Origin of the sequence: Micromonospora sp. NRRL B-16802, assembly GCF_001279555.1 — a bacterium.
GTDB classification, from domain to species: domain Bacteria; phylum Actinomycetota; class Actinomycetes; order Mycobacteriales; family Micromonosporaceae; genus Micromonospora; species Micromonospora profundi.
The window spans coordinates 226,460-279,901 of sequence record NZ_LGEB01000086.1; the positions used below are offsets into that span (position 1 = coordinate 226,460).

58 protein-coding genes and 1 tRNA gene are annotated in these 53,442 nt (G+C 70.6%); 25 read left to right on the forward strand and 34 right to left on the reverse strand.

All coding sequences use genetic code 11. The annotated features are described in order from the left end of the window. The first annotated feature begins 114 nt into the window (after nt 1-114). Together ADK66_RS24180 and ADK66_RS24185 are read left to right on the forward strand one after the other, a co-directional pair. Nucleotides 115-1,341, forward strand: a complete 1,227-nt coding sequence (locus tag ADK66_RS24180) for a hypothetical protein (RefSeq protein ID WP_157552883.1) — start codon at nt 115-117, stop codon at nt 1,339-1,341. A gap of 483 nt (nt 1,342-1,824) precedes the next feature. After that, nucleotides 1,825-1,900, forward strand: a tRNA-Arg gene (locus tag ADK66_RS24185). A 301-nt stretch (nt 1,901-2,201) separates the two neighbouring features. Here the strand turns inward: ADK66_RS24185 and ADK66_RS24190 are convergent. The 9 genes from ADK66_RS24190 to ADK66_RS24230 all read right to left on the reverse strand — a co-directional run bounded on the left by ADK66_RS24190 (nt 2,202) and on the right by ADK66_RS24230 (nt 11,599). Next, nucleotides 2,202-3,311 carry a GNAT family N-acetyltransferase gene (locus ADK66_RS24190; protein ID WP_053659096.1) on the reverse strand — a complete coding sequence of 370 codons (1,110 nt, stop codon included), beginning with the start codon at nt 3,309-3,311 and terminating at the stop codon, nt 2,202-2,204. Beyond that, nucleotides 3,308-4,543 (reverse strand): MFS transporter, encoded by a 1,236-nt coding sequence (locus tag ADK66_RS24195; protein WP_053659100.1) that lies wholly within the window; start codon nt 4,541-4,543, stop codon nt 3,308-3,310. The genes ADK66_RS24190 and ADK66_RS24195 overlap by 4 nt, the downstream gene beginning before the upstream one ends. Further along, a complete protein-coding gene (locus tag ADK66_RS24200) occupies nt 4,540-4,947 on the reverse strand; it encodes a thioesterase family protein (RefSeq protein WP_053659102.1) in 408 nt (135 codons plus the stop codon). The genes ADK66_RS24195 and ADK66_RS24200 overlap by 4 nt, the downstream gene beginning before the upstream one ends. 3 nt (nt 4,948-4,950) lie before the next feature. After that, nucleotides 4,951-6,129, reverse strand: a complete 1,179-nt coding sequence (locus ADK66_RS24205; RefSeq protein WP_082377635.1) for an acyl-CoA dehydrogenase family protein — start codon at nt 6,127-6,129, stop codon at nt 4,951-4,953. A gap of 25 nt (nt 6,130-6,154) precedes the next feature. Beyond that, nucleotides 6,155-7,138 carry a 3-oxoacyl-ACP synthase III family protein gene (locus ADK66_RS24210; RefSeq protein WP_053659104.1) on the reverse strand — a complete coding sequence of 328 codons (984 nt, stop codon included), beginning with the start codon at nt 7,136-7,138 and terminating at the stop codon, nt 6,155-6,157. Nucleotides 7,139-7,146: 8 nt separating this feature from the next. Continuing rightward, entirely contained in the window at nt 7,147-8,499 is a 1,353-nt protein-coding gene (locus ADK66_RS24215) for an aminotransferase (protein ID WP_053659106.1), read from the reverse strand. 36 nt (nt 8,500-8,535) lie between these two features. After that, nucleotides 8,536-9,273 (reverse strand): SDR family oxidoreductase, encoded by a 738-nt coding sequence (locus ADK66_RS24220; RefSeq protein WP_053659108.1) that lies wholly within the window; start codon nt 9,271-9,273, stop codon nt 8,536-8,538. Between the two features lie 12 nt (nt 9,274-9,285). Next, entirely contained in the window at nt 9,286-10,290 is a 1,005-nt protein-coding gene (locus ADK66_RS24225) for a hypothetical protein (RefSeq protein ID WP_053659109.1), read from the reverse strand. 64 nt (nt 10,291-10,354) lie between these two features. Next, nucleotides 10,355-11,599, reverse strand: a complete 1,245-nt coding sequence (locus ADK66_RS24230; protein ID WP_053659111.1) for an acetyl-CoA carboxylase biotin carboxylase subunit family protein — start codon at nt 11,597-11,599, stop codon at nt 10,355-10,357. Nucleotides 11,600-11,868: 269 nt separating this feature from the next. On the opposite strand from ADK66_RS24230, the gene ADK66_RS32405 reads away from it, so the two are divergent. Together ADK66_RS32405 and ADK66_RS32585 are read left to right on the forward strand one after the other, a co-directional pair. Further along, complete coding sequence (locus ADK66_RS32405; RefSeq protein WP_231640173.1) at nt 11,869-12,042, forward strand: hypothetical protein; 174 nt, start codon at nt 11,869-11,871, stop codon at nt 12,040-12,042. Nucleotides 12,043-12,203: 161 nt separating this feature from the next. Continuing rightward, nucleotides 12,204-13,409 carry a helix-turn-helix domain-containing protein gene (locus ADK66_RS32585; protein ID WP_053659113.1) on the forward strand — a complete coding sequence of 402 codons (1,206 nt, stop codon included), beginning with the start codon at nt 12,204-12,206 and terminating at the stop codon, nt 13,407-13,409. Between the two features lie 67 nt (nt 13,410-13,476). Here ADK66_RS32585 and ADK66_RS31985 read toward each other — a convergent pair whose 3' ends face one another. Then, on the reverse strand, nt 13,477-13,650 hold the full coding sequence (locus ADK66_RS31985) for a hypothetical protein (RefSeq protein ID WP_167945990.1): 174 nt from the start codon (nt 13,648-13,650) through the stop codon (nt 13,477-13,479). A gap of 328 nt (nt 13,651-13,978) precedes the next feature. Between ADK66_RS31985 and ADK66_RS24245 the strand changes: the two genes are divergently transcribed. After that, a complete protein-coding gene (locus ADK66_RS24245; protein ID WP_053659115.1) occupies nt 13,979-14,248 on the forward strand; it encodes a hypothetical protein in 270 nt (89 codons plus the stop codon). Nucleotides 14,249-14,352: 104 nt separating this feature from the next. On the opposite strand, the gene ADK66_RS24250 is transcribed toward ADK66_RS24245, so the two are convergent. Continuing rightward, nucleotides 14,353-15,081 (reverse strand): LPXTG cell wall anchor domain-containing protein, encoded by a 729-nt coding sequence (locus tag ADK66_RS24250; protein ID WP_053659116.1) that lies wholly within the window; start codon nt 15,079-15,081, stop codon nt 14,353-14,355. Between the two features lie 197 nt (nt 15,082-15,278). Here ADK66_RS24250 and ADK66_RS24255 point away from each other — a divergent pair, with 197 nt between their 5' ends. Both ADK66_RS24255 and ADK66_RS24260 read left to right on the forward strand, forming a co-directional pair. Next, nucleotides 15,279-16,214, forward strand: a complete 936-nt coding sequence (locus tag ADK66_RS24255) for a hypothetical protein (protein WP_053659120.1) — start codon at nt 15,279-15,281, stop codon at nt 16,212-16,214. A 42-nt stretch (nt 16,215-16,256) separates the two neighbouring features. Further along, complete coding sequence (locus tag ADK66_RS24260; protein ID WP_053659121.1) at nt 16,257-17,153, forward strand: maleylpyruvate isomerase family mycothiol-dependent enzyme; 897 nt, start codon at nt 16,257-16,259, stop codon at nt 17,151-17,153. A gap of 72 nt (nt 17,154-17,225) precedes the next feature. On the opposite strand, the gene ADK66_RS24265 is transcribed toward ADK66_RS24260, so the two are convergent. The 3 genes from ADK66_RS24265 to ADK66_RS24275 all read right to left on the reverse strand — a co-directional run bounded on the left by ADK66_RS24265 (nt 17,226) and on the right by ADK66_RS24275 (nt 19,601). Beyond that, nucleotides 17,226-17,996, reverse strand: a complete 771-nt coding sequence (locus tag ADK66_RS24265) for a hypothetical protein (RefSeq protein WP_053659123.1) — start codon at nt 17,994-17,996, stop codon at nt 17,226-17,228. Between the two features lie 384 nt (nt 17,997-18,380). Further along, nucleotides 18,381-18,980 carry a ClpP family protease gene (locus ADK66_RS24270; RefSeq protein ID WP_369814822.1) on the reverse strand — a complete coding sequence of 200 codons (600 nt, stop codon included), beginning with the start codon at nt 18,978-18,980 and terminating at the stop codon, nt 18,381-18,383. 135 nt (nt 18,981-19,115) lie between these two features. Continuing rightward, the gene (locus tag ADK66_RS24275) at nt 19,116-19,601 is read right to left on the reverse strand and encodes a helix-turn-helix domain-containing protein (protein WP_053659452.1); all 486 of its coding nucleotides are present in this window, start codon (nt 19,599-19,601) and stop codon (nt 19,116-19,118) included. 187 nt (nt 19,602-19,788) lie between these two features. Between ADK66_RS24275 and ADK66_RS24280 the strand changes: the two genes are divergently transcribed. Further along, on the forward strand, nt 19,789-20,802 hold the full coding sequence (locus ADK66_RS24280) for a TrkA family potassium uptake protein (protein ID WP_053659128.1): 1,014 nt from the start codon (nt 19,789-19,791) through the stop codon (nt 20,800-20,802). A gap of 9 nt (nt 20,803-20,811) precedes the next feature. Here ADK66_RS24280 and ADK66_RS24285 read toward each other — a convergent pair whose 3' ends face one another. Further along, nucleotides 20,812-21,291 (reverse strand): MarR family winged helix-turn-helix transcriptional regulator, encoded by a 480-nt coding sequence (locus ADK66_RS24285; RefSeq protein ID WP_167945986.1) that lies wholly within the window; start codon nt 21,289-21,291, stop codon nt 20,812-20,814. Between the two features lie 82 nt (nt 21,292-21,373). On the opposite strand from ADK66_RS24285, the gene ADK66_RS24290 reads away from it, so the two are divergent. Next, the gene (locus tag ADK66_RS24290) at nt 21,374-22,018 is read left to right on the forward strand and encodes an FMN-dependent NADH-azoreductase (RefSeq protein ID WP_053659131.1); all 645 of its coding nucleotides are present in this window, start codon (nt 21,374-21,376) and stop codon (nt 22,016-22,018) included. A 57-nt stretch (nt 22,019-22,075) separates the two neighbouring features. On the opposite strand, the gene ADK66_RS24295 is transcribed toward ADK66_RS24290, so the two are convergent. The 3 genes from ADK66_RS24295 to ADK66_RS24305 form a co-directional block, all read right to left on the reverse strand. Beyond that, nucleotides 22,076-23,110: a 2-oxoacid:ferredoxin oxidoreductase subunit beta gene (locus ADK66_RS24295; protein WP_053659133.1), complete on the reverse strand. Its 1,035-nt coding sequence runs from the start codon at nt 23,108-23,110 to the stop codon at nt 22,076-22,078. Continuing rightward, a complete protein-coding gene (locus tag ADK66_RS24300; RefSeq protein WP_053659135.1) occupies nt 23,103-24,950 on the reverse strand; it encodes a 2-oxoacid:acceptor oxidoreductase subunit alpha in 1,848 nt (615 codons plus the stop codon). The genes ADK66_RS24295 and ADK66_RS24300 overlap by 8 nt, the downstream gene beginning before the upstream one ends. Before the next feature lie 368 nt (nt 24,951-25,318). Continuing rightward, a complete protein-coding gene (locus tag ADK66_RS24305; protein ID WP_053659137.1) occupies nt 25,319-26,755 on the reverse strand; it encodes a hypothetical protein in 1,437 nt (478 codons plus the stop codon). Between the two features lie 128 nt (nt 26,756-26,883). Here ADK66_RS24305 and ndhC point away from each other — a divergent pair, with 128 nt between their 5' ends. Continuing rightward, entirely contained in the window at nt 26,884-27,261 is a 378-nt protein-coding gene (gene ndhC, locus ADK66_RS24310) for an NADH-quinone oxidoreductase subunit A (RefSeq protein ID WP_053659139.1), read from the forward strand. 70 nt (nt 27,262-27,331) lie between these two features. Here ndhC and folP read toward each other — a convergent pair whose 3' ends face one another. Continuing rightward, nucleotides 27,332-28,201, reverse strand: coding sequence for a dihydropteroate synthase (folP, locus tag ADK66_RS24315; protein WP_053659142.1), 870 nt, complete (start codon nt 28,199-28,201; stop codon nt 27,332-27,334). Between the two features lie 150 nt (nt 28,202-28,351). Between folP and ADK66_RS24320 the strand changes: the two genes are divergently transcribed. The 4 genes from ADK66_RS24320 to ADK66_RS24335 are packed head-to-tail and all read left to right on the forward strand — an operon-like array spanning nt 28,352 to nt 30,838. After that, a complete protein-coding gene (locus ADK66_RS24320) occupies nt 28,352-29,068 on the forward strand; it encodes a DivIVA domain-containing protein (protein WP_053659144.1) in 717 nt (238 codons plus the stop codon). Next, on the forward strand, nt 29,065-29,562 hold the full coding sequence (locus ADK66_RS24325; RefSeq protein WP_053659146.1) for an SRPBCC family protein: 498 nt from the start codon (nt 29,065-29,067) through the stop codon (nt 29,560-29,562). Before ADK66_RS24320 ends, ADK66_RS24325 begins: the two co-directional genes overlap by 4 nt. Nucleotides 29,563-29,619: 57 nt before the next feature. Next, a complete protein-coding gene (locus ADK66_RS24330) occupies nt 29,620-30,201 on the forward strand; it encodes a DNA-3-methyladenine glycosylase I (protein ID WP_053659148.1) in 582 nt (193 codons plus the stop codon). 13 nt (nt 30,202-30,214) lie between these two features. Then, nucleotides 30,215-30,838 (forward strand): hypothetical protein, encoded by a 624-nt coding sequence (locus ADK66_RS24335; protein ID WP_053659150.1) that lies wholly within the window; start codon nt 30,215-30,217, stop codon nt 30,836-30,838. A 1-nt stretch (nt 30,839) separates the two neighbouring features. Here the strand turns inward: ADK66_RS24335 and ADK66_RS24340 are convergent, their stop codons facing one another. Further along, nucleotides 30,840-31,631, reverse strand: coding sequence for an enoyl-CoA hydratase/isomerase family protein (locus tag ADK66_RS24340; RefSeq protein WP_053659152.1), 792 nt, complete (start codon nt 31,629-31,631; stop codon nt 30,840-30,842). A 3-nt stretch (nt 31,632-31,634) separates the two neighbouring features. Beyond that, complete coding sequence (locus tag ADK66_RS24345) at nt 31,635-32,453, reverse strand: PaaX family transcriptional regulator C-terminal domain-containing protein (protein ID WP_053659154.1); 819 nt, start codon at nt 32,451-32,453, stop codon at nt 31,635-31,637. Between the two features lie 188 nt (nt 32,454-32,641). On the opposite strand from ADK66_RS24345, the gene ADK66_RS30970 reads away from it, so the two are divergent. Both ADK66_RS30970 and ADK66_RS24350 read left to right on the forward strand, forming a co-directional pair. Continuing rightward, nucleotides 32,642-32,809 (forward strand): DUF3117 domain-containing protein, encoded by a 168-nt coding sequence (locus ADK66_RS30970; protein ID WP_007455245.1) that lies wholly within the window; start codon nt 32,642-32,644, stop codon nt 32,807-32,809. A gap of 145 nt (nt 32,810-32,954) precedes the next feature. Beyond that, nucleotides 32,955-34,430 (forward strand): M17 family metallopeptidase, encoded by a 1,476-nt coding sequence (locus tag ADK66_RS24350; RefSeq protein WP_053659156.1) that lies wholly within the window; start codon nt 32,955-32,957, stop codon nt 34,428-34,430. A gap of 7 nt (nt 34,431-34,437) precedes the next feature. On the opposite strand, the gene ADK66_RS24355 is transcribed toward ADK66_RS24350, so the two are convergent. Next, complete coding sequence (locus tag ADK66_RS24355; protein WP_053659157.1) at nt 34,438-35,025, reverse strand: O-methyltransferase; 588 nt, start codon at nt 35,023-35,025, stop codon at nt 34,438-34,440. Between the two features lie 281 nt (nt 35,026-35,306). On the opposite strand from ADK66_RS24355, the gene ADK66_RS24360 reads away from it, so the two are divergent. Together ADK66_RS24360 and ADK66_RS24365 are read left to right on the forward strand one after the other, a co-directional pair. Further along, nucleotides 35,307-36,728: a S1C family serine protease gene (locus ADK66_RS24360; RefSeq protein ID WP_082377648.1), complete on the forward strand. Its 1,422-nt coding sequence runs from the start codon at nt 35,307-35,309 to the stop codon at nt 36,726-36,728. 76 nt (nt 36,729-36,804) lie between these two features. Continuing rightward, nucleotides 36,805-37,233 carry a preprotein translocase subunit TatB gene (locus ADK66_RS24365; RefSeq protein ID WP_053659158.1) on the forward strand — a complete coding sequence of 143 codons (429 nt, stop codon included), beginning with the start codon at nt 36,805-36,807 and terminating at the stop codon, nt 37,231-37,233. A gap of 302 nt (nt 37,234-37,535) precedes the next feature. On the opposite strand, the gene ADK66_RS24370 is transcribed toward ADK66_RS24365, so the two are convergent. From ADK66_RS24370 to ADK66_RS24380, 3 genes are all read right to left on the reverse strand, one after another. Next, the gene (locus ADK66_RS24370) at nt 37,536-38,684 is read right to left on the reverse strand and encodes an Mrp/NBP35 family ATP-binding protein (protein ID WP_053659160.1); all 1,149 of its coding nucleotides are present in this window, start codon (nt 38,682-38,684) and stop codon (nt 37,536-37,538) included. 75 nt (nt 38,685-38,759) lie between these two features. After that, on the reverse strand, nt 38,760-39,410 hold the full coding sequence (locus tag ADK66_RS24375) for a DUF1003 domain-containing protein (RefSeq protein ID WP_053659162.1): 651 nt from the start codon (nt 39,408-39,410) through the stop codon (nt 38,760-38,762). Then, a complete protein-coding gene (locus ADK66_RS24380; RefSeq protein ID WP_053659456.1) occupies nt 39,403-40,689 on the reverse strand; it encodes a magnesium transporter MgtE N-terminal domain-containing protein in 1,287 nt (428 codons plus the stop codon). Before ADK66_RS24380 ends, ADK66_RS24375 begins: the two co-directional genes overlap by 8 nt. A 33-nt stretch (nt 40,690-40,722) precedes the next feature. Here ADK66_RS24380 and ADK66_RS24385 point away from each other — a divergent pair, with 33 nt between their 5' ends. Then, nucleotides 40,723-41,598 (forward strand): PhzF family phenazine biosynthesis protein, encoded by an 876-nt coding sequence (locus ADK66_RS24385; protein WP_053659164.1) that lies wholly within the window; start codon nt 40,723-40,725, stop codon nt 41,596-41,598. A 129-nt stretch (nt 41,599-41,727) separates the two neighbouring features. After that, a complete protein-coding gene (locus ADK66_RS24390) occupies nt 41,728-42,192 on the forward strand; it encodes a hypothetical protein (RefSeq protein ID WP_157552910.1) in 465 nt (154 codons plus the stop codon). A 48-nt stretch (nt 42,193-42,240) separates the two neighbouring features. Here ADK66_RS24390 and ADK66_RS24395 read toward each other — a convergent pair whose 3' ends face one another. After that, nucleotides 42,241-43,005, reverse strand: coding sequence for an HAD family hydrolase (locus ADK66_RS24395; RefSeq protein WP_082377637.1), 765 nt, complete (start codon nt 43,003-43,005; stop codon nt 42,241-42,243). A 104-nt stretch (nt 43,006-43,109) separates the two neighbouring features. On the opposite strand from ADK66_RS24395, the gene ADK66_RS24400 reads away from it, so the two are divergent. After that, a complete protein-coding gene (locus ADK66_RS24400) occupies nt 43,110-44,066 on the forward strand; it encodes a DMT family transporter (protein WP_053659168.1) in 957 nt (318 codons plus the stop codon). 3 nt (nt 44,067-44,069) lie between these two features. Here the strand turns inward: ADK66_RS24400 and ADK66_RS24405 are convergent, their stop codons facing one another. Then, a complete protein-coding gene (locus ADK66_RS24405) occupies nt 44,070-44,345 on the reverse strand; it encodes a hypothetical protein (protein ID WP_053659170.1) in 276 nt (91 codons plus the stop codon). Between the two features lie 10 nt (nt 44,346-44,355). Then, nucleotides 44,356-45,180, reverse strand: a complete 825-nt coding sequence (locus ADK66_RS24410; RefSeq protein WP_053659172.1) for an SDR family NAD(P)-dependent oxidoreductase — start codon at nt 45,178-45,180, stop codon at nt 44,356-44,358. Between the two features lie 131 nt (nt 45,181-45,311). Between ADK66_RS24410 and ADK66_RS24415 the strand changes: the two genes are divergently transcribed. Continuing rightward, nucleotides 45,312-46,268 (forward strand): CoA ester lyase, encoded by a 957-nt coding sequence (locus ADK66_RS24415; RefSeq protein ID WP_053659174.1) that lies wholly within the window; start codon nt 45,312-45,314, stop codon nt 46,266-46,268. 78 nt (nt 46,269-46,346) lie between these two features. On the opposite strand, the gene ADK66_RS24420 is transcribed toward ADK66_RS24415, so the two are convergent. Continuing rightward, nucleotides 46,347-46,856 (reverse strand): DUF4190 domain-containing protein, encoded by a 510-nt coding sequence (locus ADK66_RS24420; protein ID WP_053659176.1) that lies wholly within the window; start codon nt 46,854-46,856, stop codon nt 46,347-46,349. 118 nt (nt 46,857-46,974) lie between these two features. Between ADK66_RS24420 and ADK66_RS24425 the strand changes: the two genes are divergently transcribed. Next, complete coding sequence (locus ADK66_RS24425) at nt 46,975-47,880, forward strand: SDR family NAD(P)-dependent oxidoreductase (RefSeq protein WP_053659177.1); 906 nt, start codon at nt 46,975-46,977, stop codon at nt 47,878-47,880. A gap of 15 nt (nt 47,881-47,895) precedes the next feature. On the opposite strand, the gene ADK66_RS24430 is transcribed toward ADK66_RS24425, so the two are convergent. Further along, complete coding sequence (locus ADK66_RS24430) at nt 47,896-48,432, reverse strand: DUF4190 domain-containing protein (RefSeq protein WP_053659180.1); 537 nt, start codon at nt 48,430-48,432, stop codon at nt 47,896-47,898. A 176-nt stretch (nt 48,433-48,608) separates the two neighbouring features. Between ADK66_RS24430 and ADK66_RS24435 the strand changes: the two genes are divergently transcribed. Continuing rightward, nucleotides 48,609-49,805: an acyl-CoA dehydrogenase family protein gene (locus ADK66_RS24435; protein ID WP_053659181.1), complete on the forward strand. Its 1,197-nt coding sequence runs from the start codon at nt 48,609-48,611 to the stop codon at nt 49,803-49,805. 121 nt (nt 49,806-49,926) lie between these two features. On the opposite strand, the gene ADK66_RS24440 is transcribed toward ADK66_RS24435, so the two are convergent. Both ADK66_RS24440 and ADK66_RS24445 read right to left on the reverse strand, forming a co-directional pair. Continuing rightward, entirely contained in the window at nt 49,927-50,334 is a 408-nt protein-coding gene (locus tag ADK66_RS24440; protein ID WP_053659183.1) for a CoA-binding protein, read from the reverse strand. Nucleotides 50,335-50,360: 26 nt separating this feature from the next. After that, on the reverse strand, nt 50,361-51,407 hold the full coding sequence (locus ADK66_RS24445) for an Rv2578c family radical SAM protein (protein WP_053659185.1): 1,047 nt from the start codon (nt 51,405-51,407) through the stop codon (nt 50,361-50,363). A gap of 92 nt (nt 51,408-51,499) precedes the next feature. Between ADK66_RS24445 and ADK66_RS24450 the strand changes: the two genes are divergently transcribed. Further along, on the forward strand, nt 51,500-51,919 hold the full coding sequence (locus ADK66_RS24450; RefSeq protein ID WP_053659187.1) for a thiol-disulfide oxidoreductase DCC family protein: 420 nt from the start codon (nt 51,500-51,502) through the stop codon (nt 51,917-51,919). On the opposite strand, the gene ADK66_RS24455 is transcribed toward ADK66_RS24450, so the two are convergent. Together ADK66_RS24455 and ADK66_RS24460 are read right to left on the reverse strand one after the other, a co-directional pair. Then, nucleotides 51,883-52,854, reverse strand: a complete 972-nt coding sequence (locus ADK66_RS24455) for an HTTM domain-containing protein (protein WP_053659189.1) — start codon at nt 52,852-52,854, stop codon at nt 51,883-51,885. The two genes, ADK66_RS24450 and ADK66_RS24455, sit on opposite strands and share 37 nt — an antisense overlap. Beyond that, complete coding sequence (locus tag ADK66_RS24460) at nt 52,851-53,291, reverse strand: hypothetical protein (RefSeq protein WP_053659191.1); 441 nt, start codon at nt 53,289-53,291, stop codon at nt 52,851-52,853. Before ADK66_RS24460 ends, ADK66_RS24455 begins: the two co-directional genes overlap by 4 nt. Nucleotides 53,292-53,442: the final 151 nt, after the last annotated feature.

Consider the following 53,442-nt stretch of genomic DNA (forward strand, 5'->3'; position numbering starts at 1 on the left):
GTGTGAACCATGCTGTCGAGTCCGCGTCGCAACAGGTGTCCACAAAGGAAGCGATCGTGTGATCGCTGGGTGGAACCGCCGGTTTCATTCTGGGCACCTTGGGAGATCGAACTTATGACAGTGACGTTGTCACGCGGCCGGAAGCCTGTCGCAATTGCGGCAGTCTTGACCGCGTTAGCCCTGACCACCGCGTTGGCCGTGCTCCCGGCTACCGCCAGCGAGGGCGAGGGCCAGGTTAAGGGCACCGGTACCGTTGCCGATAGCAGAGAATCAGATGGTTCAACGGCGGGTCTCGAGCACATGCGGCGGCAGCACCCGCTGGTTGAGGCGGCCAAAGCCATACGAATCGAGGTTGAGCGTCGCGGGTACGCTTCGCAGTACGCCAGCATCGTATTGCGCGATACCGACCATGTCGACCTGTATTGGAAGGGTGCGGTGCCGGCGGCCGTGCGCCGCGTCGTGAACAAGGCGTCGGAGACAGCGCCAGTGCAGGTTCACTCGGCCGCGTACTCGATCGCCGAGCTGCGCAACGCCTCACGGCAGATCGAGGCGAACTGGCGGGGCGAACCCGAAGACCTGTACGCGATCAAGGCGCAGCCCGATGGCAGCGGCCTGATCGTTTCCGCCGCCGCGTCGGCGACCGCCGACCGTGCAGCTTCACTGCCGGACGTCGGTGTGTCACTTACGATCGTCGACGAGGGGCCCATCAAACAAACGATCGACCGCGGAACCGATATCCCTCCGTGGGCTGGAGGCGCAAGGATCGTAAACGCATACCGGGGGAATGGTAGTTGCACGTCCGGATTCGGTGTCCGCAACTCCGCGGGCGCCCAGTACATCCTGACCGCAGCACATTGTGGAATTCCCGGAGATCGATTCCAAAGTGGCACCGGCACTCTCATCGGTTACATGGGGCCATGGCAACACGTGCACGACGTAGCACTGGTACCGACCTCGAGGGCCGACGCCTACATCTACTCCGGCTGCTACAACTGTGGTGACTCCAGGCCGGTCGGCGGCTGGGAGCACACCTTCGTAGGGGAGTACCTCTGCCAGTCCGGCCAGGCAACTGCCCGAGACACCGGCGACGAACTCTGCGACCTCATCGTGAGGGGTTTTCACACAGATGGCCGGGGTGCTGTCGAGGCGCAGCAGCGATCTGGCTTGCAAGGCTCTCGTCCCGGCGACAGCGGCGGGCCGGTGTACTCGATTCATGAGAACCAGGCGATCGCCAAGGGTACTACGATCGGCGTCGGAGTGAATCGCCCTTCTTTGATGATCTTCCAGGACTTCGCGACCGCATTCGAGGACTTTGGTGGCATCGTTCCAGTCACGTTTTAGGTCGCCCGCGATAACGGCCTGACCATTGGCCGAGCACTGAATGCCGTCGCCCGGGCGCATCCTGGGCGACGGCATTTCTTGTACCGCCGGCGCAGGCTGCCCTGTTCTTCCTCGCCAGTTACACGCTGGTGATGACGGGGGGGCGCGCGTCCGTCGAGCAAGGTGCATCGAGCCAGGTGTGGGCGATGCCGGCGCGAGCCGATGGGTGCCAGCGCAGCATCTGGCCACATGGCCTCCCGTAGCGCCGCGGCCCAGCCCAGCCGGTACCAGAATCAGGCGATTCGGGAGTAGGCCAGGGCCCCGGCAAAGTCGTGATCATATCCGGCTTGGGTTGACCAGAGTAGAAGCGCCTCGGTTGGCGGCAGCAAGGCGGGCATCGCGTGTGGTCATCGGCCACCCCGACCGGCCGAGACAGCGCAGGTCAACGCGGGCCACTCCCTGCCACCCCGGGTCAACCCGCAGGTCGCTAGACTAGGCCCTCGCGCCCCCGTAGCTCAGGGGATAGAGCATCGGTTTCCTAAACCGTGTGTCGCAGGTTCGAATCCTGCCGGGGGCACCAGGTCAGAGCCGTGACTAACGATCACTATCCCGCCTCCCGGGGCTTGCGTGCCCGATCGCGCCGCCGCTGACCTGCTCACGTCAACGCGGCCCGCAAACCGCCGCGCCGGCCCGGCCCGGCTCCGGCCTGCTGGTGACCTCCGGCTATCAGCCTCGACCGTCATCGTGGGACGTAGCCGGTTGCGGAGTGGACCAACAGGCGGAAGCTCATCGGAACGCGCCATGCCGCAGCGGAGCCAGCATCAGCCCTCCATCGGGAACAGGACAACGATGAACGTGGAGCAGCCCCGTACGTCGTCACCTCACCGTTGAACCTGCTCCATGCCCGGCCACCGGCGCAGCGCCCGCTCGGCCTCGTCGGTCATCGGCACCACCCAAGCGTCCCGTGGCCGGGTCACCGCCCGCCGATGCTGCTTGGTGGCGTCCGCCGAGATGGACAGGTCGATGCTGTCCACTCCCACCCGGTACGCCCACGCGATCGGCTGGTGGAAGACGGTCCCGAAGTACACGGGCGCGCCGTCGCTGGCGACCGCGTCGAAGCCGCCCTGCCGGATGTACGCCGACCGGCCGTGCCGGACGATGGAGGCGAAGGCGACGAGGCGGCCGTCGAGGTGTGCCCTTACCAGTAGGGCGTCCTCGCCGAGGTGCCGCAGGTAGGCCTCGTGCAGCGCCCGCGCCTCGGTGTGTCGGTAGTGGTGCCCGTACTTCTCGTACTGGTCGAGTTCCAGCGGCAGGATCTCGTCGAGATCGTCGGAGGTGAGGGGGCGCAGTTCGATGGTGACGCCCGCGTGGGCGAGTTTGCGTCGCTCGGCGTTGACGTTGGTGCGCCGCCGGTTGGGCATCGACGCCAGCCAGTCGTCGAAGCTGGTGCCCGGTAGGTGCAGCACGTTGAGGCCTGGGGAGGGGAGGCGGACGGCGCCGTGCGCGCGGAACGCGGCGGCCAGGTCCTCGTCGTCGCGATCGCAGTAGAGGGCAGCGAGGGTGGCCGCGCCGGCTGCGGCGGCGGCCTGCGCGGCGGCACCCACCACCTGGGTCAGCAGTGTCCGGCGACGCGGCGCGGGGGCGTCGCAGAGGATCTGGCTGTGCCCGGGCCGCCGGCCGCCGAGCAGGTAGTTGGGGAGTACGGCGGGACCGGTCTCCAGGTCGGCGTGGGCGGCGAGGAACAAATCGAGCCGGCTGGCGGCCCACGGGTTGTCGTCGGCGTCGAAACGGTAGGCGGGAGCGTACGCGGCGTGGCCTTCGTCCTGCGTCCAGGCGTGGAAGGAGGCGTTCGGGTGCGCGTCCTGCTCCACCCGCAGCCACCGTTCGTGCAGGTAGAGATCCTGGCTGGTGCGGATCAGCGCCCACACCGAGGGCGGCAGGTCGGCAAGGGAAGTGGTCGTGGTGGCGGGAGCCAACTGGTCGGTGGTCATGTCGCGGGCACCTTCTCTCGTGGGGTGGCCAGGGTCATGGCGGCCCCGGCGACCACGACGAGGGCGCCGGCGACCGGGAAGACGAGGCGGGACGAGCCGAACCCGCCGATGAGGCCGGCGAGCCCCGACCCCAGCGGCAGGCCGCCGAACGCGAACATCCGGTAGGCGGCCGTCACCCGGCCGAGCATCTCGTCGGGCACGGCGCGCTGCCGGTACGAAACGGTGACGACGCTGATCAGCACCACGGCGCCGGTGGCGACGACACCGAGGGCGACCAGCGGGACCTGATCGGTCACGGCGGGCACGGCGAGCCCGGCCGCCAGCAGCACTGCCGAGGCGGCGATGCAGCGGCGTACGGGATACCGACGGGCCAGAGCCGGCGAAGCCATGCTTGTGAGCAGGCCGCCGATGCCGCCGACGGCCAGCAGCAGGCCGTACCCGCCGGCGGTCAGGCCCAGCCCGCCCGGTTCCAGCGCCAGGATCGGCAGGGCCACGTAGTAGGCGGCGAAGCCGCAGTTCACGGCGCAGCCACCGAGGGCGTACGACAGCAGGGGCCGGTCCCGCCACAACACTGTCAGTCCGGTGCGCAATGCCCGGCCGACGCTCTCCCGGGCCGCCGGCGGCGGCACGTGCGGGATCCGCAGGCCGAGCAGGGCGGTGAACGCGGCGAGGTACAGCGCGCCGACGGCGCCGAAGGCGGCGGCCGTGGCCGCGCCGGCGAGCACGCCGCCCAGGGCTGGGCCGAGGAACCGGTTGGCGACCGTCTCGGTCGCCTGCAACCGGCTGTTCGCCGCCTCCAGCCGTTCACCGGGCACCACCCGGGGGGTGCTGCTGTGCAACGCCGTATCGAAGATCGTCTCGCAGACGCCCAGGGTCAGTGCCACCGCGGCGAGCGCCGCGATGCTGCCCCAGCCCGCGGTGAGCAGCACGGCGAGCAACGCGAGGACGGCGAAGCGTACGCCGCTGACCAGCAGCAGCAGGCGACGTCGGTCGACCCGGTCGACGAGCACGCCGACATGCAGGGAGGCGACCAGCCATGGCGCGCGGGCGGCCATCAGCACCAGGGCGACGCTGCCCGCGCCGCCGCCCAGGTGCAGGGCGGCGACGGGCAGGGCGACCTGGTAGATCCCGTCGGCGAGGGTGCCGGCGCCGAACGCGCCCCACAGCCTGGTGAACGGCCGGTTCCCCGTCGCCGTCGAGGGGGGCAGCGACGCCACCGCGGTGCTGCTCATCGCGCCACCGGCCCGGCGAGTGCCTTGCTGTCCAGCCGCTCGACGAAGCGGGCACGGTCCACCACCGCGCGGATGTGCTCGCCGGTGAAGACGACGTCCCGGTCGTCCTCGGCGGTCACCTCGAAGTGCAGCAGCTTCTTGTCGACCCGGGTGAGGCGGGCGTGCAGGCGTACCGTCCAGCCCTGTGGGGTGGCGGCCAGGTGGGTGGCGGTGTGGCCGTACCCGACGGTCATCTCGCCCTCGGCCAGGTGGTCCTCGACCACCCGCATGGCGGTGATCTCGGCCAGCCAGAGCAGCACCGGCGTGGCCAGTACCGGCAGGTCGTTACCCCAGTTCGTCGCGCAGTCGGCGACCTGCACCACGTGGGTGTGGGTGGCGCTCGTCCCGACGTCGATCGGTCGCATCGTTCACCGCCCCCGGTTGCTCAGCATCTGGTTCAGGATGTTCTTGCGCTGCATCTCGGACGTCCCGCCCGCGATCAGGGTGCCCAAGGCGTCCTGGAGGTCGCGGGTGGTGTCGCCCCGCATGTAGCCGAGGTGCCCCCGCAGCCGCATCAGGTTCTGCGCGGACTCGACGAGCCCTTCGGAGCCGAGCAGCTTCGCCACCGAGCAGCGCAGCGAGGCCTGCGGGTCGCGGCGCACCAGAGCCTCGATGCCGGCGAGGGCGAGGGCCCGGGACACCTCGATCGCGATGCGGATGTCGGTGAGCCGGCCCTGCACGTACTGGTGGTCGATGATCGGACTGCCGAATGCCTGCCGCTCCCGGGTGTAGCGCACCACCTCGTCCAGGCGGGGCTCCAGGTACGCGGCGGCGACCAGGCCGTACAGCGCGCGGTCGAAGCTGATGATGTCGTACAGGGTGGACAGTCCGTCGCCGGGCCGGCCGAGCACCGCTTCCGCCGGCAGGCGCACGTCGTCGAGGTGCAGCGCCCCGGTGGGGCTGGTCCGCAGCCCCAGCAGCCGCTCCGGGTCACCCCGGCGTACACCGGGGCTGTGCAGGTTCAGCACGAACAGGGTGATGTCCCGGCGACCCAGTTCCGGCACCCGGGCCAGGATGAGGGCCCGGTCGGCGACGGGGGCGTTGGTGATGTGGTCCTTCGAACCGGACAGCACCCAGCCGTCGCCGTCGGCTTGGGCCTGGGTTCGGATCCGGGCGACGTCCGAGCCGCCCTGGGTCTCGGTGAGCGCTGTCGCGCCGACCGCGCCGTTGAGCAGCGACGGCAACACGGTGCGGTGGTGCCAGGCGGTGCCGTGCTCCACCAGGGCGCGGACGAAGCCGGCGTGGGCGATCAGCGAGAGGGTGAAGCCCAGGTCGCGGCCGCCCCGGGCGATGTCGGCCAGGGCCTCGGCGAGGTCGAGCCAGCTACCGCCGTCGCCGCCGAGCGAGGGCGGTACGCCGATCCGCCACAGCCCGTGGTCGGCCATGTCCCGCCAGGAGACGCGGTCGAGGATCTCGGCGTCGTACGCGTAGGCGGCGCGCGGTGACACGCATCGGGCGGCGATCCGGTTGAAGTCGACGGCTGGGCGTGGGGTTGCCGGCTCCTGGCGTACGCCGGGGGTGGCCTCGGGCATGAGGGTGATGGTCATCGGGACTCCGGTCGGTTGTGGATGGTCAGTACCAGCGCAGGACGACGGTTCCCGCGGTCATGCCGCCGCCGACGGAGGCGAGGACGACGATGTCGCCACGGCGCAGCCGGCCCGCTGCCACCGCCTCGTCGAGGGTGATCGGTACGGAGGCGGCGGCGGTGTTGCCGTACCGTTCGACGGTCGTCGGCACCTTCTCGCGGGGCATGCCGAGGCTGTGGGCGACCGCGTCGATGAGCCGGGCGTTCGCCTGGTGGGTGATGAGCAGGTCGACGTCGGCCACACCGAGTCCGGCCACCGCCAGCGCCTGCTTGATGGAGACCGGCAACGCGGTGGTGGCGAAGTCCCAGACCCGTGGCCCGTCCATCCGGAAGTAGTGCCGGCGGGCGGCGACCGTATCGGCGCTGGCCGGTTCGGTCGTACCTCCGGCGGGGATGCCCACGACGTCCCGTTGGGTGCCGTCGGTGGTCAGGTGCGAGCCGAGGATGCCGTACCTGTCCGGCACCTGGCCGAGGACGACGGCACCGGCACCGTCGCCGAAGAACACGCACGAGGTGCGGTCCTGGTAGTCCAGGATCTTGCTGTAGACCTCGCAGCCGGTGACGAGCATCCGCCGGTACTGGGCGGAGGCGCACATCAGGCCATGGGCGACGGCCACCCCGTAGACGAACCCGGCGCAGACCGCCGAGACGTCGAACGCCGGCCCGGTCATCAGACCCAGTTCCGCCTGCACCCGGCACGCGGTGGCCGGCTGAACCTGGTCGGGCGAGGAGGTGGCGACGACGAGGCCGTCGATCTGTTCGGTGCTCAGACCAGCCGCCGACACGGCACGCCGGGCGGCCAGGATGCCCAGGTCGGAACTGCTGGTGTCGGTCGTGGCGCGGCGGCGTTGCCGGATGCCGGTGTGCGAGACGATCCATTCGTCGCTGGTGTCGACGATTCGCGCCAGGTCGTCGTTGGTGACGACCTGCTCGGGCAGGTACGCGCCCGTGCCCAGGATGCCGATGCCCATGCCCGCCCCTACTCCGCCGCACCCGCGGGCTCGACGTGGCGGGCCCGGCGGAACCGCTCGTACGCGGTGGCCAGCCGGTCGACCATGCGTTCCAGTTCGTCGTCGGAGCTGATCAGCGGCGGGGCGAAGACCATGGTGTCGCCCATGGCCCGCAGCAGCACCCCTTCGGCGGCGGCGGCCTCCAACAGCGCCGGCCCGACCTGCCCGGTGCCGAGGCCGAAGAACGCCGGATCGACCTCGACGGCGCCGAGCAGCCCGTACGCGCGGACGTCGCGGATGCCGTCGGCGCCCCGGAACTTGTCCAGCGCGTTGGCCAGGACCGCGCCGGCGGCCCGGACCCGGCTGGGGATGTCCCGCTCGCGGAGGATGGCGATCGTCTCCCGGGCGACGGCCGCGGCGACCGGGTGGCCGGAGTAGGTGAAGCCATGCCCGAAGGATTGGAACTCCTGCGAGCCTTCGGCGAGCGCGGCGCAGACCCGCTCGCCGACCAGCACCGCCGAGATCGGCAGGTACGCCGAGGAGAGCCCTTTGGCTACGGTGATCAGGTCCGGGCGCAGGTCGAACTCGGTGGTGGCGAACATCGAGCCGGTACGGCCGAAGCCGGTGATCACCTCGTCGGCGATGAACAGGATGTCGTGGCGGGCGAGGACCTCCTGTACCCGCTGGTAGTAGCCGGCCGGGGGGATGATCAGGCCGCCCGCGCCGAGGATGGGTTCGCCGATGAACGCGGCGATGGTCTCCGGTCCCTCCTCGGCGATCAGCTCCTCGAGCTCCTGGACCAGCCAGTCGACGTGGCGTTCCGGGCCGAGGTCCCGGGCGACCGGCGAGAGCGGGTCCGGGCAGTGCACCCGGAGGAAGCCGGGAATCGGGGTGCCGAATCCGGCGTGGATGTGGCTGAGCCCGGTGGCGGAGGCGGCGGCCGTGGTGGTGCCGTGGTAGCCGCACCGGTGCGACAGGATCTTGCGGCGTTGCCGCCGTCCCAACGCCTGGTGGTAGTACCAGGCGAACTTGATGGCGCTGTCGTTGGCCTCGGATCCGGAGTTGGCGAAGAAGGTGCGTCCCATCGGGATCGGGGCGATGTCGGCGATGTCCTCGGCGAGGGCGAGCGCGACGTCGTTGGTGCGGTGGTTGAACGAGCCGTAGAAGGGGAGTCGGGACAACTGCCGGGTGGCGGCCTCCACGAGCCGCGGCTCGCTGTAGCCCAGCGTCACGCACCACAGGCCGGCGACGCCGTCGAGGTATGCGCGGCCGTCGGTGTCCCAGACGGTGACGCCCTCGCCGCGGGTGATGACGTGGGGTGCGGAGGGCAGGTGCACGGGGGTGTGCGGTTCCAGCATGGTGGCACCGAAGGATTCGCTCATGACACTCCTGTCGGGAGGCGGGGAGTCGGCGGGCGGTCAGCGACCGCCGCCGACCTCCAGCACGGAACCGGTGACGTAAGAAGAGGCGTCGGATAGGAGGAACCAGACCGCCTCGGCTACCTCGTCCGGTGTGCCGATGCGGCCCAGGGGCACGGTGGGGCGCAGCAGTTCCGGCCGCTGCGGCACACCGTTGTCCCGGTGCAGGTCGGTGTCGATCAGGCCGGGGGCGACCGCGTTGATCCGGATCCGTTCCTCGGCGAGTTCCCGCGCCGCGCCCCAGGTGTGTGCGTTGACAGCCGCCTTGAGTGCGGCGTAGTGGACCCATTCCCCCGTTCCACCGGTACGGGCGCCGGTGGAGGAGACGTTGACGATGCGGCCGCCGACACCACCTCGGCTGACGGCCATCCGGCGGGCCGCCTCACGGGTGCACAGCAGCACGCTGCGCAGCACGGTGCGGTACGCCAGGTCGGCCTGGTCCATCGTCAGGTCCATCACGGTGGCCAGGCCACCGGTGCTGGAGGCGTTGTTGACGAGCGCAGTCAGCGGCCCGAGCCGGTCGACGGCGGTGTCGAAGAGCCGGCGTACGTCCTCTTCGACGGAGACGTCGCCGCGGACCGCGACGGCGTCGCCACCCTTGTCCCGGATCTCGGCGGCCAGCGCCTCGGCGGCCCCACTACTACGCAGGTAGTTGATGCAGACGGGCATTCCCGCGCTCGCGGCCCGCCGGGCCACGGCTGCGCCGATCCCGCGCCCAGCACCGGTGACGATGAGCATGGTCGGCCTCACTCACCCGTTCACGACGCCGTACCGGTCCTCCAGGAAGAACTCCTCGAAGGCCTGCAGGCTGTAGACGTTGTGGGTCTTGAGCAGCCACCGGTGCCGCAGCGACTCGACGTCGCGGATCTCGCGTACCTCGCGGCCGTGGATGACGTGGTGGTTGGAGAAGGTGACCGAGTCGCCGGGCCGGGACACCCGCAGCTTCTTGCGCCGGTGCAGCGCGGCGACGAATGCGTCAAGCGCTGCCTGCGCCTCCTCGTCCAGGCCCTCGGTACGCCCTTCGAAGACCTTGGCGCCCTGTCCCTCGATCAGCACCGGGTGGTCCTTGGCTCGGCCGAGCCGGACGTTCGCGCTGTGCTTGGAGACGTCGTCGAAGGGGGTGTAGAAGCGCGGTGAGGAAAGGATCTCGACCTGCCTGTCGGTCAGCTCCTCGACAGCGTGTCGGGTGACGGTGAAGGTGGAGTAGACCTCGTTCTCCGGGGTGTCCCGCAGGGTCAGCGTGTTGACGAAGTCGGGGCAGACGAAGTGGTTGGTGAAGTCGCGGTGGAATCGCAGGGTGCCCAGCGTCTTCTGCGACTGGGTGTCGTACATGGACTGCTTGGGGTAGATGTCGTGGAACAGGTCGCCGTCGTTGACGCTGAGGTGACCGATGATCTCGGTGCGGGTGAGCACGGCGTACAGGCCCAGGAAGCCCTCCGCGACAAACGTCTTCTTGCGGCTGCGCTTCTCGGACACCGGGTCGTCGGAGGTGAAGACCGGCAGGTCCCTGTCGATCGGCGCGTTTCCGAGCACGACGAACGGCTCGCGGGAGAAGTCGCGCAGCATGGACATTTCACAGAATTCGACGAATCGGGCGGGCAGCCGGGTGTCGTCCTTGAGCCGGGCAAGCTCGTCGAGGTAGGTGGTGATGTCGCCGTACGGGCTGGCCGTCACGTCGCGCAGGGCGTCGTGCAGGCCGGCCGACTCGGCCGGGGTGAAGACGAAGTCGTAGTCGATGAATTCGGGCTCGGCCATGGTGTTCTCCCAGTCAGGTGTCGGCCTCGGCGGCCGGGTCGGGTGGGGTCGGCTCTTCGGGCGGTCAAGCCGCAGTGGTGAGAGGCTGGTGTTTGTCCAGGCGATACAAGTCCTTCCGCAGTTCCTCGATGTCGTCGTTCCAGAGCAGGACGGAGGCGGCGAAGTCACGGATGTCGCTGGCGGCCGTGGTGAGCTCGCCCACCTCGACATTCCACGTCCAGCGGTGATCGGAGCCCAGGTCGACGGCAGTCCTGTCGACCACCCGCCCACCGGGCTTCGGGAAGTACACGTAGGCGGCGTACGGGCCGCGGCGCGTCGGCACATTGAGCTGCTCGCCGCGTTGCAGGCGGAACAGCGCCTCCTCGACGTTGACGCCGTAGCGGATCTCACTGGTGAAGGGGATGAGGGCCGCGGGGGCCCGGGCTGCGATCTCGAGGAAGACCAGCTCGCCGTCGGGCTGCCGGAACACCTCGTGGTGGAACACGCCCCGGGCGGGCTTGTCGGGCAGCGCGTCGAGGACCCGGCGGTTGAATGCCAGCAGCGGCTCGTACGCCGGGTCGTCCTCGGGCAGGGTGAAGCTGCAGCTCAGTTTGCCGGCGATGTAGTCGTAGCAGGGGTAGAGGTTCTCGTTGACCCCGACGTGCAGGATGCGGCCGTCCTGGACCAGGCTGTCCAGGTGGTAGAGGGTCCCGGTGACGAACTCGTCGATTTCCCACCCGCCGGGGGCGTCGTCGCCGAGCCGTTCGGTGGCCCACTGGGCGAGGTCGGCGCGGGTGTCGATCCGGCGGGTGCCGACGCTGCCGGACTCGTTCGTGGGCTTGACGAAGGCGGGCAGACCCACCTGGTTGACGATGTGGTCGAGGTGGGCCTGCGGGTCAGCCCGGTGTGCCTCGGCGTCCCAGGCCACATGCCGGGGCAGGCGTACGCCGGCGTCGCGGAGCGCGGCCTTCATGGCGAGCTTGTCGACGAAGGGCTGGACGTTGTGCGGGAGATCGCCGGGGATGCCGAGCCGGGCCCGGACCTGCGCGACGGTGCCAAGTGAGTACTCGTCATGGCAGAGCAGGCGAATGTCGTCCCGTTCGGAGGGTGCCAGCGCGTCGCGGATAGTGGTGACGGCCTCGGTCAGACCGTCGGTGTCGAACCGTTCGGGTACGACGATGTGGGCGAAGACGTCCGATCGGTTGCGGCGGCGCAGCCGGTCGAGGTTGACCGGGCTGGTGATCAGCGCGAGACGCCGGTGCGGGCGGGCCAGCAACGCCGGATCGATGCGGAAGGACGCCACGTCCTGGACGACGATGTCTGTTCGCACGGGAACTCCTCATCCGTGACGATCGCGTGGTGGATCACGCGATTGCGGGTGACCGCATCGATCGGCGGTCGTCTCTTCGGATAGGAAGCTAGGCCCCGTCGCTTCGCCTTGTCAACATTTGGCAATGAGCAAGTCAAGGCGAGTCAAGATTCTTTTCGTTCCGGCTTGCCGGACACGGGGGGTGGACTTACGGTGGCGCTTGGCAACCCCCGGTCGGGCCGGCAGATCCGCCGGCCTGTTGTCCCGCCGACCCACATTGCGAGGAGCACATGACACCGAAACTGCCGATCGGCCTTATGTTCTGCCTCCTTCTGCTGCTGGCAGTCGCAGGCCCTGCCGCCGCCGCCCACGCGGTGCGGCCCGCGCCCGCCGCGTCCGTCGATGTGGTGCAGATCCATCCAGGCGCCGACGGCGTCGCCGACGGCGACATCGACTGGCCTTGATCGACTTCGGGGCCGGCCGCTTCGGAAATGTGCGGTATGGTGCGGCCGGCCCTTCGCTCGACCCGTCCTGGTGGCAGACCTTTGACAAGGTCTTTCCAATTAGGCAACACTTCAAGCACGAGAGCGGCAGGGGGAGACGCCAGGTAGAAGCAGGTGAGACGTTGACTGACCCACTGGAGCAACCGGAGTTCGGCCAGCGGCTGCGCGCGCTGCGCCGGGAACGCGGCCTGTCCCAGGCCGACGTGGTCGGGCCGGGGATGTCGGCGGCGTACCTCTCGCGGCTGGAGTCCGGCGCCCGCCCGCCGACCGCCCGGGCCATCCAGTACCTCGCCGAGAAGCTGAAGGTGCCGTCGTCGGCGTTCGGCGCCGAGCAGTCCGACGACCTCAGCACGGTGCTGGCGACCGTCACCTCCAGCGAGGACGGCAACACCGTGGAGCCGATCATGTCGGCGGTACAGGCGGACGGCCAGGCCCAGGCAGCCACCCGCTGGCACGCCCTGTGGATCCTCGCCCGGCTCCAGATCAAGCAGGGACGGCGCGCCGAGGCCCTCAAGACCCTGGAGGCCCTGGCCGAGCTCAGCACCGAGGTGGCGTCACCGGAACTGGAGATCCGGGCCCGCAACCAGTTGGCCCGCTGTCACCGCTCCCTCGGCGACGTCGCCGCGGCCCGTGCCAACGCGCTCCAGGCACACGCCCTGGTCGCCGCGCACGAGGTCCCCGCCTCCGACATGGCCCGTACGCTGATGACCCTGGTGTCGATCGAGGCCGAGTCCGGCCACTCGGCCGAGGCCCACGTCCACATCACCATGCTGGAGTCGATCATCCCGGAGCTGCCGGTGGTGTTGCGCGTGGAGGCGTTGTGGACCACGGCCTCGGCCCTCACCAGGGAGGGCGACCACAAGGGATCCGCCGAGCTGATCGAGCGGGCTCTCGACGAACTCGACAGCCGCGACGACCTCACCCTGTGGCTGCGGCTGCGACTGGCCGCGGCTTCCCTCTACCTGCAGATGCGCCAGCCCGCCACCCAGGAGGCGCAGTGCCGGCTGGCCCAGGCGGAGAGCGCCCTCGACCTGGTCGGCACCCCCCGCCTCGCGGAGGAGTTCGCCTTCCTCCAGGCGCTGCTCGCCTTCCATCAGGGCGACCTGGAGGTGGCGGGGGAGCGCAGCGAGGAACTGGCCGGCCGGACCCGCTACCTGTCCTTCCGTGACCGGATCCGGCTCGACCTGCTGCGTAACCAGGTGCGGCTGATCCGCGGAGACCGGGCCGCCGCCATCACTGAACTCCGCAGCCTGGCCACGCAGGCGCAGGACGCGGGCTATCGCGACCTGGCCACCGAGATCTGGCGTACGCTCGCCGACCTGCTCTGATTCCCGCCGGGGCGCCCGACGGGGACGGCCCCGCGCCCGGCCGAAGCGGGAGCGCGGGGCCGGCGGGTCAGCGGACCAGCGCTGTCACCAGCGTCCCGATGCAGGCGACGATGGCGGCGATGATCGGACTGAGCGTCTTGACGTACGCCAGGATGATCCGGTGCCTGTCGGACTGCTCGGCAACGGGTTCGTCCTCGTCCCCTGGTGTCTCGAAGTCTGACCCGCGAGGGATTACAGTCAACGTGACTCCTTCCGTTGCAGCGGTGGAGTCGAATGCGGCGTCCGGTGGCAGCCGGGCGCCGCCCTCTGTGTGAGGCGGCGCAGTACCGTTCGACGATTCGAGCATCCTCTCGGCGGACGGCTAGCACAAGAGTCGACATTTCACTGTCGGGTACCTGACAAGCAGATGCATCATATCGAGAAAATTTCGGTGCTACCTCTTGCCAAATGCAATTTTCCGTGAAGCTGTTCTACCGAGCGTGACTGCACTGAAGCGGATGGTGAGCAGGCGGACGGTCCGGTCCGGCGGACAGCTAGCTGCGTTGCAGGCAGTACTGGATCCTGATCGGATGAGCCAGGAGCAAGCGCAGGTGCTGACCCGTGGTGTCAACTGTGCAGTCGTGCAGCTGGTGGGCCGAACATTTCCCGGCATCCATCTGCAGGGCGACACGTTCGCAGGGGTCTGGACGCAGCTGGCCGACGCAGCTCGTACCCTGCGCGAGGACCCCGGTAACGGCGAGGCTCTCGACGACCTGGACTACGCCATCGAAGAGCTGAAGGGCTTCCTCGGCTATTACGAGGCGACGCTCTCGGAGCGAGGGATCCGGCGGCCGTATTGACGAGGGCGGTCACCGTGGCACGGTTCCCGGCGCAAACACGAAACGACCCCCGCCGAACACAGCGCCCGGCCCACGAAGCATCGGGCCGGGCGCTGTCGATTGGGCTATGCCACGAAGCGGGAACGGCGTCGGCGTCCGATGAGGTAGCCCGCCCCTCCGAGGAGCAGAAGCGCGCCGCCAACGCTGGCCACGGTCGCGGTGTCGGCACCGGTCACAGGCAGCCCACCGCCATCGCCGCCCGAGGCGCCCGCGCTGTCGGAGGACGAGGGGGTCGGTGCGACGGTCGTCGTGGCGCTCGGTGAGGCGGATGGCGTCGGCGTCGGCTGGGACGTCGGCGTTGGCGTCGGCTGAGCCGCGCAGTCAAGCGCACGTCCGGCGTACACGCCGTCGTTCAGGTAAGCCAGGAAGGCCTCGACGGTGCCCGTGTCGAGCGTCTTCTGCGCGGCTGCCCGCACGTTGACGCCAGCGCCCGTCATCGTCTGGCCCACACCGATCCGCAGATCCGTTGTCCAGATCCTCTGCGCGTCCGTCTTGAGGAACGCGCGGAGATCATCTGAGGTGCCGTTGAGCCGCTCCTGCAGTGCTCCAGGCAGAACGGTCAACTTGTTGGTGTCTGCCTCGTGCAGGATTCGGGCGGCCAACAGCCGCACCTCCACGATGGCGGCGGTGTCCAGGTCGATTGTGTAAAGCGAGCGGATGTCCTTGTACACCTTGCGCTCGACCGTCTGGCAGGCCGCATCCAGCCCGGGCGATTGGGCTTGAGCCACCGCCGGTGCCGCCGGAATCAGAAAGGCCAGCGCTAATAAGGCGCTGGCCGGGGTCTTCCATCGCATGTGTGTTTCCTCCCCCGCTACAGATCAAAACATGGGGATATTACAGGCGGTGGGATGAAAAGCAAGATGGATTGACATCCTGGAACGCGGCCGTGACCGTCCACTGCCGACTGAGCATTCTCGGAGATGCACGGGAATCGCTTTGAGTGACATCATCACCGCGCACAGTCATCAGGGGGCTGACAAAGGAGAGATGGATGACGGAAACGCGCACCACAGCAAGCCAACAGGTTTCGAGCGTCTCCGTTGATCCTCGACCCCAGCGCAACGGCGTCATCATCGCGGCCAGCGTCGCGGCTGGTGTCCTGCTGGCGGTGCTGTGGTCCTACGAGTTCGTCGACTCGGTCATCGGTGACAACGTCGCCAGCGGCCTTCTCGGTCACGACGCGAAGGAGACCGCGATCGCCGGTACCGCCGCCGGCCTGATCTTCGCGTTCGTGTCGGGCCTGGCGGGCACGTTCACCGCCTGCAACATCGCGATGATCGCGTCGATCGGGCCGCTCAGCGCGGCCAGTAGCGGCACCAGTGCCCGGCTCCGTCTGCTGTTGCGGCCGGTCGCCTACCTCACCCTGGGGATGGTCGTCGTCGCCGCGGTGTACGGGTTCGTCGGAGTCCTGCTGGGGGACAGGCTTCCGCAGTTGTCGACCGAGACCGCAGGCGGGGTGCCGGTTCGCATCATCCAGTCGTCGGTGGTGTTCGGCCTCATCGGGTTGGCCCTCATCTACCTCGGGTTGGCCGCGATCAAGGTGGTGCCCGACCTGTTCGCCGATCGTCCGGTCGCGCGGGTGGTGACCCTCGGCGCGCTCATCGGCGGGTTCCTCATCGGCCGGCCCTATCCGTTGTTCAACAAGCTCTTCCACTGGGCGGTCGACAGCGGCAACCCGTTGTACGGCTCAGCCGCGTTCGTCCTCCAGTCCCTCGGCAACATCGTCGTGGTCACCGCGCTGTTCGCGCTGCTGATCCTCCTCACCCGGGGTCGGTTCATCACCTGGCTCGCCTCCGACGTACGGCGCAGCACGGCGCTCAGCGCAGCCCTGCTCATCGCCCTCGGCGTCTTCACCGTCGTGTACTGGGACATCCGGGTGCCTGCCATCTTCGGCTTCGGCTGGTTCCCGACCATGTTCTACAACTGACACCTGCGCCATCAGGGGCACAAGCGATGAAGCGAGGGCTCGATGTTGTTCGACGTGACTGGCGCAGGCGCTGCGGACAGGTGGCGCCTGGCCCACACGGCACTGCGGGCGGCCACCGATCGGTTCACCGATTTGGTGGCCGCCGCGCCGTCGCCAGAGCTCATGGTGACCGCCGACTGGACGGTGGCGGACACGGCGGCGCACGTGGTGTCGATAGCGGTGCTGTACGTGGCAAGGCTGGAGGACGCCGAGGTCCCCATCCCGGTGCCGGGCCTGGAGGACATGCTGGCCGTCACGAACGTCGACACGGTGGCCGACGTCAACACCCACGTGCTCGCCCATTTCCGTGAGCGCGACCCGGCGGTACTGCTGGCGCGGTTGAACGCGGCGGTCGACGGTCTGCTGGCCACGACTGCTGACCCGCAGTCGACGGTGAGCTGGCTGGGCAACGCGCGGGTGACGGTCGGTGGTCTGTTCGCCCACCTGACGAACGAGCTGCTCGTGCACGGCTGGGACATCGCACGGGCATTGCGTCGGCAGTGGCCGATGCCGGACGAGCACGCCGCGCTCTACTGGGATCTGTTCATGTTCGACATGCTGCGTGACACGTACGGGGTGTTGCTCAACACCGAGCTGCCGATGCCTCGCCACCACGTGTCCGTGCAGTTCCGTTCGCCGTACACGACGACCACGACGCTGACGCTTGGCGACCGTAGGGTGTGGATCGCGCCGGCCGATGGCCCGTTCGACGCGCGTGTGACATTCCGTCCCGCCAGGTTCAACCTGATGATGTTCGGCCGGATCAGCATCGCGCAGGCGGTGCTGCGGCGCGACGTCGTCATCGGTGGGCCGAGGCCGTGGCGGCTGCCCGCGTTCCTCCGGGTGGTGCACATGCCCAATGGGCGGCTCGCGCCCAAGCCAGCAGATCGGCGCGGTTGATCGCGCCTCGACAGCCTGCTGACGCGACGGTGCCCTCCGGAGTGAGATCCGGAGGGCACCATTTCCGTCTGATCAGAGGAACTTGTACATCTCCTCGGAGGCCGCCTCGGTCTCGTTGGCCGGCGGGGCCTTCACGGTGACCGGTTCGCCGAAGCCACTCATCTTCATCTCGGTGACGAGGTCACCGACGCTCTTCGTGGCGATGGTGTAGGACAGCGCGGTGAGCCGGCCCTCGCTGTCGAGGGTCGCCTCGAACGGGATCGCCGCCGGGTCCTTGGCCAGTTTGGCGGTCGCCTCGAGGCCCTCGCGCATCCCGCCGTCCGAGCCTGCCGTTTCGGCTGCCTTGTTCAGGTCGGCGACACCGGTGTAGCGGCCGGGGCTGACCTCCTGGGCGCTCACGACGCCGCCGATGATGCCGGTCTGCGCCTTGAGGTCGAACGACTGGCGCATGGTGCTGGTCGGCTTGAGCTTGTTGAGGTCGATCTTCATCCACGGCTTGCTGCCGTCCAGCGAGTCCGACTTGATGTAGGCGACGTCGCCGATCAGGCGGGCCTCGACCGGCTCGGGGGCGTTCCCGGTGACCTGGATCGCCTTGGCGGTGGGGTCCATCTTTCCGCTGAGGGTGATGTTCTGGTTGCCAGCCTTGACCGAGGCGTCCATGGTGACCGTGTTGGTGAGGCTGCGGTCCATTCCCTGCCGGATGGCAGCGACGGGCTCGACCTTCGACGTCTCGGGGGCGGCGGCGGAAGGCGCGGACCCTCCGGTGTCACTGGAAGTCGTGCCGCAGCCGGCCACGAGGGCGGCGGTGATGGCAATCGAGAGGGTTGGGATCAGTCGACGCATAGACGTGACCCTAACGGGGCGGTGCCACAGGATTTTCGCGGGTCCGGCGCCTGAGGTGTCGTGGCTGCGGGATCGCGGGCCGGATCGGCGGTGCCTCTCGCATTCGTGTTCGTGCGTGTAACGGGAATTTGCGGAAATGCGCTGCGGCTCGATGGCAGGCCCCATTCCCGCCGCTGGGAATAGGGTCGTCGGTATCGAGGGCCCGGCGGCGAAGGCCTGTCAGTAGCTGTTGGACGCGGATCGAGGGGGTCGCGTCCGGCATCGGCGACGCTCACCGTCGTACCTTCCGGGTTGGGTGCCAGGCCCGCGTTGACCTGCCGTGACCGGTGCGGGTTGCTTGTCGCGGTGGCGGCCGGCGGGACCATCGCCGGCCGCCACCGCGAGTCAGAGCGCCGACATCTGATCAGCTCTGGTGATCACCTGGTCGATGAGGCCGTACTCGCGGGCCTGAGCGGCAGTGAACCAGCGGTCCCGGTCCCAGTCGCGTTGGATGTCGTCGAGGGGCCGTCCACTGTGCTGGGCGATCAGCTCCTGCATGGTCCGCTTCACGTGCAGCATGTTCTCCGCCTGGATGGTGATGTCCGAGGCGGTGCCACCCATCCCGCCGGACGGCTGGTGCATCATGATCCGCGAGTGTGGCAGCGCGTACCGTTTGCCGGCCGCGCCCGCGCAGAGCAGGAACTGCCCCATCGAGCCGGCGAAACCAAGCGCCAGCGTGGCGACGTCGTTGCGGACGTAGCGCATCGTGTCGTAAACGGCCATCCCGGCACTCACCGACCCGCCCGGCGAGTTGATGTAGAGGAAGATGTCCCGGTCGGCGTCCTCGGCGGCGAGCAGCAGGATCTGCGCGCAGACCCGGTTGGCCGACTCCTCGGTCACCTCGGTGCCGAGGAAGATGATCCGCTCCCGCAGCAGCCGCTCGAACACCTGATCACCGAAGGACGGTTGCGCACCGTCCAGCATTCGCACGCCGTACCCCATCATTGGCCGCCGCCTTTCGCCGCTGCCGGCGGGCGGCGGGACCGCCCGGTGGACCGGCCCCTCCAGCGTGCGACCGGGCACCGTCGTGGCCCAGGGATTCTGCCGCCGGCAGATGCGCCGACGGCAGAACGACGCGGCCTACGCGACGGTCAGCCGCCGCGAGCCAGCCCCGGCGCACGCCCAACCCAACCGAGCGGGGGTACGCGGGCCGGGGCGCAAGCCGCCAGCGGAGGCGGTCGGCCCGACACGCAGGGTCGGCCCGTTCGCCCCGGGCCCGTGCTCCACGATCGGCCTGCCCGTCCGCACTGTGTGCTGGCCTGCGGCGCGTCGGGCCACCTCGACGCGGCCCTGGCGCGTCAGCGCGGCCCGTGGTGCGGTCGGGATGCGCGGCTCGACCCGGCGCAGGTCGTCGCGGGCCTGCTCCAGCAGGTCGGACAAGCGGATGCCGAGCGCTCGGCAGATCGCCGCGAGCACCTCGGAGGAGGCTTCCTTGCGGCCCCGCTCGACCTCGGACAGGTAGGGCACCGAGACGCCGGCGGACGCGGCCACCTCGCGCAGCGTGCGGCCCTGGCTCTGGCGTAGGCGGCGGAGCACCCCGCCAATCACTCGTCGCAGCAACGACATGCCGGCCTCACTTCCGCGGTCGTCGTCGGGGAACAGACCCCATTCTGCCCGTCCGCGGCCGTCTCGACCGCCCCGTGCGGGTTCGTCGAGCGCGCCCGGTTGCGCGCTGCGCAGCCGGGGCGTGCGGATCACGACATAACCGCTATGTTGTGGTCGTGCAGGCGACGGTGGTGGAGCAGGTTCGACGGTGATCCATTTTCCCGCTCAGCGGCGGGGCCCGCTCAGTGCGCTGAGCCTGCGGCTCGCTGCCGCCCTGGGCCTCGTCTTCGCCGTGGTCGCCGCCGTCTATCTGGACCGGGACGGCTACCGCGACATCAACGAGGACGGCCTCACCCTGCTCGACTCGTTCTACTACGCGGTCGTGTCGCTCTCCACCACCGGCTACGGCGACATCACGCCGGCGTCGCCGTCGGCCCGGCTGGTCAACGTCCTCTTCATCACCCCGGCCCGAGTGCTCTTCCTGATCATCCTGGTCGGCACCACTCTGGAAGTCCTGACCGAGCAGTACCGGACCGGCCGTCGCCTGTCGCGGTGGAGGAGAACCGTGAAGGACCACGTCATCATCTGCGGCTACGGCACCAAGGGCCGCAGCGCGGTCAACGCCCTGATGGAGAACGGGCTGGACCGGTCGAGGATCGTGGTGGTGGAGCGCAACGGCGCCGCCCTGCGGCAGGCCACCTCCGCCGGGTTGGTGGCCATCGAGGGGTCGGCCACCCGCTCGTCGGTGCTCAACGAGGCGCACGTCCGCAACGCGAAGGCAGTGATCATCGCGACCGACAGCGATGACGCCTCCGTGCTCGTGGCGCTTACCGTACGGCAGCTCACCGCCGGTCAGGTCCGGATCATCGCGGCGGCCCGGGAGGCGGAGAACGCCCCGCTGCTCAAGCAGAGCGGCGCCCACCATGTGATCGTCTCCTCGGCGACCGCGGGCCGGCTGCTCGGCCTGTCCACCTCGGCGCCGCCGCTTATCGACGTGGTGGAGGATCTGCTAACCCCGGGCCAGGGCATGGCGCTGGCGATGCGCTCGGCGGAGCGGAGCGAGGTGGGCCGCTCGCCGCGCGAGCTGGAGTCGTTGGTGATCGCCCTGGTGCGCCGGGGCAAGGTGGTGAGCCTGGCCGACCAGGCGGGCGCCGTGATCGAGACCGGCGACATGCTTGTGCACGTGCGCGACGATCGCCCTCAGGCCAGCACCACGGCCTGACCGCCGCCGTCAGCAGGCGTCGAGGTCTCTCTGGAGCGTTTCGGTGCAGATGGCCGACGAGGTGTTGGCGGCTCGCCGGAGCAACTCGTAGAGCGTCTTCCGCTCGGCGGGATCCAGTGCTCCCAGCACCTCGTCCTCGGCGCTCGCCAGGGCGCATTCCGCCTCGTTGAGGCGTTTCATCCCATCCTCGGTGAGGTCGACGACGTGCCGGCGGCGGTCCTCGGGTGAGCGGCGTCGCTCGACCAGGTGCTCGGCTTCGAGATCGTTGAGCAGCCCGACGATGTTCGTGCTGTCCATCGCGAGGATGGTGGCCAGTGCCTGCTGACTGGTGCCGCCGCCGTCGCGCAACACGGTGAGCGCGACGAGGTGCCGGGGGCGCAGGCCCAACGGTGCCAGCACCGACTCCGACCGCAGCCGCATCCGCCGGGCCAGATGGTCCAGCAGGGCACCCGAACGGTGCTCTGCGGGATCAAGGGGCGGGGCGGACATGTGAGCCAGTCTACCGACATGAGGGAGCATCGACCTGCTATAAATGGTTGACGTAACACAGACGATCCTTGAAAGGGAAGCCATGCATCTGTTGCATATCGATTCGAGCATTCAGGGTGAACGCTCGATCAGCCGGCGGCTCACCGCCCGTGCCGCCGCCGTCTGGCGTGCGGCTCACCCGGACGGAACGCTGACCTACCGCGATATTGGGGCCGAGCCGCTGCCACACCTGGACCCGGTGGCCTTCCAGGCCCAGACCACGCCGCCGGACCAGCACACCCCGGCGCAGCGCGAAATCTGGGAGATCAGCCAGCGACTTGTCGACGAGGTGAAGCAGGCCGACGTCGTGCTGCTCGGGCTGCCGCTCTACAACTACGGCGCACCAAGCAGCGTCAAGGCATGGGTCGACCACTTGACCGTGGCCGGCCTGTCCTACGACCTGGCGACCGGGCAGAGCCTGCTCGGCGACCACGATTTCATCGTGCTGGCCAGCCGGGGCGGCGGCTACGGCGAGGGCACCCCGCGCAACGGTTGGGACCACGCCGAGCCCTGGCTCCCGCACGGCCTGTCCCTGACCGGCATGAAGCCGCGCTTCATCACCACCGAGCTGTGCCTGGCCCCCGTGGTCCCCGCCTTGGCCGAGCTGATCCCGCTGCACGAGGCGAGCCTCGCGGCGGCCGAGAAGGAGATCGACAACCTCTGGGCGCCCGCCTCCGCCCAGCGCTGACCACAACGAAACGGCCGCCCCGCTTCCGGGGACGGCCGTTTCGTTGTGCCGTACGGGTCAGACGATCGTCCAGGTGTCGCCGCTGCCCAGCAGGCCGGCGAGCTGCTGCTCGGGAGTCTCGGTGACCTTCGCCTTCGCGGCTGCCAACTGGTCCTGCACGACGCTGTCGTAGGACGGCCGGGCCACGGAACGGAACACACCGATCGGGGTGTTGCGCAGGTCCAGAGCGGGCAGCCGGGACAGGGCGAAGGCGTACGCCGGGTCGGTGACCGTCGCGTCGTGCACGACGATCTCCTCCGGGCGGACCGAGCTGGTCTCCCGGACCTCCAGGCCGAAAGCGCCCGGCGGGTGCACCACGCAGAACCGCCCGTCGGCGCCGAACGTGATCGGCTGCCCGTGCTCCAGGCGGATCAGGTAGTCGTCCCGGGTGGAGGGGTCCTTGAGCTGGTCGAACGCGCCATCGTTGAAGATGTTGCAGTTCTGGTAGATCTCCACGAAGGCCGAACCCTCGTGCTCGGCGGCGGCCCGCAGCACCGACTGCAGGTGCTTGCGGTCGGAGTCGATGGTCCGACCCACGAAGCTGGCCTCCGCGCCGAGGGCGAGCGAGAGCGGGTTGAACGGGGCGTCCGCCGAACCGGCAGGGGTCGACTTGGTGATCTTGCCGACCTCGGAGGTGGGCGAGTACTGACCCTTCGTCAGACCGTAGATCCGGTTGTTGAACAGCAGGATCTTGAGGTTGACGTTGCGCCGCAGCGCGTGGATCAGGTGGTTGCCGCCGATGGAGAGCGCGTCGCCGTCGCCGGTGACCACCCAGACCGACAGGTCCGGACGGGACACCGACAGGCCGGTCGCGATCGCCGGCGCGCGGCCGTGGATCGAGTGCATCCCGTACGTGTTCATGTAGTACGGGAAGCGCGACGAGCAGCCGATACCGGAGACGAAGACGGTCCGCTCCCGGGGGATGTTCAGTTCCGGCATGAACTGCTGGATGGCCGCCAGGATCGCGTAGTCACCGCAGCCGGGGCACCAGCGCACCTCCTGGTCGGACTTGAAGTCCTTCGCGGTGAGCTTGAGGGCGACGGGCTCAGACATTCTTCAGGACCTCTTCCAGCGTCGTCTCCAGCTCGTTGGCCGTGAACGGCAGGCCGCGGACCTGGTTGTAGCTGATGGCGTCGACCAGGTAGCGGGCCCGGATGACGTGGGCGAGCTGGCCCAGGTTCATCTCCGGGATGACCACCCGGTCGTAGGAGCGCAGCACCTCGCCGAGGTTGGCAGGCATCGGAGCCAGGTGCCGCAGGTGCGCCTGGGCGATGGACAGGCCGCGCTGGCGGACGCCACGGCACGCCGCCCCGATCGGCCCGTACGTCGAGCCCCAGCCGAGCACCAGCACCCGGGCGTCGCCGTCCGGGTCCTCCACCTCGATGTCCGGCACCGGGATCGTCTCGATCCGGGCCGCTCGGGTACGCACCATGAAGTCGTGGTTCGCCGGGTCGTACGAGATGTCGCCGGTCTTGTCGGCCTTCTCCAGACCGCCGATCCGGTGCTCCAGCCCCGCCGTGCCGGGAATGGCCCACGGCCGGGCCAGGGTCTCCGGGTCACGCAGGTAGGGCAGGAAGGTGGTGCCGTCGTCGCCGTTGGGCTTTGTGGCGAACTCGACCCGCAGGTCGGGCAGCGACTCCACGTCGGGCAGCAGCCACGGCTCCGAGCCGTTGGCGACGTAGTTGTCCGACAGCAGGATCACCGGGGTGCGGTAGGTGAGCGCGATCCGTGCCGCCTCCAGCGCGGCGAAGAAGCAGTCCGACGGTGACCGGGGCGCGATCACCGCGACGGGTGCCTCGCCGTGCCGGCCGTACAGCGCCATGTTGAGGTCGGCCTGCTCGGTCTTGGTGGGCATACCTGTCGACGGGCCGGCGCGCTGCACGTCCACGATCACCAGCGGCAGCTCCAGGGCCACGGCCAGGGAGATCGTCTCGCTCTTGAGCGCCACACCCGGGCCGCTGGTGGTGGTCACGCCGAGCGACCCACCGTACGACGCGCCCAGCGCCGCCCCGACCGCGGCGATCTCGTCCTCGGCCTGCATGGTGAGCACGCCGAAGCGCTTGTGCTTGCTCAGCTCGTGCAGGATGTCCGACGCCGGCGTGATCGGGTACGCGCCGAGGAAGACGGGCAGCCCGGAGCGGACCCCGGCGGCGACCAGACCCAGCGAGAGCGCGGCGTTGCCGGTGATGTTGCGGTAGGTGCCCGGCTGCATCTTCGCCGGCTTGACTTCGTAGCGGACCGCGAAGTCCTCGGTGGTCTCGCCGAAGTTCCAGCCGGCCCGGAACGCGGCCACGTTCGCGGCGACCAGTTCGGGCCGGGACGCGAACTTGCGCTCCAGGAAGCGCATCGTCGACTCGTAGGGCCGGGAGTACATCCAGGAGAGCAGGCCGAGGGCGAACATGTTCTTCGACCGCTCGGCGTCCTTCTTGGGCACCGCCAGGTCGGCGAGCGCGCCGACGGTCATGGAGGTCAGCGCCACCGGGTGCACGACGTAGCCGGCCAGCGAGTCGTCGTCGAGCGGGCTGCTCTGGTAGCCGACCTTGGCCAGGTTGCGCTTGGTGAACTCGTCGGTGTTGACGATGATGTCCGCGCCGCGCGGCAGGTCGGCCAGGTTGGCCTTGAGCGCCGCCGGGTTCATCGCCACCAGCACGTTCGGCGCGTCACCCGGGGTGAGGATGTCGTAGTCGGCGAAGTGCACCTGGAAGCTGGACACGCCGGGCAGGGTGCCGGCGGGTGCCCGGATCTCGGCGGGGAAGTTGGGCAGCGTGGATATGTCGTTGCCCAGCTGCGCCGTTTCGGAGGTGAACCGGTCGCCGGTCAACTGCATGCCGTCGCCCGAGTCACCGGCGAACCGGATGACCACCCGGTCGAGTTGACGGATCTGCTTGGTCACTGTGCCACCTTCGTTCGCGACTGCGGAGCTCGCAGAACCGGCTCGTTCCTCGCACTCACGCCTGCACCTCGCTTCGCTGCGCGCGGTCGCGCGTGCGGCTGAACATGATGGTGGCCTCGCCTTGCCCGGTCACGGGACCTCCTTGACGCAACGCTGAACCGCACCGCCCGGGCGGGCTCGGTCCGCTGTCGTTCCTCACCGAGAGCCTACGTCCAACGCGCCCTCGGGCCTTCCTGTAGATAGGCCAACTGGGACCGGATCGGGGGATGAAATGAGCTGATTCATGTGCTTTCGCACCGCCCGCCGTAATTCAGATCACCAGACGAGGCGCCCCGGCCGGACGTCGCTTCGGGGTCGTCGCTGATCGATCAGTCGACGGACTCGGCGGCGGGCCCGGACGCCGGCTCGCTGAACCGCCGACGCAGGGAGGTGGTGGCCAGCACGAGGGCCAGCACCACCAGCAGCGCGGAGACCGCCACCAGAAGAGCCGCGGTGCGCTGCACCGAGGTCATCTTTGTGTCGTCCCCGGCGGCGCCCGCCGGGAGTACGCCCTGGGAGCCGGTCGGCGCGGGAGGCGACACCACGGGTGTGGCCAGCGCGGCAGCGGCGGTGATGCGGAAGCTCATCTGCACCCGACGGGTCGGACCGCTGCGCGGGTCGAGCTGACCGATCGCCGCCCCCGACAGCGGCGCGTTTCTCTGCGCCTGCGGCGTCGCCTCCACCGGCAGCCGCACTTCGCCGGTCTCGCCCGCGGGCAGCGGCCCCACGTCACACCTGGTGCGGCCCGCGTCGGCCGCCGCGCAGCCGGCCGGTGGGTTCGGCACACTCACCCCGGCCGGCAGGACCACCTCGACCAAGCCGGCGGCGTCCACCTTGCCGGTGTTGCCCAGCCGGACCACGAGGGAACTCGCCCCGCCGCTGATGTCGAACGCCACCTCGTCGGCCGACAGCGCGATTCCAGGCACCGGCGGGCCGGGCGGAAAGAGCACCGCGAAGCCCTGGTCGTCGGTCGCCTCTCCGGGCACGTCCGGAGCGTCCCCGATGACCCGCACGGAGCCGCTGAGCGGCATGCGCTCCCAGGCGGTGCCGGCGACCCGCAACCGGAGCACACTGCTGAACCGGACGCCCGCCTCGACGGTCCAGGCTCCACAGCGGTACGCGTCGCCCGCGCTGACGCACCCCTTCGTGCCGGCGTCGGTCACACCGGGCGGCAGGGTGTACGAGAGTCGGACCCGCTGCGTGGCGGTGCCGGTGTTTGCCACCGTCACCCGCAGCGTGGTGGTCGTGCTGGCCGCGTTCCAGTACGCCCCGGGCAGGACGACGTCCTCGGTGGTGACCTGCACGCCGAGCGGGCTCGGTGGCGCTGCCGGGGTGTCGCCCGGCGCCGACGGCCGTACCGGGGGCACCGGCGGGCCGGCCGTCTCGGGCCGGGTGGTGCCTCCCGGCACGGGAGCCGTGGTCGCTGCGGGCGGAGGTACGTCGGGTGCTGTGGTCTGCGGTGCCGGCGGCGTCGTCATCGGCGGCGGCGCCGTCGTCTCCGGGGCCGGGATGACCGGGCTGGGGGCGCCGCTCGGCTCCTCGGTCGGGGTGGGTTCCTCCGCCGGGCTGGTCTCCGGAGCCGGCCCGGGTTCGGCGGTCGGGTCGGTGACGGCGGCGACCGGCAGCACGGCAGGTGTCGCCGCGCCGGCCCACGCCGGTGCCAAGGCCAGCGCCGCGAGCAGGCCGACCGCGAGAGAGGTCGCCAGCAGGGGAAGGGGACGCCGTCCCGCAGCCCGTTGCCTGGGCGAAACCTTCACGCGGGCCATCTGACCTCCGGTGTCATGGGTGGAAGTCCAATATTCGGTAACAGTTGCCCTGGTGCACTAGTCCCAGCTGGAAACAAATCCGTAACGTGTTTGGGACGTGCCTTCCGGCCGAGCGGTAGGCTCCCGGCGTGACCGGTTACCTCGGCTCGTACGCGACGCTCGGTCTCCTGCTGCTCGTCAGCGTCCTGTTCTTCGTAACGGCGTTCTCGGCCAACCGAGTGTTACGTCCGGCTCGTCCCGCCGACCCGATCGGCAAGCGGGCCACCTACGAATGTGGGCTCGACCCGGTCGGCGCGGACTGGGCGCAGATGCAGATCCGCTACTACGTGTACGCCTATCTGTACGTGCTGTTCGCGGTCGAGGCGGTGTTCCTCTTCCCGTGGGCGGTGGTCTTCGACCGGCCGGGCTTCGGCCTCGTGACGGTGGTGGAGATGGCGGTGTTCGTGGCGGTGCTCGCGCTCGGCATCCTCTACGCCTGGCGTAGGAACATCCTGCGCTGGACCTGACCGCCACGACCTCCGGCGATCGTGTCGGTCCGCCGGCCGGTAACGGTCGGTCGCTCCAACGACCGGACAGTCAGGCCAGGCCCCGGCGGGTCGCCGTGGGTGGCCGGTCGCCACGAATCGACGCCACCATGTCCAGCACCCGGCGGGTCGGGCCGACCTGGTGGGCCCGGAACACACGGGCACCCAGCCAGGCGGAGAGCGCCGTGGCGGCGAGCGTGCCCTCCAACCGCTCGGCCACCGGCAGGTCCAACGTCTCGCCGATGAAGTCCTTGTTGGAGAGCGCCACGAGCACCGGCCAGCCGGTATCTGTCAACTCGCCGAGCCGACGGGTGATCTCCAGGGAGTGCCTGGTGTTCTTGCCGAAGTCGTGGGCCGGGTCGATGAGGATGCCGTCGGGGCGTACCCCTGCGGCCACCGCACTGTCGGCGAGCCCGGTCACCGTCGCGACCACGTCGGCCACGACGTCGTCGAACGCGGCCCGGTGCGGCCGGGTCCGGGGGACCAGCCCTCCGGCGTGCGAACAGACCAGCCCGGCGCCGGTGGCCGCCGCCACCCGGGCCAGCGCCGGGTCGGCACCCGACCAGGTGTCGTTGAGCAGGTCCGCGCCGGCCGCGACAGCCTCCGTCGCCACCTCGGCACGCCAGGTGTCGATGGAGATCACCACCTCCGGGAACGCGGCCCGTACGGCGGCGATGGTGTCCACCGTGCGTCGGATCTCCTCGGCGACGTCCACCTCGGCACCGGGGCCGGCCTTCACTCCACCGATGTCGATGATCTCCGCACCTTCGTGCACCGCCCGCTCGACCGCACGCAACGCGCTGTCGGCGGCGAACGTGGCGCCACGGTCGTAGAACGAGTCGGGAGTGCGGTTGACGATGGCCATCACGACCAGCTCACCGGGCCTGAACGTCCGCCCGCCCAGCCGAAGTGCCCCGGCCATGCCGCCTCCTGAGGGTCCGCACCGCCGCCGCCGCGCCGGCCGCTCCCGACGCTAGCCGGTCGATCGACAGGTACGCGGAGCGGGCGTGGACGTCGATCGTGATCGGGGTGTGGGGTCGCTCCGGGCCGAAGCTCGTGCCACGATCAGTGCATGGGTCAGCTTCTGCTCCTCCTGGTTGTCGCGTTGACCGTCGCGGCGGTGGTGTTCGGCGTGACGGTGCTGATCAGCGGCCGCGATCCCGGCCTGGTGCCGGCCGAGCCGGATTCGCAGGCCGTGCCCCTGCCGGGCACCCGGCCGCTGCGCGAATCCGATGTGGGTGCGGTTCGCTTCGACACCGCGCTGCGGGGGTATCGAATGGCCCAGGTCGATCAGGCGCTGCGCCGTGCCGCCTACGACATCGGCTACAAGTCGGAGCTGATCGGCGTACTGGAGTCGGAGGTCATCGCGTTGCGTGAGGGGCGCACCGACGACGCGGACGTGCTGCGCCAGGCCCGCGAGCAGGCCGCCGCGGCGGTGCCGGGCGCTGCCGACGCGGGCGTCGAAGTGCCGCCGGCCGGCTCGACCGACGCGAGCCCGTTGCCGGATGCCACCTCCTCGCCGGACGCCACCTCCTCGCCGGCGGACGCCGACGGCGCGGCCCCGGCCGCCGGTGTGACCCCGGCCAACGACGTGTCCCCGTCGAACGACATGACCCGGACCGACGACGTGACCCCGCCGAACGACGTGACCCGGACCGGCGACGCGACCCCGGGCGACGACGCGGCACCGGCCGGCAACGCCGCACCAGCCGACGGTGAGCCGGCTGACGTCGACGCGGCCGACAGTGCCGCACAGCGCGGGCCGGCGGTCCGGTCGGAGTCGGCGTGACCGACCCGCAGGGCGCCAGCGATCTCGGGGACGTCGCTCAACCCGGTGCCGGCGAGGTGACCGCCACCGTGATCGTCGACGCACCTGCGGAGCGGGTCTTCGCCGCGCTGCTCGCCTGGGAACGACAGTCCGACTGGATTCCGTTCACCCGCGTACGGGTGGTCGAGGGCGACGGGCGGGAGGGCAGCCGGATCGAGGCGGTCACCGCCCTCGGCCCGGCCGTGCTGCGCGACGAGATGCGGGTCGTCCGGGTCGACGAGCCGTACGAGATCGGTGTGGTGCACTGCGGCCAACTGCTGCGGGGTCCCGGCGTGCTGCGCTGCACCCAGCTGGATCGGGCGCGTACCCAGGTGGTCTGGCACGAGTGGTTCCACCTGCCCGGCGGCCGGGCCGGCCGGCTGGCCTGGCCGGTGCTCTGGCCCGGCTCCAAGGTCGGCCTCACGCAGGCGCTGAAGAGGTTCGGCAGGCTTGTCGAGCAGGGCCGGCTGCCCTGACCACGCCGGCCGTCCGGCGGCGGTGGGCTGTCGGTGTGATGGCCTAGCGTGTACTGAGTGACTGACCTGCTGATCGGTGCCGACGGGCTGGCCCGCTGCGCCTGGGGGGCCAGCACCCCCGACTACGCCGTCTACCACGACACCGAGTGGGGACGGCCGCTGCACGGCGACGACGCGCTCTACGAGCGGATGACGCTTGAGGCGTTCCAGTCCGGCCTGTCCTGGCTGACCATCCTGCGCAAGCGTCCGGCGTTCCGGCTCGCCTTCGACGAGTTCCGGATCCCGACCGTCGCGGAGTACGGCGACGGCGACGTGACGCGGCTGCTCGCCGACGCCGGCATCGTCCGCAACCGGGCCAAGATCGAAGCGGCGATCGCCAACGCCCGCGCCGCGCTGGAATTGCCCGACGGGCTGTCCGCGCTGCTCTGGTCCTTCGCGCCGCCGCCCCGGCCGAGCCGCCCTGCCTCGTTCGCCGGGGTGCCGCCGATCACCCCCGAGTCGACGGCAATGGCCAAGGCGCTCAAGAAGCGCGGCTTCCGGTTCGTCGGGCCGACCACCGCGTACGCGCTCATGCAGGCAACGGGGATGGTCGACGATCACATCGTCGGCTGTCACGTCCCGCCCGCGACGGCGTCGTGATGGGATGGCAGGCATGACCACCGAGACCGCGCACCGGGCCGGCGGGACCGGCCACGCCGACGGGCCTGGCACGTGGGCCGTTCTGCTGCCCGCCGAGCGTTACGAGGCCGAGCGTCTCGTGCACCACGACACGCTGGAGTTGACGGGGCTCACCGACGTCGGTCAGCCGCGCCCGGGCGACCAGGTGGCGGTGCTCGCAGACGAGCCACCCCGACTGGTCGCCCTCGGCAGGGTCACCACGCCGTCGCTGCGGCACCGGGAGGACCCGGACGACCCGCAGTCCCCGGTCGAGCCCGGGACGCTCGTCGTGGCGTACACCCGGCGGGCCTTCGACGAGCCGGTGCCGGCCGACCTGTTGACTGTCGACGGGCCGCTCACCGCGCTCGCCCCGGCGGCCTTCCGGGCGCTCGCCGACCAGCTCGGTCCACCTCCGGCGCGGCGCACCTGGCTGGTGAGCCTGGACCTGCCGATCGAAGCGGGCACGCCAGCCGAGGCGGTCCGGCTGTTCTGGGCCTACGTGCAGGAGTTGGGGCCGCGTGAGCTGCCCGCGTTCGTGTCGCCGTCCGGGGACGAGCTGGCCATGCAGGCGTTCGTGCTGGGTGCGGAGGCCAACCAGGATCCGGAGGAGGACGACTAGCTCAGCGGCCCTCGAAGACCGGCTTCTGCTTGGCCACGAACGCCTCGGTGGCCGCCCTGTGGTCCGCAGTGGCGCCGCAGATCGCCTGCGCCTGCGCCTCCGCCGCCAGGGCGTCGGCGAGGGTTCCGGCGTCGGCGATGGAGAGCTGCCGCTTGATCGCCCCGTACGCGACTGTGGGGCCGGCGGCGAGCCGTGTGGCCAGCTCCTGCGCGGCCGGCAGCACCTGCTCGTCGTCGTCCGTCAGCCGGGTGATCAGCCCCAGCCGGCAGGCCTCCTCGGCACGGACCGGCTCGGCCAGCATCAGCAGCTCCACGGCCTTGGCGTGGCCGACCAGCCGGGGCAGCGTCCAGGACGCTCCGGTGTCGGCGGCGAGACCGACCTTGGCGAAGGCCATCAGGAAGCTGGTACCCGGCCCGCCGACCCGGATGTCGGCGAGGAAGGCCAGCGACGCGCCCGCACCGGCGGCCATCCCACGGACCGCTGCCACCACCGGCTTGGGCAGGTTGGCCAGCCGGGCGGCGATCGGGTTGTAGTGCGCCCGAACCGTGTCCAGCGGCGGGGCGGACGAGTTGTCCAGCGTCGCCACGTGCTCGCGCAGGTCCTGGCCGGCGCTGAACGCCCCACCCGCCCCGGTCAGCACGACCGCCCGGCAGGACCTGTCGGTCTCCAACTCGGCAAGCGTGTCCCGCAGCGCCTCCTTGAGCGCCAGGTCCAGCGCGTTCATCGCGTGCGGCCGGTTCAGGGTGAGGGTGACGACGGCGTCGGTCCGGTCGACGAGCAACGGCTCGGTCACTGTCTAACGACCCTTCTGTCGGACGATGCGGCTGCTGGCGTCGAGGCACTGCTCGACGTACCGGTCGGCGGCCGGACGCAGGCGTGCCGCGTGCCGGTCGAAGAAGCTGGCCGCGGCGGTGCCGGGCCAACGCTCGGGCAGCAGCGCCGGCGGCAGCTGCGGGTCCCGGAACAGGAAGGTACGCCACGCGTGCACGAGCCGGAACCGGGCCGCGTACGCCTCCTCGTCGCTGCTGCGCACGGTGACAGTGGCGAGCAGGGGGCGTTGGTCGGCGACGAACTGTTCGTAGGCCTGGCCGATCTCCGCAAGGTTCCAGGCGCGGCGGACCACACCCATCGCCCCCGGGGTGCCGGCGAAGTGTGCGGCGGTGAACCGCTCGAACCGGATGCCCGCCTCGGCGAGCAGCAGGTCGACGTCCTCGGCGGGCCGGGTGGCCACCCAGGTCTGCTCGTCGAGGGTGCCGTAGCCGAGGAAGCTGAGGTTCGAGGCGAGGCGTTGCCGGTCCCGTCGGGAGCCCGGGGCCTCCAGGACGAGCAGATCGAATCGCCCGTCCCAGGTGACCCGGCCCGTCCGGTAGATCCGGGCCGCCGCCTCGTCGAGTCGCCGAGCAGCTTTTGGTGTGATCGAATATCCCGGTCCGGAGGCCAGCCGGAGCGGGTCGAGCCAGCCTTGACGCACCATCCGGGACACGGCGGTGCGAACGGCGGGCGGCGCGATTCCCAACGGTGCCAGTAGCTTGACCAGGGCGGCAACGGGTGCGCGGCCACCTCTCGGTCGGAGGTGGTCGCCGTACAGGTCGAAGAGTGCCGACCGTGCCTGCATGACCGCACATTGTGACAGGCCTTCTCAAGATAAGCTAGATGCTGTTACATCAATGCTGCTCCGGTTTGGGTCCGGCGGTGTTCATCAGGGAAAATCGTTGGTCGACACCCCCGCGACGGTTGCGGGTGGCGTGAGAAGTGGCTGTGGGGCAACCCACCGACCCTGGTGTAGGTCTGAGGGGAGACAACATGGCGGCGATGAAGCCGCGGACGGGCGACGGTCCGCTGGAAGTCACCAAGGAGGGCCGGGGCATCGTCATGCGGGTCCCGCTGGAAGGCGGTGGCCGGCTCGTTGTCGAGATGACTCCCGACGAGGCCAACGCGCTCGGTGACGCGCTGAAGGCAGCCGCCGGCTGAGTGAGGAGCGACCCGGGCGGCGTACGTCGTCCGGACCGTTCCTTGACCCTGAGCCACCGGCAGTGCCGGTGGCTCAGGGTCTTCATCCGTGCGATCGGCGGGCCCGGCTCCCGCTCCACGACACTTCCTGGAGGTACGGTTCCGCGTGCTCGACATCTGCCCGATCGCCGAGCCCGACCGGCTCGACGTCCTCGTCCTGCCCGTCCGTCCCTCCGATGAGGCACCGGGCGGCGATGCCTCGGCGACACCGGCGCCCACCGCCGTGGCGCCTCCGGACGGCACCGCCGAGGAGGCCGCCGCGCTGGTGCCGGCCGCCCGGCTCAGTGGCCGGGCCGGCGAGATCCGCACCCAGTTGCGTCCGGGTCGCAGCCCTGGCCGACTGTTCCTGCTCGGAATCGGTGACGGCAGCGAGTCGGCGTGGCGGTCCGCGGGTGCGGCACTGGCCCGGTCCGCCTCAGATGAGACGCACATCACTATCGCGCTGCCGACCGACAGCGGCCCCGAAGCGGTTCGCGGGCTGACCGAGGGCCTGCTGCTGGCCTCGTACCGGTTCCGGCTCGCCCAGACCGACAACGCGCCCGCGCTCAGCTCTGTCGACCTGCTGGTCGCCGACCCGACCGCCCACGAGGCCACCGTCGCCACGGCCCGGACCACCGCCGCCATGACGCGCCTCGCCCGCGACCTCACCAACACCCCCTCGTCGCAGAAGACCCCGCAGTGGTTCGCCGACCAAGTGATCTCCGCCACAGCTGATCTGCCCGACCTTCGCCTCCGGGTCCGTGGCCCGGACGAGCTGGCAGCCGAGGGCTTCGGCGGGATCCTCGCAGTGGGCGGCGGCTCGGCCAGCGCTCCGCGACTGCTCGAGTTGGACTGGCACCCGGCCGACGCGCGTACCCACGTGGTGTTGATCGGCAAGGGCATCACGTTCGACACCGGCGGCATCTCGATCAAGCCGGTTCCGGCGATGAAACTGATGCGCAAGGACATGGCCGGCGCTGCCGCCGTCGTCGCGGCCACCCTCGGCGCTGCGGCGCTGCGTCTGCCGGTCCGGGTCACCACGCTGACCCCGCTCGCCGAGAACATGCTCAGCGGCTCCGCGTTCCGCCCGGGCGACGTCATCCGGCACTACGGCGGCACGACGAGCGAGACGACCAACTCCGACGCCGAGGGCCGCCTGGTCCTCGCCGACGCGCTGGCGTACGCGGTGCGGCAGCTCAAGCCCGACCTGCTGATCGACCTGGCCACCCTTACCGGTGCCAACGCCGTCGCGCTGGGCAAGCGCACCGCCGCCCTGTACAGCGAGAACGACGCCCTGGCCGCCGACGTCCTCGCCGCGGTCCAGGCCGCCGGCGAGGCGGCCTGGCGGATGCCGCTGAACAACGACTACGTCGAGTACCTGGGCAGCGAGATCGCGGACCTCTACAGCGCGCCCACCCAGGGCGCCGGATCGGTGCTCGCCGCGCTCTACCTGCGGGAGTTCGCAGGCGAGATGCGGGACCGCTGGCTGCACCTGGACATGTCGGCACCGTCCTGGGCCGACGGCGACCACGCGGAACTCACCCGGGGGGCGACCGGCTGGGGCGTACGCTCGCTGCTGCGCTGGCTGGCCAGCATCGACTGACCGCGGGTCAGCACTTCACGGCGGCGAGCACCCCGTGCCCGACCGGGAGCAGCGCGGGGATCCAGTGCTCCGACTCCCGGACCGCCTTGATCGTCTCGCGGACCGTCACCGTCTCCGCGTCCCGGGCGGCCGGGTCGGCGATCCGGCCACCGGCCAGCATGCCGTTGAGTGCCAGTACGCCCCCGGGACGCAGCAGCCGCAGCGCTGCCTCGACACAGGCGTGGAATCCGGTCGCCTCGGCGTCCACGAAGACGAGGTCGTACGCCCCGTCGGCGAGCCGGGGCAGGACGTCCAGCGCGCGACCCGTGATGATTCGGGTACGGCCCGCGGCGAAGCCCGCCTCGGTGAAGATCCGGCGGGCGATCCGCTGGTGCTCCACCTCCAGGTCGATGGTGGTGAGCACACCGTCGGCACGCATGCCGCGCAGCAGCCAGACACCGCTCACCCCGGTGCCGGTGCCGATCTCCACCACCGCGCGGGCGTTGCCGGCCGCAGCCAGCAGCCGCAGCGCCGCGCCCGCGCCGGGCGTGACCGCCTCGAGGCCCACCTCGTGAGCCAGGCTGCGGGCGGTACGCAGGACGAGATCCTCGGTCACGTACGACTCGGCGAACTGCTGAGCCTGGGCCGTCGAACTGCCGGAACCGGCGACCGTGGCGATGGGGCACCTCCGGGCGGTGCGTGGTGCGGGGGCGGGTTGGCACTGTGAGCGTAGAGGCGACCGCCGAGAGGCGCAGCCGCGCCTCCGTCCCTTTCGATCACCGGCGGCAACCGCTGACTGCACCGCGCGCATCCGTGCAATCCTGGAAGCGGTATTCCGTGAGCCTCGACCGCGCCGAGCCGTGGCCGGGCGCCGCCGCCACGGGATCCGGGGACGGACTGGGAGGCACCGACGTGACCGACGGCTGGGATTGGCGCCGGGGCGGTGAAACTCCGGCTCCGGCGCGACCGCCCGGGGCAGGAGTCCCGTCGGCGGGGCCGCCGGCCAGGCCGGGGAGCGGCTACACGCCTCCGGCAGGGCCACCGCCAGGAGCCTCACGGCCCGGTGTGCCGTACGCCGGGCCGGCGCCGCCCGCGGGCGGCTCCGGCGCGACCGGCGCCTCGCCCTGGTGGTCCGACGCCCTCGGCGACCCGTGGCGCGACCCGGCGGCACCGGCTGCCGTGGTGGTGCCCGGGGTGGTCGCCGCCGGCACCGAGCCCGAGCCGGTCATCGACCCGGACGCGCCCGGCCGGCCGTCGCTGCGCCACCTGCTGCTCATCCCGGTGATCACCGCGCTGCTGGCCGGAACCCTGGGTGGCGCGCTGGGCTACGCGTTCGCGGTTCGCGGCGGTGCCGGCGGCGGCACGGTGCTCGGCGCCGAGCCGGTGGATCCGCCAGCGCTTGCCCAGCGCAAGCCGGAGTCACTGGCCGGGGTCGCCGGCCGGGTCCTGCCCAGCGTGGTCACCGTGCGGGTGAGCAGCCTCGGCGGGACCAGCGAGGGCTCGGGCTTCATCGCCAGCGCCGACGGGCACGTGATCACCAACGATCACGTGGTGGCCGGCGGCAGCGGCAAAGCCTCGGTGGTCTTCAACGACGGCTCGACCGCTCCGGCGACTGTCATCGGTCAGGACCCGGAGTCGGACATCGCGGTGATCAAGGTCAACCGGACCGGGCTACGGCCTGTGGAGTTCGGCGACTCCGAAGGGCTGGCCGTCGGTGACCCGGTGCTCGCCATCGGCTCACCGCTCTCGCTGGCCAACACGGTCACCGCAGGCATCGTGAGCGCCCTGGACCGGACGATGCAGGCTGGAGAGCCGGGCGGCCCGGTGCGCTACTACGCGGCCATCCAGACCGACGCCGCTGTCAACCACGGCAACTCCGGCGGGCCGCTTGTCGACGGCGCCGGGCGGGTGGTCGGGGTCAACTCCACGATCAAGTCGCTGGTCGCCGAGGGGCAGGAGGCCGGCAACATCGGGCTCGCCTTCGCCATCCCGATCAACCAGGCCAAGCGGGTGACCCAGGACATCATCGGCACCGGCAAGGCCCGGCGTACGGTGATCGGCGCCCAGGTCGGTGGCCCGGGCGCGGGAGCCGGCGGGGGCGTACGCCTGGCCGCCGTGGAACCTTCCGGCCCAGCGGCTGATGCCGGGCTGAAGGCCGGCGACGTGATCATGAAGCTCAACGGCCGACCGATGACCGAACCGACGGACCTGATCGCCCTGGTCCGCAAGTTCGCACCCGGCTCGGTGGTGACTGTCGAGTTCCGGCGAGGTGCCGACCGGCAGAACACGTCGGTCACCCTCGCGGCGGACGCCAAGTGAACTGCGGGTCACCCCCTGCCCGAAAGCCGGTTCACGTGCGTAGTCTTGCTGCTGACGGCGAGAGGGGGCCTGCGGAATGTTAGACAACCTGAACTGGTGGGAGATCGGTGCGCTGCTGCTCCTGGCGCTGTTGATCTTCGGGGACCGGTTGCCCAACGTGATCAACGATGGTCTGCGGATGGTCCGCAATCTGCGCAACATGGCCCGCAACGCCACGGGCGACCTCAGCAGGGAGTTGGGCACCGACATCCAGCTCGAGGATCTGCACCCGAAGGCCTTCATCCGCAAGCACCTCCTCAGCGAGGAGGACGAGGCGGCGATCCGCAAGCCGTTGCAGGGCGTCTACGACGATCTGCGCGCCGACGTCAACGGCGTGCACAACGAGCTGAAGGACGTGGCCAACGCCGCGGACCTCCGGTCGAACGGCTCCCGGCCGACCACCAGCACCGCCACCAGCGCCTCACCGGCACCGGCCCCGCGGGCCAGCTACGACGACGCCACCTGACCCGCCCTGCGGGCACGCTCAGGCATAGCGCTAGCGCTCGGACCGTGCGGCGGCACTCGGGCCTGTGTCAGCCTCGCTCAGGCTCAGGCTCCATCCCTTGGGCCCTTGCCTGTAGCCCCGGCCCCTGGCCTCGCTCAGCTCGGTGACCCCGGATCACACCGCCCGTGCTGCCCTTCGGAGCTGGATCGCCGACGTCCTCCCGGCCGGGGCCGGGAGATCCGTGCGACATCAGCTCCAAAGGGCAGCACGGGCTGCGCGTGTCAGGGCAAGCTCCGCCCGCGCCGGCTGCCGGTTGCGACCGCTCAGCGGCCGGCGGGCTTGAGGCCGAGGGGCTTGCCGAGCAGCGACTCACGGCGCAGCGCGAGCCGGTCGGCGATCGTGCCGAGCGCCTGGGCGGCCGGGGAATCCGGCTCGGCCAGCACGATCGGGTTGCCGGCGTCGCCGGCCTCGCGGACGCGGGTGTCCAGCGGGATCTGCCCGAGCAGCGGCACCTGCGCGCCGATCGTCCGGCTCAGCGACTCGGCGACGGCCGTACCGCCGCCGGAGCCGAAGATCTCCATGCGGGAGCCGTCCGGCAGTTCGAGCCAGGACATGTTCTCGATGACGCCGACCACCCGCTGGTGGGTCTGCAGGGCGATCGCACCGGCCCGCTCCGCGACCTCGGCGGCTGCGGTCTGCGGGGTGGTGACCAGCAGGATCTCCGAGTTGGGCAGCAGTTGGGCCAGCGAGATGGCCACGTCGCCGGTGCCCGGGGGCAGGTCGAGCAGGAGTACGTCGAGGTCGCCCCAGTAGACGTCGGCCAAAAACTGCTGCAACGCCCGGTGCAGCATCGGGCCACGCCACACCACAGCCGCGTTGCCCGAGGTGAACATGCCGATCGAGATCACCTTCACGCCGTGCGACTGCGGCGGCATGATCATGTCTTCGACGCGGGTCGGTCGACCGTCCGCGCCGAGCATCCGGGGCACCGAGTGACCGTAGATGTCGGCGTCGACCACGCCGACGGAGAGCCCACGGGCGGCGAGCGCCGCCGCCAGGTTGACAGTCACGCTGGACTTGCCGACACCGCCCTTGCCGCTGGCCACCGCGTACACACGGGTGCGGGAGCCCGGCTGGGCGAACGGGATGACCGGCTCCTCGCTGGCGCCGCCGCCGCGCAGCTGCGCCTGCAACGACTGCCGCTGCTCGGGGCTCATCACACCGAAGTCGATCTCCACGCCGGTGACACCGGGCACCGCGGCCACGGCGGCGGTGATGTCCGTACGCAGCTTGTCCTTGAGCGGGCAGCCGGCGACGGTGAGCAGCAGCTCGACCCGTACGACGCCGTCGGCGCCGATCGTGGCGGAGCGGACCATGCCCAGATCGGTGATGGGCCGGCGGATCTCCGGGTCGTTGACGGTGGCCAGGGCGGCCTGGATCGCGTCCTCGACGGTGCTGACGGGTGCTGACATGCCCGCAATGCTACGTCGCGGGGCATCCGCTCCGACCGTTGACCGGGACCGGTGTGAGCCAATCGATCCGGCTCATCAGCCGTCCTGGCCGCGGGGGCCGGTGCCGTCCGAGCGGGCGCTCCGGGAGAAGTCGCCGTCCAGGTCGTCGCGCGGCTCGTCAAGCGCTCCGCCGTCGGTCGCCCGCTGGGTGCGCTTCTCCTGCCGGCTGTCCCGCTCCTGCTGGCGGCGCTCCAGCCGCTGCCGCCGCTGCCCCGCCTCGTCCAGCTCCTCGGCCAGTCGGGTCAGTTCGGAGCGGAGGAAGTCGCGGGTGGCCACCTCGCCCAACGCGATCCGCAGGGCGGCGATCTCCCGTGCCAGGTACTCGGTGTCCGCCTTCTGCGCCGTGGCGCGCCGCCGGTCCTCCTCCAACGCCACCCGGTCGCGATCCGCCTGCCGGTTCTGCGCCAGCAGGATCAGCGGCGCCGCGTAGCTGGCCTGCAACGACAGCACCAGCGTGAGGAACGTGAAGGTGTACGGGTCGAAACGCATCTCGGCCGGGGCGAGAGTGTTCCAGCCGAACCAGATGGCGATCACCACAGTCATGACGACCAGGAAGTTCGCGGTGCCCATGCCCCGGGCGATGCCCTCCGACCAGCGGCCGAACGCCTCCGCGTCGAATCGGGGCAGCTTGATTCCCCGGGGCTCGCGCGGCTGGTCGAGACGCTCCGTACGCCGCTGCTCAGCCATCAGCGCCGTCCAGCACCGCGTCGGTGGTGCCCGCGGCACCGAGGACACCCCGGTCCCGCCAGTCCCGGGGCAACGAGTGGTCCAGTACGTCGTCGACCGTCACGGCACCGACCAGCCGGTTGTTCCTGTCGATCACGGGCATGGCGACCAGATCGTAGGTGGCCATCCGGCGGGTGATCTCTGGCAACGGCGTGGTGGGGCGCAGCGGGTCGATGTCGTTGACCACCACCTTGCCCAGCAGATCGGCAGGCGATTCACGCAGTAACGCCTGGAAGTGCACCATGCCCAGGTACCGCCCGGTCGGGGTGTTCTGCGGCGCCCGGGTCACGAAGACCTGCGCGGCGACGGCGGGGGAGAGCTGCGGCTCCCGGATCCGGGCCAACGCCTCGGCGACTGTCGCGTCCGGCGGCAGGATGACCGGCTCGGACGTCATCACGCTGCCCGCCGTGCCGGGGGTGTAGTTGAGCAACTGCCGCACCGGGTCGGCCTCGTCCGGCTCCATGAGGTCCAGCAGCACGTCCTGTTCCGGCGGCGGCAGTTCGTTGAGCAGGTCCGCAGCGTCGTCCGGGTCCATCTCCTCCAACACGTCAGCGGCCCGCTCCCGGTCCAGCGCGGCGAGGATCTCCACCTGGTCGTGTTCGGGCAGCTCACTGAGCACGTCGGCCAGCCGCTCGTCGTTCAGCGCCGCAGCGACCTCGTTGCGCCGCGTGTCGGGCAGGTCCTGGAGGGCGTTGGCAAGGTCCGCCGGGCGCATGTCCTCCAGGACGGCGAGCAGATTCGCCGTACCCCGGTTGTCGGCGATGCCGCTGAGCCCGCGCACGCGGTCCCACTCGACCTGGTGCAGATGGCCCCGCCGGGTGATCCGGCCGGTCTGCTCGCGGACCGCGACGCGGGTGAGTGACCACTCGCCGCCGCGAGCGCACTCCATGGCGACGTCCACCACGGTGCCGGGCTGGCCGCCGGGTTCGAGCTGCACCCGCCGGTCCAGGAGTTCCTGGAGCACAAGCAGCTCGTTCAGGCGCTTCTCGAAGCGCCGCAGGTTGAGGGTGCCGGAGCCGAGCACGACAGCGTCCGCGTCGATCGAGGTGATCCGGTTGATGGACAGGAAGATCCTCCGGCGCATCGGCATCTCGGCGACCAGACCCACGACCTCCGGCGGACGGCCGGTCGCCCGCAGCCGGGCCACCGCGTCACGGACACGGCCCACCTGGTCACCGTTTGGATCGAAAACGGCCACTCCGGCGAGGCGGGCGATGTAGATCCGGGTCGGCGTGCTCACGGGCACCAGCCTAAGCGCCTAGTGTTTAGCAACATGTCGACCTTGGCCTACGAGATCGTGGACGTCTTCACCGACCGCCCGTTCAGTGGCAACCCGCTGGCCGTGGTGTTCGGCGCGGAGGCGCTGGCCACCGAGCAGATGCAGGCGCTCGCACTGGAGTTCAACCTGTCCGAGACGGTGTTCGTGCTGCCACCTACCCAGGTCGGCGCGACGTACCGGGCCCGCATCTTCACCCCTGCCGAGGAGTTGCCGTTCGCCGGGCACCCGAGCGTCGGCGCGGCGGTCACCGCCAGTCGGCGCGGGATGTTCGACGTGGGGCAGGTCACCCAGGAGTGCGGTGCCGGGGTGCTGCCGATCGACGTGACCGCAACCGGCGCGACGCTCACCGGCAGCAGCCCCACGCTCGGCCCCGAGTTGGACCCGGAGCCGCTGCTGGAGATCGCCGGGCTGGTCGAGGCCGACTACGACAGCAGTGGGCCGGCGCCTCGGGTGGCGGGCTGCGGGCTGGAGTTCCCGTACCTGCCGGTGTTCCCGGATTCGGTGGCCCGGGCCCGGCTGAACCCGGTGGCGGCGGAGCGGTACGGCGTGGATCACGTGAGCGTCTTCTCCTGGGACCCCGCCACGCAAACCGCGCACGCTCGGGTTTTCGTGCCGGGGCTCGGTGTCCCGGAGGATCCGGCGACCGGTTCGGCGGCGCTCGGGCTGGGCGTCTGGCTGGTGGCCACGGGCCTGCTGCCGGGGGACGGACTGTCCCGGTACGCGGTGCGCCAGGGTGTGGAGATGGGCCGTCCCTCTGCGTTGACCTGCACTGTGACGGCGGAGAGCGGCACGGCCGTCGGCGCTACCGTCGCCGGCCAGGTGATGCCGGTGGCCCGGGGCGAGATCGCCGTGCCGCCCTTCGTGGGCTGAGCCGCGCAGGCCCTGGGTGGACGGGCGGCAGGCGATCGACCGGCGGTCCACGCGTCGCCGGTCGACGTACGGGAGGATACGAGGGTGACTGACGACGCGCACACCTCGACGCCGCTTGTCGACGAGGCGATGAAGAAGGCCGCCGTGGCCTGGGTCAGCGTGTCCGGCGGGCCGGCGCTCGCGCTCTGGTGCGCCCCGCTGGAAGGCGCGCTCTACGTGGTGAGCGGGCCGGGCGAGCAGGCCGCTCCCGGGTTGGCCGACGCCACCGAGGCGCAGGTCACGCTGCGCGGTGATCACGGCGGCCGCATCGTCACCTGGCCGGCCCGGGTGACCAGGCTGTCGCCGGGCAGCGAGGCGTGGGAGACCACGGCGCCGCTTGTGGCGGGCAAGCGCCTGAACGCGCCCGGCCCGACGGCGGACCTGGTGGCGCGGTGGGCCGCCGACGGCTGTGCGGTGAATCGGCTCGCCCCCGCGGGCGAGCCGCTCTCCGGCGCCGACCTGCCGTCCGACGCGCAGACGGAGGAGCCCCGGGAGACCCCGGCGGTCCGCGCCACCCGCAAGCCGTTCCGCCTGCACCGGGTCCGCCGCCGCTGATCCGTCGGCCGCCCGTGCGCCGCCGCTGACCCGCCGACCGCCCGTTGGTCAGCCCGCCGGACCGCCCGCCCTGCCGGCCGCGCACATCCCGCCGACCCCGGTGCGCGCCAGATCGGCGTCCGCGAGGTTCGTTGCGCTCACGACGTCGAGCACCTCGCGCAGGCTGCCCACGGTCCGGCCGCGCCATTCCCGGTCGGCGTTGAACACCATGTGCTCGGCCAGATCGGGTGCGGCCAGCCGGACCGCTGTCATCCCGGCCCGCTCGGCGCCGGTCAGCTCCTGGCTGCCACCGTCGCCGACGTACAGGCAGTCGGCCGGTGCGAGCCCCAGCCGCTGACAGGCGGTCAGGTAGAGCTCCGGTTCGGGCTTGCATCGTCCGACCTGGACGGAGAAGACCCGCACGTCGAGCAGTGGGGCGATCGGGAGCTGCGGCAGGAAGGCCGGCAGTTCGTGCGTACAGTCGCTGATCACGCCGGTGCGCAGGCCGCAGTGGCGCAGCGCCGCGAGCACCGGCACCGCGTCGGCCCGCAGCCGGGTGTCCGCGCGGACCGCCCGGTGCCGGGATGCCACGGCCGCCCGCAGCGCATGGTCGCTGGGGTGTACGCCCGCCAGGGCGCAGACCCAGCGCAGTGTCGCCTCCGCGCTGCCGAGCCGACCGGTGGCACGCGCGTAGTAGGTGCGATTGAGCACCTCGTTGAGCGTGTCGATGGGGCAGCCGAGCAGTTCGGCGGTGCGGAGGTGCGCGGCGCCGCGTTGGACCGAGTGGGTGAGCGTGCCGAAGAAGTCGAACAGCACAGCCTGGTAGCTGGGCATCTGGCGCGCCTCCGGGCGATCGACGGCCGCTGGCGCGACGCTGCCCGATCGTAACGGAGTGATGACGTTCTGTGTCCATGGTGATCGTGTGAAGATTGCTTCCCGTGCCCCCTGATTCGCGCCGCCCGACGTTGGATCCGCTGACCACCGGCGCGGTGGGCCTCGCCGTGGTCGCGGTGTCGTCGTCAGCGCCGCTGATCGCGTACGCGGCCGCACCGGCGCTGGCCATCGCGTTCTGGCGCAACGTGCTGGCGGTGGCCGTGCTGAGCCCGTTCTCGCTGGCCCGACGTCGCGCCGAGTTCCGCGCCCTGGTCGGGCTGGCAGGTCGGCGGGAGGGGCTGTTCTGCGTCCTCTCCGGTGTGGCGCTGGCCGCGCACTTCGCCGCCTGGATGCCGAGCGTCCAGCTCACATCGGTGGCTGCGGCAACGGCTCTGGTCGCCACCCAGCCGGTCTGGCAGGGGCTGATCGCCCGAGCGCAGGGTCGCAGGCTCCCACCGGTGGTCTGGGTCGGCATCGCGGTGACGGTCGGCGGCGCGGTGATCGCCACGGGCGCGGACGTGGGCATCTCCGCGAGGGCGGTAGTCGGTGACCTGCTGGCGGTGGCCGGTGGCGTGTTCGGCGCCGTCTACACCGCGTTCGGTGAGCGTGCGCGGGCCAGCATCAGCACCACCACCTACACGACCATCTGCTACGGGATCTGCGCGCTGATCCTGCTGGTGATCTGCCTGCTCGGCGGGGTGCGGCTTACCGGCTTCGACGGGCGTACCTGGCTGGCCATCCTGGCGTTGGTGGCTGGCGCGCAACTGCTCGGGCACTCGATGTTCAACTACGTCCTGCACCGGATCCCGGCGACGACGGTAAGCGTGTTGATCCTGCTGGAGGTGCCCGGCGCCGCCCTGCTGGCCTGGGTCTGGCTGGGCCAGGTGCCTCGCGCGTACGCGCTGCTGGGCATGTCGTTGCTGCTGGTCGGGGTGGCAGTGGTGGTGCTCGGCGGCGCCCGCGCCGGCCGTCGCGCCACGACCACGGCGTTGCCGGCCGACCCGGCGCCGCTGACCGACTGACGCTCAGACCTCGTGCACCTCGATGACGCGGGTGGTCGGTGCGGCTTCGCCGAGGGCGGTACGCAGTGCCGCCCGCTGCGGGTCGACGAGGAACGACTCGTAGCCGGCCCGATCCGCGAACCGGATCACGTGCACCTCGCTTCGCCCAGCGGTGCTGCGCAGCCGTCGTTCCAGTTCGCCGCCGTGCCTGTCGAGCAGGGCAAGGACGTCGTCCTCGTAGCGCTGGCCATCGGACTCGGCCCCGGTGGGAAACTCGACGATCGCCACGAGAGTGAGCACGGTGGCAACGCTACCCGTCGATGCCCACGGCGGCGGCGCTTGCCGACCAGAGCCGGGCGGCGAGCCGTGGGTCGGCCGCCTTGCGGTACGGCCGGCGCAACCGCCTGTTGTAGTAGTACCCGCCGCCGACCAACCGGGCCGGGTCCTGGTTGGCGAGCCAGACCAGCGTCTCGGCGGCCTTCTCCGGGCTGCGGAACGGCAGCACCCGCATGCCGAACGCGACAACCCTGCTGTCGTTGCCGAACCGGGTGCGCACCACTCCCGGGTGGAAGCTGTGTGCGGGGATTCCCGGCCAGCGGCGGGCCGCCTCGGCGGTGAACAGGATGTTCGCCTGCTTGCTGGTGCCGTACGCGCCCAGCGGCCGGTAACGGCGCAGTGCCGCGTTCAGGTCGTCCGGATCGAGCGTGCCGAAGCGGTGCGCACCGGAGCCGGTGACCACGATCCGGCCGACCCGGTCGGCGAGCAGGTTGGTCAGCAGGAACGGGGCCAGGTGGTTGGCCTGGATCGACAGCTCGAAACCGTCGACGGTGGTGAGAGGCTGGAGCGCGATCGCTCCTGCGTTGTTGACGAGCACGTCGATCCGGTCGTACGCGGCGCGCAGCCCTTCGGCGAGCCGTCGGACGTCGTCGAGCACCGCGAAGTCGGCGCGGAACAGCTCCGGGCGCTCACCCGAGGTCTCCCGTACCCGTTCGGCGGCGGCCTGGAGGCGGGCAGGGTCCCGCCCGACGAGCACCACCTGGTCGCCGCGGCAGGCGAGGTGCACGGCGGCGGCCAGCCCGATCCCGGAGCTGGCCCCGGTCACCACCACGAGTCGACGCCCAGTGAGATCTTCCACAGGTCCATTCACCCCGGTCACGGCACGAGGTTACCGTGGCGTCAACACGCCCCTTTGGGATCGTTAAGTTTTCTCGGATCTGTCGTCAGGTGGCGTCGGCGTGCCCGCCGAACGCTGGAAGGAGTTCATCCATGGCCGCAGTCGGTCGTCCTCGCCGATCCTGTCTCGCCGTACCGGGTTCCAGCGTCAAGATGCTCGGCAAGGCGCAGGGCCTCCCGGCCGACCAGGTCTTCCTCGACCTGGAGGACGCCGTCGCCCCGCTGGCCAAGCCGGACGCGCGCAAGAACATCGTGGCCGCGCTCAACGACGGTGACTGGGCCGGCAAGACCCGCGTGGTACGGGTCAACGACCTGACCACCCCGTGGACCTACCGGGATGTCATCGAGGTCGTCGAGGGCGCTGGCGCGAACCTGGACTGCATCATGCTGCCCAAGGTGCAGGACGCCGCCCAGGTGCAGTGGCTGGACCTGCTGCTCACCCAGATCGAGAAGACGCTGGGCCTGGAGGTCGGACGGATCGGCATCGAGGCGCAGATCGAGAACGCCGCGGGCCTGGTCAACGTCGACGCCATCGCGGGCGCCTCGCCCCGGGTGGAGACGATCATCTTCGGCCCGGCCGACTTCATGGCCTCGATCAACATGAAGTCGCTCGTTGTCGGTGCGCTGATCCCGGACTACCCGGGCGACCCGTACCACTACATCCTGATGCGCATCCTGATGGCCGCCCGAATGCACGACAAGCAGGCAATCGACGGGCCGTTCCTGCAGATCCGGGACGTGGACGGCTTCCGTGAGGTGGCCAAGCGGTCGGCGGCGCTGGGGTTCGACGGCAAGTGGGTGCTGCACCCGGGCCAGATCGACGCCGCGAACGAGGTCTACCAGCCGGCGCAGGCCGACTACGACCACGCCGAGCTGATCCTCGACGCCTACGAGCACTACACCTCGGAGGCCGGCGGCAAGCTCGGCGCGGTGATGCTCGGCGACGAAATGATCGACGAGGCGTCCCGCAAGATGGCGCTTGTGGTCGCCGCCAAGGGCCGGGCCGCCGGAATGAGCCGTACCTCGTCGTTCACCCCACCGGCGGAGTGAGTGGTCGGGCCGGGTCGACAGCCGCAGGCTGTCGGCCCGGCCCGACAAAGCCGTTGGTACGTCGACCCGGCCGCCCTCTCAGTAGCTGCTGGTGCTGCTGTCGGCGTTCGAGACCGCGAAGATGATGATGGCGGCGTAGGCGGCGATCCCGAGCAGCATCAGCGCGGTGACGATCCAGCCGACGATGATGCCGGCCTTCGCCATACCTTCACCGGCCTCGCCGCTGGTGCGGATCTGACTCTGCGCCACGTGGCCGAGGATCGCCCCGATCGGCGCCGTGATCCCACAGGACGTGAGGCCGACAAGGCTCAGCACAAGCGACGCGATGGCAAGCCCGTTGTTCTTCGGGGGCGGCGGGTAGCCGTAACCGGGGTACGGCGGCGGATAGCCGGGCGGGGCGTACGCCACCGGCTGTCCCGGGGCCGCCTGCCCGCCGGCGTACGGGTCGGCCGGCGAGTACGGGTCGGAGGGGCCGGGCTGGGTTGGCACCGGCGGGCTGGACACCATTGTCGGATCCAGCGGTGAACTCGCCGGCTGAGCCGACCTCGTGGGGTCGTTCCAGTCGCCGGGGGGCGGGGGATTGGTCATGCGTACTCTCCGTCGGCTTGGTTGGCGCCGTCAGGGTAGCCAGGGGTGACCAAACCCGACGCCCCCGCTCCCGGGTGCCGCGTTGCCCAGGTCGGTCGTAACGGGCAGGATCCCTGGCATGGCAATCGAATCGCGTGCCGCGGACCGTTCCGGAAGCCGACCGAGACGGGACGTCAGCCGGCCGGGTGCGGCTCGGCGCGGCCGTGCGACCACGCCGGGCAGCGGGGTCGGCGCCGACGAGCCGGTCGCGCTCCCCGACCCGGTGACCATGCGGCTCGACGGGCGTGTCGCCCTGGTGACGGGGGCGGGCAGCCCGGACGGCATCGGGTACGCGACCGCCCGGCGGCTCGCCGACCTGGGGGCGCGGGTCGCGATCGTCTCCACGACCCGCCGCATCCACGAGCGGGCCGGCGAACTGGGAGTGACCGGCTTCGTCGCCGACCTGACCGACGAGTCGGAGGTCGGCGCGCTCGCCGACGCGGTCGCTGAGCAGTTGGGCGACGTCGAGGTGCTTGTCAACAACGCGGGCCTGGCGAGTCGTGCCAGCCAGGGGGTGCTGCGGCCGGTCGCGCAGTTGACCTACGACGAGTGGCGTGGCGAGATCGACCGCAACCTGTCCACAGCGTTCCTGTGCAGTCGGGCGTTCATCGGCGGGATGGCCGAGCGGGGCTGGGGGCGGATCGTCAACCTGGCGGCCACCGCCGGGCCGGTGAACGCCCTGCCCACCGAGGCCGCGTACGCGGCGGCGAAGGCCGGCGTGGTGGGGCTGACGCGGGCGCTTGCCATGGAGATGATCGCCGACGGGGTGACGGTGAACGCGGTGGCGCCCGGCACCATCTACACGGCGGCGTCCACGATGGCCGAGATCAAGCAGGGGCTGGGCACTCCTGTCGGCCGACCGGGCACCCCGGACGAGGTCGCGGCGGCCATCAGTTTCCTCTGCTCACCGGCTGCCTCGTACATCACTGGGCAGATGCTCGTGGTCGACGGCGGCAACAGTGTCCGGGAGGCCCGGTTCCGCTGACCGGTCCACTGTCGCTCAGTAGCTGCCGTTGTTGCTGTTGCTGCCGATGATGACGAGGGCCAGCCAGCCGCAGCAGGCCAGCAGTGTCAGCCCTGTGAAGACGTACCCGAGGATCATTCCCCAGGTGGCGAGCTGGCCGCCCTCCTCGCCGCTGGTGCGGATCTGGCGCTTGGCCACGTGGCCGAGGACAGCGCCGGCCGGTGGGAACACGAAGGCGAACACCAGCGACAGGATCGCCAGCAGGTTCGTGGGCCGGCTCGGTCCGGGCGTCGGCGGGCCGTACTGGCCGTAGGGGCCCTGCGGAGGGTACGGCGGCTGCTGCCCCCAGTGCGCCGACTGGTGCTGTCCCTGCTGCTCGTACGGTGACGGCTCGTCGGCGGGTGGCCCGTACGGTGAGCGTTCCGGCGACCCGAAGGAAGACTGGTCGGGCGGTGGCGGGTACGGCGTCTGACCGGCCGGCGGCGGCGCGTACGGCGACTGGTCCGGAGGCGGCTCGTAGGGTGACGGTGGCGGCTCGTCGCCGGATGGTCCCGACGGTGGCGGGTAGGTCACAGCCGTGCTCCTCCTGCCGGTGCCGGAAAAGTCCCTCTTGCCGGACGCTACCCGCAGCGGTGAACCTTTTCACAGCGGTTGTGTGGACTGGTCACCTTGGCCTTGCCGGCCCGGAGGTCGATACTGACCGAGCGTTCAGTTACCCATGAGTAGTGCGCTGATCCCCGGAGGCTGAGATGGCCCGACTCGCCCAGACGCCCGGCCTGACCGATGTGCAGCAATCGATCCTGGAGACCGTCCGCGAGTTCGCCGACAAGGAGATCATTCCGCACGCGCAGCGGCTTGAGCACGCCGACGAGTACCCCACCGACATCCTCGACGGGATGCGCGAGATGGGGCTGTTCGGCCTCACCATCGACGAGGAGTACGGCGGGCTCGGCGAGTCGCTGCTCACCTACGCGCTCGTGGTGGAGCAGCTGTCCCGCGGTTGGATGTCGATCTCAGGCATCGTCAACACGCACTTCATCGTGGCGTACCTGATCTCCCAGCACGGCTCCGCCGAGCAGAAGGCCCGGCTGCTGCCGAAGATGGCCACCGGCGAGGTGCGCGGCGCGTTCTCGATGTCGGAGCCGGAGACGGGCTCCGACGTGTCGGCGATCAAGTCCCGCGCGGTCCGCGACGGCGACAGCTACGTGCTCAACGGGCAGAAGATGTGGCTGACGAACGGGGCGTACTCCTCCGTGGTGGCCACCCTTGTCAAGACCGACACCGGCGCCGAGTCTGTGTACGGCAACATGAGCACCTTCCTGCTGGAGAAGGAGCCGGGCTTCGGCGAGACGGCCCCCGGCCTCACCATCCCCGGCAAGATCGACAAGATGGGCTACAAGGGCGTCGAGACCACCGAGATGGTGCTCGACGGCGTGACGGTGCCCGACTCGGCAATCCTCGGCGGTACCGACAAGGTGGGCCGCGGCTTCTACCAGATGATGGACGGCATCGAGGTGGGCCGCGTCAACGTGGCCGCCCGCGCCTGCGGCATCTCCATCCGCGCCTTCGAGTTGGCAGTCGGCTACGCGCAGCAGCGCAAGACCTTCGGCCAGCCGCTCGCCAAGCACCAGGCCATCGCCTTCAAGCTCGCCGAGATGGGTACGAAAATCGAGGCCGCGCACGCCCTGATGGTCAACGCCGCCCGACTCAAGGACGCCGGCCAGCGCAACGACGTCGAGGCCGGGATGGCCAAGCTGCTCGCCTCGGAATACTGCGCCGAGGTCGTCCAGGAGGCGTTCCGCATCCACGGCGGCTACGGCTACTCCAAGGAGTACGAGATCGAGCGCCTGATGCGGGAAGCCCCGTTCCTGCTGATCGGGGAAGGCACCTCGGAGATCCAGAAGACCATCATCAGCCGAGGCCTCCTAAAGGAGTACAAGCTCTAACCCGTCCCCCTTTTTGCCCGTCGATCATGGAGTTGTGGTGGGGGATTCGGGCGACAAATCCTACTAACCTCGGCACCACAACTCCATGATCGACGGATCAGCAGGCGGGATCAGGGAGCGGTTAGGGCAGGCGGGTTAGGGCTGCTGCGGCTCGTTCGACGGCTAGGCAGCGGTCTTCTACGTAGTCCATTCCGGCTTCTTCGGCTATCTGGCGCGCTTCCGCCGAGACGATGCCCAGTTGCAGCCAGACCGCCGGGGCGCCGATCGCCGCCGCTTCCCGAACCACCTGCACGGCGTCGGCGGCCGGCCGGAACACGTCCACCATGTCGACGGGGTGCGGGATGTCGGCGAGCGTCTTGTACGCCCGCTCCCCGAAGAGTTCGTCGACTGTCGGGTTGACCGGGATGATCCGCCAGCCGTACTGCTGCATCTGCAACGGCACGCGATGGGCGGCCTTCGATGGGTCGCGGGACGCGCCCACGACGGCGATCACGGCGGAGTCGGCGAGGATCTGCTGAGCTGTACGCACCCGCCGACTGTAGCTCCGACCTCCGGCTACAGCAGGGTCAGCTGCTCGGCGGCCGGTGGTGGAGGCGGCTCGGGCACGCGACGGTTGTCGCTCAGCTCACCACGGTGCAGCCCGTGCCGGCGGGCCGCGATGCGCACCCGCGCTGTCAGCTCCCGCTGGTACGCCTGCGGCGCGTAGGAGCCCGCCCGGTAGAGCTCGCGGTAGCGGGGCACGAGGTGCGGGTACTCCCGGGCCAGCCACTGCGCGTACCACTCCCGGGCGCCGGGACGCAGGTGCAGGGCCAGCGGAGTCACGCTTGTCGCCCCGGCGGCGGCGATCGCCGACACTGTGGCGTCGATCGACTCGTCGCTGTCGCTCAGTCCGGGCAGGATCGGCGCCATCAGCACTCCGACGGAGAAACCGGCGTCGGCGAGCGCACGGACCGCGTCCAGTCGGCGATGCGGGTGCGGTGTGCCCGGCTCGACGGCACGCCAGAGCTGTTCGTCGACGAAGCCCACGGAGTAGGAGATGCCGACAGTTGTCACCTCGGCGGCCTCGCGCAGCAGTGGCAGGTCCCGCAGGATCAGCGTGCCCTTGGTGAGGATCGAGAATGGATTGGCGAAGTCGCGCAGAGCCGCGATGATCTGCGGCATCAGCCGGTAGCGCCCCTCGGCCCGCTGGTAACAGTCCACGTTGGTGCCCATCGCGACGTGCGCACCCCGCCACGTACGCGCGGCAAGCTCCCGCCGGACCAGCTCGCCGGCGTTGACCTTGACGATCACCTTGCGATCGAAGTCCGCTCCGGAGTCGAGGTCCAGGTAAGTGTGAGTGTTTCTCGCGAAACAGTAAACGCATGCATGGGAGCAGCCCCGGTACGGGTTGATGGTCCACTCGAACGGGACGCGGGACTGCCCGGGCACCCGGTTCAGGATGGATTTGGCCTGCACCTCGTAGAACGTCATCCCGGCAAACTCGGGGGTGTCGAAGGTGCGGGCGATGGCGCCGGGCAGCGCCAGCGGCAGGGGTGGCGTCGCTGGCGCTGCCCGCTCGGGGTCTCCCTCGACCGGGGGAGCGGTGAGGTTGTCCCAGCGCATGGGGACTATTCGAACACGTGTACGAGCATGGCGCAAGTGACCCGCCGGACACCCGCGCCCAATCCGCAGGCCGGAGGGGGAGGATGGACGGCATGGAGACGTCGACATTCGTCTACGACGGGGACTGCGCGTTCTGCACGACCTGTGCGGAGTTCATCGAACGCCGGATCCCCACCGCCGCACGGGTGGTGCCCTGGCAGTTCGCCGACCTGGACGCGCTCGGCCTCACGACCGCGGAGTGCGAGGAGGCCGTGCAGTGGGTGGGCGCGGACGACTCCCGCGCGGCCGGCCCGGACGCCATCGCAAAGCTGCTCGCCGCCAGCGGTCCCCTCTGGCGGGCTGCCGGCGCCGTGCTGCGGGTCCCTCCCGTGCGCGCGGTGGCCTGGCCGACGTACCGCTGGGTGGCGCGCAACCGGCACCGACTCCCCGGCGGTACGGCGGCCTGCTCGCTGCCGCAGGAGGCCAGGGAGCGGCTCTACGGCCCGGCGGGCCGCCCGACCACCGGGGCCTGACCTCCGGGCGGCACCGGCTCCGCACCGGCTCCCACCGAAGCAGGGTCGGGCGGCGTCGGTTCGACGTCGACGCGCGCCGGCTCCGGGCCGGCCGTCGCTGACCCGCGAGCTTCGCGGCCGACGAGACGGCGCGCCCAGACCAGTGGTCGGACCCGCTCCAGCGGCAGGAAGCTGGCCATCGCGGCCAGGTGGGGCGCGAACGAGATGGTGATGGTCGCGATGGTCACCGCGTGGAACGAGTAGAAGAAGCCGACCATGGCCAGCCGCCAGCGCTCCCGCAGGAGGAAGACCACGGGGCTGAGCAGTTCGAAGGCCACGATGCCGAACTGGGCGACGATCAGCAGGTACGGCACCTGGGCGATCAGGTCCGCCAGGTCGGTGCCGCGTCGGATGATGGCCCTCGCCAGTACCGAGCCGGTCAGCCAGTCCAACCCGCCGAAGCGCAGCTTGGCGAAGGCGGCTAGGAAGTACGTGCAGATCACCGCGATCTGGGTGACCCGCAGCGCCCAGCCGCCGGCCTCGGTGCGGGTGGTGTCGCCGTGCCGGGCGCGGCCGGCGGTCGGCAGCACGGCGAGCGCGACGAGCAGGGCGAACCTGTCGTGGTCCACCTTTCCGTAGCTCATCGCGATGATCATCCACTCCAGGTACAGCGCGCAGACCGTCCAGCCGAGCAGCCGGGGTGCCCTGCCGGTCGCGGCCACCAGGGCGACGAGCAGCAGCACCCAGAAGATCACCGCCACCAGCGTCGGCGTCGGTGTGGGCAGTGGAAGGATCCGGCCGATCAGCAGCGGCTGGTACAGATCGCCGGGCACGCTGGCCCGGGTGCGGACCCAGGGAGTGAAGATCACCAGGTCGGCGGCGACGAAGAGGTAGATCAGGGTCCGGAAGGCGGCGATCCGGCCGCGCGGCACCGCCTCGGTCAGCCAGCGGCTCATGGGAGGGCCTGCCAGCGGACCACCGTCTGGTCGATGTGCTGCCCGGTGGGGCGACCGGCGCGGATGCCGTGCCAGCGGATGACGATGCGGACCTCGACCAGTTCGGCGGCGTCCGGGTGGCGTTCGGCGTACGCGTCGGCGATCTGCGTGAGCAGCGTCGGGTCGTCGACGTACCGGGACTGCTGGCCCTCGATCTCGGCGCGGCGGATGCCCGTCGCGTTCTGGTCGAGGTCGATCACGTCGCCGTCGCTGTTCACACCTTCGACGCGGGTGTCGGGCGCTGGCGCGTTCGGCGGGTTGGATGTGGAGTACATCCGGAACGGGCCGAACGGAAAGTCATCGTCGCTGCCCCAGAACGTGCCGACGAGGACCAGGACGAGGCCGAGCGCGGTTGCGCCCAGCCGGGTCACGCGCCCGCGGGTGGTCAGATTCTCCATCGGGTCGTGACGATACGGGATGTACCGGCCGTGCCGGGTCCGACTGATGGCCAGTTCCGGCTGCCCAGGCGGTGATCATGGGGTGGCCGGACACGACGAAGGCCGGGCCCGAACCGGGCCCGGCCTTTCGTGCCGTCGCAGGACGGATTGA

Excerpts from the sequence above, each read along its gene's own strand:
- ADK66_RS24335 (WP_053659150.1), top strand. The coding sequence starts at position 30,215 with ATGACCACCGAGACCGCGCACCGGGCCGGCGGGACCGGCCACGCCGAC.
- ADK66_RS24295 (WP_053659133.1), bottom strand. The coding sequence starts at position 23,110 with ATGTCTGAGCCCGTCGCCCTCAAGCTCACCGCGAAGGACTTCAAGTCC.
- ADK66_RS24245 (WP_053659115.1), top strand. The coding sequence starts at position 13,979 with ATGAGCCAGGAGCAAGCGCAGGTGCTGACCCGTGGTGTCAACTGTGCA.
- ADK66_RS24435 (WP_053659181.1), top strand. The coding sequence starts at position 48,609 with ATGGCCCGACTCGCCCAGACGCCCGGCCTGACCGATGTGCAGCAATCG.
- ADK66_RS30970 (WP_007455245.1), top strand. The coding sequence starts at position 32,642 with ATGGCGGCGATGAAGCCGCGGACGGGCGACGGTCCGCTGGAAGTCACC.
- ADK66_RS32405 (WP_231640173.1), top strand. The coding sequence starts at position 11,869 with ATGACACCGAAACTGCCGATCGGCCTTATGTTCTGCCTCCTTCTGCTG.
- ADK66_RS24365 (WP_053659158.1), top strand. The coding sequence starts at position 36,805 with ATGTTAGACAACCTGAACTGGTGGGAGATCGGTGCGCTGCTGCTCCTG.
- ADK66_RS24190 (WP_053659096.1), bottom strand. The coding sequence starts at position 3,311 with ATGACCACCGACCAGTTGGCTCCCGCCACCACGACCACTTCCCTTGCC.
- ADK66_RS24255 (WP_053659120.1), top strand. The coding sequence starts at position 15,279 with ATGACGGAAACGCGCACCACAGCAAGCCAACAGGTTTCGAGCGTCTCC.
- ADK66_RS24345 (WP_053659154.1), bottom strand. The coding sequence starts at position 32,453 with ATGCAGGCACGGTCGGCACTCTTCGACCTGTACGGCGACCACCTCCGA.
- ADK66_RS24455 (WP_053659189.1), bottom strand. The coding sequence starts at position 52,854 with ATGAGCCGCTGGCTGACCGAGGCGGTGCCGCGCGGCCGGATCGCCGCC.
- ADK66_RS24205 (WP_082377635.1), bottom strand. The coding sequence starts at position 6,129 with ATGACCATCACCCTCATGCCCGAGGCCACCCCCGGCGTACGCCAGGAG.
- ADK66_RS24195 (WP_053659100.1), bottom strand. The coding sequence starts at position 4,543 with ATGAGCAGCACCGCGGTGGCGTCGCTGCCCCCCTCGACGGCGACGGGG.
- ADK66_RS24395 (WP_082377637.1), bottom strand. The coding sequence starts at position 43,005 with ATGCCCAGCTACCAGGCTGTGCTGTTCGACTTCTTCGGCACGCTCACC.
- ADK66_RS24270 (WP_369814822.1), bottom strand. The coding sequence starts at position 18,980 with ATGATGGGGTACGGCGTGCGAATGCTGGACGGTGCGCAACCGTCCTTC.
- ADK66_RS24200 (WP_053659102.1), bottom strand. The coding sequence starts at position 4,947 with ATGCGACCGATCGACGTCGGGACGAGCGCCACCCACACCCACGTGGTG.
- ADK66_RS24370 (WP_053659160.1), bottom strand. The coding sequence starts at position 38,684 with ATGTCAGCACCCGTCAGCACCGTCGAGGACGCGATCCAGGCCGCCCTG.
- ADK66_RS24285 (WP_167945986.1), bottom strand. The coding sequence starts at position 21,291 with ATGTCCGCCCCGCCCCTTGATCCCGCAGAGCACCGTTCGGGTGCCCTG.
- ADK66_RS24425 (WP_053659177.1), top strand. The coding sequence starts at position 46,975 with ATGGCAATCGAATCGCGTGCCGCGGACCGTTCCGGAAGCCGACCGAGA.
- ADK66_RS24215 (WP_053659106.1), bottom strand. The coding sequence starts at position 8,499 with ATGAGCGAATCCTTCGGTGCCACCATGCTGGAACCGCACACCCCCGTG.
- ADK66_RS24305 (WP_053659137.1), bottom strand. The coding sequence starts at position 26,755 with ATGGCCCGCGTGAAGGTTTCGCCCAGGCAACGGGCTGCGGGACGGCGT.
- ADK66_RS24375 (WP_053659162.1), bottom strand. The coding sequence starts at position 39,410 with ATGGCTGAGCAGCGGCGTACGGAGCGTCTCGACCAGCCGCGCGAGCCC.
- ADK66_RS24385 (WP_053659164.1), top strand. The coding sequence starts at position 40,723 with ATGTCGACCTTGGCCTACGAGATCGTGGACGTCTTCACCGACCGCCCG.
- ADK66_RS24265 (WP_053659123.1), bottom strand. The coding sequence starts at position 17,996 with ATGCGTCGACTGATCCCAACCCTCTCGATTGCCATCACCGCCGCCCTC.
- ADK66_RS24450 (WP_053659187.1), top strand. The coding sequence starts at position 51,500 with ATGGAGACGTCGACATTCGTCTACGACGGGGACTGCGCGTTCTGCACG.
- ADK66_RS24180 (WP_157552883.1), top strand. The coding sequence starts at position 115 with ATGACAGTGACGTTGTCACGCGGCCGGAAGCCTGTCGCAATTGCGGCA.
- ADK66_RS24415 (WP_053659174.1), top strand. The coding sequence starts at position 45,312 with ATGGCCGCAGTCGGTCGTCCTCGCCGATCCTGTCTCGCCGTACCGGGT.
- ADK66_RS24445 (WP_053659185.1), bottom strand. The coding sequence starts at position 51,407 with ATGCGCTGGGACAACCTCACCGCTCCCCCGGTCGAGGGAGACCCCGAG.
- ADK66_RS24220 (WP_053659108.1), bottom strand. The coding sequence starts at position 9,273 with ATGCTCATCGTCACCGGTGCTGGGCGCGGGATCGGCGCAGCCGTGGCC.
- ADK66_RS24225 (WP_053659109.1), bottom strand. The coding sequence starts at position 10,290 with ATGGCCGAGCCCGAATTCATCGACTACGACTTCGTCTTCACCCCGGCC.
- ADK66_RS24210 (WP_053659104.1), bottom strand. The coding sequence starts at position 7,138 with ATGGGCATCGGCATCCTGGGCACGGGCGCGTACCTGCCCGAGCAGGTC.
- ADK66_RS24390 (WP_157552910.1), top strand. The coding sequence starts at position 41,728 with ATGAAGAAGGCCGCCGTGGCCTGGGTCAGCGTGTCCGGCGGGCCGGCG.
- ADK66_RS24275 (WP_053659452.1), bottom strand. The coding sequence starts at position 19,601 with ATGTCGTTGCTGCGACGAGTGATTGGCGGGGTGCTCCGCCGCCTACGC.
- ADK66_RS24250 (WP_053659116.1), bottom strand. The coding sequence starts at position 15,081 with ATGCGATGGAAGACCCCGGCCAGCGCCTTATTAGCGCTGGCCTTTCTG.
- ADK66_RS24320 (WP_053659144.1), top strand. The coding sequence starts at position 28,352 with ATGGGTCAGCTTCTGCTCCTCCTGGTTGTCGCGTTGACCGTCGCGGCG.
- ADK66_RS24290 (WP_053659131.1), top strand. The coding sequence starts at position 21,374 with ATGCATCTGTTGCATATCGATTCGAGCATTCAGGGTGAACGCTCGATC.
- ADK66_RS24420 (WP_053659176.1), bottom strand. The coding sequence starts at position 46,856 with ATGACCAATCCCCCGCCCCCCGGCGACTGGAACGACCCCACGAGGTCG.
- ADK66_RS24260 (WP_053659121.1), top strand. The coding sequence starts at position 16,257 with ATGTTGTTCGACGTGACTGGCGCAGGCGCTGCGGACAGGTGGCGCCTG.
- folP (WP_053659142.1), bottom strand. The coding sequence starts at position 28,201 with ATGGCCGGGGCACTTCGGCTGGGCGGGCGGACGTTCAGGCCCGGTGAG.
- ADK66_RS24460 (WP_053659191.1), bottom strand. The coding sequence starts at position 53,291 with ATGGAGAATCTGACCACCCGCGGGCGCGTGACCCGGCTGGGCGCAACC.